This is a genomic window from Streptomyces sp. NPDC050619 (assembly GCF_040654815.1).
Lineage (GTDB): Bacteria > Actinomycetota > Actinomycetes > Streptomycetales > Streptomycetaceae > Streptomyces.
In genome coordinates this window covers 1-57,540 of the sequence record NZ_JBFAIR010000031.1, presented here as the reverse complement: position 1 = coordinate 57,540, position 57,540 = coordinate 1, and the positions used below count along the sequence as shown (strand labels likewise).

49 protein-coding genes, 1 tRNA gene, 4 pseudogenes and 1 riboswitch (1 of these 55 only partly in view) are annotated in these 57,540 nt (G+C 69.1%); of the genes and pseudogenes, 32 read left to right on the top strand and 22 right to left on the bottom strand.

Going from position 1 to position 57,540, the window contains the following annotated elements; all coding sequences use genetic code 11:
- The 11 genes from hpnC to AB0I77_RS38335 form a co-directional block, all read left to right on the top strand.
- Positions 1-485: the 3' portion of a squalene synthase HpnC gene (gene hpnC / locus AB0I77_RS38385; protein ID WP_363287501.1), read on the top strand. It extends 427 nt beyond the left edge of the window; the window shows 485 of its 912 coding nt (coding positions 428-912); its start codon lies beyond the left edge, outside the window; it ends in the stop codon at positions 483-485.
- Entirely contained in the window at positions 482-1,432 is a 951-nt protein-coding gene (hpnD, locus tag AB0I77_RS38380) for a presqualene diphosphate synthase HpnD (RefSeq protein ID WP_363287429.1), read from the top strand. Before hpnC ends, hpnD begins: the two co-directional genes overlap by 4 nt.
- Positions 1,432-1,572, top strand: a complete 141-nt coding sequence (locus AB0I77_RS38375; protein ID WP_363287428.1) for a DUF6380 family protein — start codon at positions 1,432-1,434, stop codon at positions 1,570-1,572. Before hpnD ends, AB0I77_RS38375 begins: the two co-directional genes overlap by 1 nt.
- On the top strand, positions 1,569-2,996 hold the full coding sequence (hpnE, locus tag AB0I77_RS38370) for a hydroxysqualene dehydroxylase HpnE (RefSeq protein ID WP_363287427.1): 1,428 nt from the start codon (positions 1,569-1,571) through the stop codon (positions 2,994-2,996). The genes AB0I77_RS38375 and hpnE overlap by 4 nt, the downstream gene beginning before the upstream one ends.
- 62 nt (positions 2,997-3,058) lie before the next feature.
- Entirely contained in the window at positions 3,059-4,126 is a 1,068-nt protein-coding gene (locus AB0I77_RS38365; RefSeq protein WP_363287426.1) for a polyprenyl synthetase family protein, read from the top strand.
- Positions 4,127-4,237: 111 nt separating this feature from the next.
- Entirely contained in the window at positions 4,238-6,244 is a 2,007-nt protein-coding gene (gene shc / locus AB0I77_RS38360; RefSeq protein ID WP_363287425.1) for a squalene--hopene cyclase, read from the top strand.
- Positions 6,244-6,885, top strand: a complete 642-nt coding sequence (locus tag AB0I77_RS38355) for a 1-hydroxy-2-methyl-2-butenyl 4-diphosphate reductase (protein WP_363287424.1) — start codon at positions 6,244-6,246, stop codon at positions 6,883-6,885. The genes shc and AB0I77_RS38355 overlap by 1 nt, the downstream gene beginning before the upstream one ends.
- A gap of 5 nt (positions 6,886-6,890) precedes the next feature.
- Positions 6,891-7,913: an adenosyl-hopene transferase HpnH gene (gene hpnH, locus AB0I77_RS38350; RefSeq protein WP_363287423.1), complete on the top strand. Its 1,023-nt coding sequence runs from the start codon at positions 6,891-6,893 to the stop codon at positions 7,911-7,913.
- Positions 7,914-7,917: 4 nt separating this feature from the next.
- A complete protein-coding gene (gene ispG, locus AB0I77_RS38345; RefSeq protein WP_363287422.1) occupies positions 7,918-9,075 on the top strand; it encodes a flavodoxin-dependent (E)-4-hydroxy-3-methylbut-2-enyl-diphosphate synthase in 1,158 nt (385 codons plus the stop codon).
- Between the two features lie 27 nt (positions 9,076-9,102).
- Positions 9,103-11,013 carry a 1-deoxy-D-xylulose-5-phosphate synthase gene (gene dxs, locus AB0I77_RS38340; RefSeq protein WP_363287421.1) on the top strand — a complete coding sequence of 637 codons (1,911 nt, stop codon included), beginning with the start codon at positions 9,103-9,105 and terminating at the stop codon, positions 11,011-11,013.
- On the top strand, positions 11,010-12,395 hold the full coding sequence (locus AB0I77_RS38335; RefSeq protein WP_363287420.1) for an aspartate aminotransferase family protein: 1,386 nt from the start codon (positions 11,010-11,012) through the stop codon (positions 12,393-12,395). Before dxs ends, AB0I77_RS38335 begins: the two co-directional genes overlap by 4 nt.
- A 53-nt stretch (positions 12,396-12,448) precedes the next feature.
- On the opposite strand, the gene AB0I77_RS38330 is transcribed toward AB0I77_RS38335, so the two are convergent.
- Complete coding sequence (locus tag AB0I77_RS38330; RefSeq protein ID WP_363287419.1) at positions 12,449-13,246, bottom strand: tyrosine-protein phosphatase; 798 nt, start codon at positions 13,244-13,246, stop codon at positions 12,449-12,451.
- A gap of 182 nt (positions 13,247-13,428) precedes the next feature.
- Between AB0I77_RS38330 and AB0I77_RS38325 the strand changes: the two genes are divergently transcribed.
- From AB0I77_RS38325 to AB0I77_RS38310, 4 genes are all read left to right on the top strand, one after another.
- Positions 13,429-15,498, top strand: coding sequence for an alpha-galactosidase (locus AB0I77_RS38325; protein WP_363287418.1), 2,070 nt, complete (start codon positions 13,429-13,431; stop codon positions 15,496-15,498).
- A gap of 305 nt (positions 15,499-15,803) precedes the next feature.
- Positions 15,804-15,962, top strand: a riboswitch (cyclic di-AMP (ydaO/yuaA leader).
- Positions 15,963-15,966: 4 nt separating this feature from the next.
- Entirely contained in the window at positions 15,967-16,908 is a 942-nt protein-coding gene (locus AB0I77_RS38320) for a LysM peptidoglycan-binding domain-containing M23 family metallopeptidase (protein WP_363287417.1), read from the top strand.
- 179 nt (positions 16,909-17,087) lie between these two features.
- Positions 17,088-17,789 (top strand): DUF6250 domain-containing protein, encoded by a 702-nt coding sequence (locus AB0I77_RS38315; protein ID WP_363287416.1) that lies wholly within the window; start codon positions 17,088-17,090, stop codon positions 17,787-17,789.
- A 133-nt stretch (positions 17,790-17,922) separates the two neighbouring features.
- On the top strand, positions 17,923-18,741 hold the full coding sequence (locus AB0I77_RS38310) for an SGNH/GDSL hydrolase family protein (RefSeq protein ID WP_363287415.1): 819 nt from the start codon (positions 17,923-17,925) through the stop codon (positions 18,739-18,741).
- Between the two features lie 381 nt (positions 18,742-19,122).
- Here the strand turns inward: AB0I77_RS38310 and AB0I77_RS38305 are convergent, their stop codons facing one another.
- Positions 19,123-19,734 carry a TetR family transcriptional regulator C-terminal domain-containing protein gene (locus AB0I77_RS38305; protein WP_363287414.1) on the bottom strand — a complete coding sequence of 204 codons (612 nt, stop codon included), beginning with the start codon at positions 19,732-19,734 and terminating at the stop codon, positions 19,123-19,125.
- 81 nt (positions 19,735-19,815) lie between these two features.
- Positions 19,816-20,994, bottom strand: coding sequence for a Glu/Leu/Phe/Val dehydrogenase dimerization domain-containing protein (locus AB0I77_RS38300; protein ID WP_363287413.1), 1,179 nt, complete (start codon positions 20,992-20,994; stop codon positions 19,816-19,818).
- A gap of 147 nt (positions 20,995-21,141) precedes the next feature.
- On the opposite strand from AB0I77_RS38300, the gene AB0I77_RS38295 reads away from it, so the two are divergent.
- Positions 21,142-22,332: an MBL fold metallo-hydrolase gene (locus tag AB0I77_RS38295; protein ID WP_363287412.1), complete on the top strand. Its 1,191-nt coding sequence runs from the start codon at positions 21,142-21,144 to the stop codon at positions 22,330-22,332.
- Positions 22,333-22,548: 216 nt separating this feature from the next.
- Here AB0I77_RS38295 and AB0I77_RS38290 read toward each other — a convergent pair whose 3' ends face one another.
- Positions 22,549-23,415, bottom strand: a complete 867-nt coding sequence (locus AB0I77_RS38290; protein WP_363287411.1) for a 3-hydroxybutyryl-CoA dehydrogenase — start codon at positions 23,413-23,415, stop codon at positions 22,549-22,551.
- A 241-nt stretch (positions 23,416-23,656) separates the two neighbouring features.
- Here AB0I77_RS38290 and AB0I77_RS38285 point away from each other — a divergent pair, with 241 nt between their 5' ends.
- Both AB0I77_RS38285 and AB0I77_RS38280 read left to right on the top strand, forming a co-directional pair.
- Positions 23,657-24,826: a CoA transferase gene (locus tag AB0I77_RS38285; RefSeq protein WP_363287500.1), complete on the top strand. Its 1,170-nt coding sequence runs from the start codon at positions 23,657-23,659 to the stop codon at positions 24,824-24,826.
- Between the two features lie 23 nt (positions 24,827-24,849).
- Positions 24,850-26,037 carry an acyl-CoA dehydrogenase family protein gene (locus AB0I77_RS38280; RefSeq protein WP_363287410.1) on the top strand — a complete coding sequence of 396 codons (1,188 nt, stop codon included), beginning with the start codon at positions 24,850-24,852 and terminating at the stop codon, positions 26,035-26,037.
- Here AB0I77_RS38280 and AB0I77_RS38275 read toward each other — a convergent pair.
- The 7 genes and pseudogenes from AB0I77_RS38275 to AB0I77_RS38245 all read right to left on the bottom strand — a co-directional run.
- Entirely contained in the window at positions 26,030-27,001 is a 972-nt protein-coding gene (locus tag AB0I77_RS38275) for a LysR substrate-binding domain-containing protein (protein ID WP_363287409.1), read from the bottom strand. The genes AB0I77_RS38280 and AB0I77_RS38275 overlap by 8 nt on opposite strands.
- A gap of 40 nt (positions 27,002-27,041) precedes the next feature.
- On the bottom strand, positions 27,042-28,148 hold the full coding sequence (locus tag AB0I77_RS38270; protein WP_363287408.1) for an alcohol dehydrogenase catalytic domain-containing protein: 1,107 nt from the start codon (positions 28,146-28,148) through the stop codon (positions 27,042-27,044).
- A gap of 45 nt (positions 28,149-28,193) precedes the next feature.
- Positions 28,194-28,745: a carboxymuconolactone decarboxylase family protein gene (locus AB0I77_RS38265; RefSeq protein WP_363287407.1), complete on the bottom strand. Its 552-nt coding sequence runs from the start codon at positions 28,743-28,745 to the stop codon at positions 28,194-28,196.
- A 25-nt stretch (positions 28,746-28,770) separates the two neighbouring features.
- The gene (locus AB0I77_RS38260) at positions 28,771-29,775 is read right to left on the bottom strand and encodes a VOC family protein (RefSeq protein ID WP_363287406.1); all 1,005 of its coding nucleotides are present in this window, start codon (positions 29,773-29,775) and stop codon (positions 28,771-28,773) included.
- A 60-nt stretch (positions 29,776-29,835) separates the two neighbouring features.
- A complete protein-coding gene (gene eno / locus AB0I77_RS38255) occupies positions 29,836-31,146 on the bottom strand; it encodes a phosphopyruvate hydratase (RefSeq protein WP_363287405.1) in 1,311 nt (436 codons plus the stop codon).
- 259 nt (positions 31,147-31,405) lie between these two features.
- Complete coding sequence (locus tag AB0I77_RS38250; RefSeq protein WP_363287499.1) at positions 31,406-32,197, bottom strand: substrate-binding domain-containing protein; 792 nt, start codon at positions 32,195-32,197, stop codon at positions 31,406-31,408.
- Between the two features lie 142 nt (positions 32,198-32,339).
- A pseudogene (locus AB0I77_RS38245) lies at positions 32,340-32,423 on the bottom strand (winged helix-turn-helix transcriptional regulator); the annotation flags it as partial.
- A 134-nt stretch (positions 32,424-32,557) separates the two neighbouring features.
- Here AB0I77_RS38245 and AB0I77_RS38240 point away from each other — a divergent pair.
- Entirely contained in the window at positions 32,558-33,376 is an 819-nt protein-coding gene (locus AB0I77_RS38240; protein ID WP_363287404.1) for a fumarylacetoacetate hydrolase family protein, read from the top strand.
- 136 nt (positions 33,377-33,512) lie between these two features.
- Here AB0I77_RS38240 and AB0I77_RS38235 read toward each other — a convergent pair whose 3' ends face one another.
- Positions 33,513-34,781 (bottom strand): MFS transporter, encoded by a 1,269-nt coding sequence (locus AB0I77_RS38235; protein WP_363287403.1) that lies wholly within the window; start codon positions 34,779-34,781, stop codon positions 33,513-33,515.
- Positions 34,782-35,339: 558 nt separating this feature from the next.
- Here AB0I77_RS38235 and AB0I77_RS38230 point away from each other — a divergent pair.
- The 12 genes from AB0I77_RS38230 to AB0I77_RS38175 all read left to right on the top strand — a co-directional run bounded on the left by AB0I77_RS38230 (position 35,340) and on the right by AB0I77_RS38175 (position 44,990).
- The gene (locus tag AB0I77_RS38230) at positions 35,340-36,344 is read left to right on the top strand and encodes a C-terminal binding protein (RefSeq protein WP_363287402.1); all 1,005 of its coding nucleotides are present in this window, start codon (positions 35,340-35,342) and stop codon (positions 36,342-36,344) included.
- Entirely contained in the window at positions 36,341-37,603 is a 1,263-nt protein-coding gene (locus AB0I77_RS38225; RefSeq protein WP_363287401.1) for a phosphotransferase, read from the top strand. Before AB0I77_RS38230 ends, AB0I77_RS38225 begins: the two co-directional genes overlap by 4 nt.
- Positions 37,578-38,108, top strand: coding sequence for a cupin domain-containing protein (locus AB0I77_RS38220; protein ID WP_363287400.1), 531 nt, complete (start codon positions 37,578-37,580; stop codon positions 38,106-38,108). Before AB0I77_RS38225 ends, AB0I77_RS38220 begins: the two co-directional genes overlap by 26 nt.
- A 440-nt stretch (positions 38,109-38,548) precedes the next feature.
- A complete protein-coding gene (locus tag AB0I77_RS38215; protein ID WP_363287399.1) occupies positions 38,549-40,783 on the top strand; it encodes an ATP-binding protein in 2,235 nt (744 codons plus the stop codon).
- A gap of 74 nt (positions 40,784-40,857) precedes the next feature.
- Entirely contained in the window at positions 40,858-41,292 is a 435-nt protein-coding gene (locus tag AB0I77_RS38210; RefSeq protein ID WP_363287398.1) for a roadblock/LC7 domain-containing protein, read from the top strand.
- Positions 41,289-41,663 (top strand): DUF742 domain-containing protein, encoded by a 375-nt coding sequence (locus AB0I77_RS38205; protein WP_363287397.1) that lies wholly within the window; start codon positions 41,289-41,291, stop codon positions 41,661-41,663. The genes AB0I77_RS38210 and AB0I77_RS38205 overlap by 4 nt, the downstream gene beginning before the upstream one ends.
- Positions 41,641-42,240, top strand: a complete 600-nt coding sequence (locus tag AB0I77_RS38200; protein ID WP_363287396.1) for an ATP/GTP-binding protein — start codon at positions 41,641-41,643, stop codon at positions 42,238-42,240. Before AB0I77_RS38205 ends, AB0I77_RS38200 begins: the two co-directional genes overlap by 23 nt.
- Before the next feature lie 61 nt (positions 42,241-42,301).
- On the top strand, positions 42,302-42,874 hold the full coding sequence (locus AB0I77_RS38195) for a GAF domain-containing protein (protein ID WP_363287395.1): 573 nt from the start codon (positions 42,302-42,304) through the stop codon (positions 42,872-42,874).
- Positions 42,875-42,945: 71 nt separating this feature from the next.
- On the top strand, positions 42,946-43,539 hold the full coding sequence (locus AB0I77_RS38190) for an XRE family transcriptional regulator (protein WP_363287394.1): 594 nt from the start codon (positions 42,946-42,948) through the stop codon (positions 43,537-43,539).
- The gene (locus AB0I77_RS38185) at positions 43,536-44,123 is read left to right on the top strand and encodes a GNAT family N-acetyltransferase (protein WP_363287393.1); all 588 of its coding nucleotides are present in this window, start codon (positions 43,536-43,538) and stop codon (positions 44,121-44,123) included. The genes AB0I77_RS38190 and AB0I77_RS38185 overlap by 4 nt, the downstream gene beginning before the upstream one ends.
- A 30-nt stretch (positions 44,124-44,153) precedes the next feature.
- A complete protein-coding gene (locus AB0I77_RS38180) occupies positions 44,154-44,513 on the top strand; it encodes an MmcQ/YjbR family DNA-binding protein (protein WP_363287392.1) in 360 nt (119 codons plus the stop codon).
- 403 nt (positions 44,514-44,916) lie between these two features.
- Positions 44,917-44,990, top strand: a tRNA-Pro gene (locus AB0I77_RS38175).
- A 106-nt stretch (positions 44,991-45,096) separates the two neighbouring features.
- Here AB0I77_RS38175 and AB0I77_RS38170 read toward each other — a convergent pair.
- From AB0I77_RS38170 to AB0I77_RS38150, 5 genes are all read right to left on the bottom strand, one after another.
- The gene (locus tag AB0I77_RS38170; RefSeq protein WP_363287391.1) at positions 45,097-46,344 is read right to left on the bottom strand and encodes a site-specific integrase; all 1,248 of its coding nucleotides are present in this window, start codon (positions 46,342-46,344) and stop codon (positions 45,097-45,099) included.
- Positions 46,345-46,547: 203 nt separating this feature from the next.
- Complete coding sequence (locus tag AB0I77_RS38165) at positions 46,548-47,315, bottom strand: endonuclease domain-containing protein (RefSeq protein WP_363287390.1); 768 nt, start codon at positions 47,313-47,315, stop codon at positions 46,548-46,550.
- 63 nt (positions 47,316-47,378) lie between these two features.
- On the bottom strand, positions 47,379-48,758 hold the full coding sequence (locus AB0I77_RS38160; protein WP_363287389.1) for a hypothetical protein: 1,380 nt from the start codon (positions 48,756-48,758) through the stop codon (positions 47,379-47,381).
- 84 nt (positions 48,759-48,842) lie between these two features.
- Positions 48,843-49,856, bottom strand: a complete 1,014-nt coding sequence (locus tag AB0I77_RS38155) for a UvrD-helicase domain-containing protein (protein WP_363287388.1) — start codon at positions 49,854-49,856, stop codon at positions 48,843-48,845.
- A 10-nt stretch (positions 49,857-49,866) separates the two neighbouring features.
- Positions 49,867-51,465: an AAA family ATPase gene (locus AB0I77_RS38150; RefSeq protein ID WP_363287387.1), complete on the bottom strand. Its 1,599-nt coding sequence runs from the start codon at positions 51,463-51,465 to the stop codon at positions 49,867-49,869.
- Positions 51,466-51,898: 433 nt separating this feature from the next.
- On the opposite strand from AB0I77_RS38150, the gene AB0I77_RS38145 reads away from it, so the two are divergent.
- The gene (locus tag AB0I77_RS38145; protein WP_363287386.1) at positions 51,899-54,811 is read left to right on the top strand and encodes a hypothetical protein; all 2,913 of its coding nucleotides are present in this window, start codon (positions 51,899-51,901) and stop codon (positions 54,809-54,811) included.
- A 274-nt stretch (positions 54,812-55,085) separates the two neighbouring features.
- Here the strand turns inward: AB0I77_RS38145 and AB0I77_RS38140 are convergent.
- The 5 genes and pseudogenes from AB0I77_RS38140 to AB0I77_RS38120 form a co-directional block, all read right to left on the bottom strand.
- A pseudogene (locus tag AB0I77_RS38140) lies at positions 55,086-55,154 on the bottom strand (GNAT family N-acetyltransferase); the annotation flags it as partial.
- A gap of 302 nt (positions 55,155-55,456) precedes the next feature.
- A pseudogene (locus AB0I77_RS38135) lies at positions 55,457-56,296 on the bottom strand (site-specific integrase); the annotation flags it as partial.
- On the bottom strand, positions 56,218-56,568 hold the full coding sequence (locus AB0I77_RS38130; RefSeq protein ID WP_363287498.1) for a DDE-type integrase/transposase/recombinase: 351 nt from the start codon (positions 56,566-56,568) through the stop codon (positions 56,218-56,220). The pseudogene AB0I77_RS38135 and the gene AB0I77_RS38130, both read right to left, overlap by 79 nt.
- A 112-nt stretch (positions 56,569-56,680) precedes the next feature.
- Positions 56,681-56,959: pseudogene (locus tag AB0I77_RS38125) on the bottom strand (IS3 family transposase); the annotation flags it as partial.
- Between the two features lie 178 nt (positions 56,960-57,137).
- Positions 57,138-57,266 carry a transposase gene (locus AB0I77_RS38120; protein WP_363287385.1) on the bottom strand — a complete coding sequence of 43 codons (129 nt, stop codon included), beginning with the start codon at positions 57,264-57,266 and terminating at the stop codon, positions 57,138-57,140.
- Between the last annotated feature and the right edge of the window lie 274 nt (positions 57,267-57,540).

Below are 57,540 nucleotides of genomic sequence, written 5' to 3'. Positions count from 1 at the left end.
ACCTGCTCGCCTACTGCGAACTGTCCGCGAATCCCGTAGGCCGGCTCGTCCTCGCCGTCACCGGTACCTCGACCCCCGAGCGGATCCGCCGCTCCGACGCCATCTGCACGGCCCTCCAGATCGTCGAACACCTCCAGGACGTCGCCGAGGACCTCGGCCGCGACCGCATCTACCTGCCCGCCGCGGACATGAAGCGCTTTCACGTCCAGGAGTCGGATCTCGCCACGAAAACCGGAGGCGCGTCGGTGCGCGCACTGGTTGCATACGAAGCGCAACGCGCCCGCGATCTCCTGAATGAAGGCGCCCCCCTGGTGGGTAGCGTCCACGGCAGGTTGAAGCTGCTGCTCGCAGGGTTCGTGGCAGGGGGAAGGGCGGCAATCCAGGCGATTGCCGCCGCCGAATACGACGTACTTCCTGGCCCGCCCAAGCCCGGCAAGCTCCAGTTGCTGCGTGAGGTGGGTCTGACTCTGCGAGGAAAGGGGTGATCCGGACCGTGGAGTCGGAACGACACGCGTCCGCGCCGGTACTCGCCGCCTACAGCTACTGCGAGGCAGTGACCGGTCAGCAGGCCCGTAACTTCGCGTACGGCATCAGACTGCTGCCGACGCCCAAGCGGCGCGCGATGTCGGCGCTGTACGCGTTCTCACGGCGCGTGGACGACATCGGCGACGGCGCGCTGGCCCATGACGTCAAGACCGCGCGACTCGAGGAGACCCGGGCGCTGCTGACCCGAGTGCGCGACGGCGCGGTCGCCGCCGACGACACCGACCCGGTCGCCGTCGCCCTGGCGCACGCCGCCGAGACCTTCCCGATCCCGCTCGGCGGCCTGGACGAGCTCATCGACGGCGTACTGATGGACGTACGGGGCGAGCACTACGAGACCTGGGACGACCTGAAGGCGTACTGCCGCTGTGTGGCGGGTGCCATCGGGCGGCTCTCGCTCGGCGTGTTCGGTACGGAACCGGGAGCGCGCGGCGCCGAGCGCGCGCCGGAATACGCCGACACGCTCGGCCTCGCGCTCCAGCTCACCAACATCCTCAGGGACGTCCGCGAGGACGCCGAGGGCGGGCGCACCTATCTGCCCGCCGACGACCTCGCCAAGTTCGGCTGTTCGGCCGGGTTCAAGGGTCCGAAACCGCCCGAGGGTGCCGATTTCGCGGGCCTCGTGCACTTCGAAGTGCGACGGGCCCGTGCTCTTTTCGCCGAGGGCTACCGGCTGCTTCCCATGCTCGACCGGCGCAGCGGTGCCTGTGTCGCGGCCATGGCCGGCATCTACCGCCGTCTCCTCGACCGCATCGAGCGCGACCCGGAGGCCGTGCTGCGCGGCCGGGTCTCGCTGCCCGGGCGGGAGAAGGCGTACGTCGCCGTGCGCGGACTGTCCGGCCTGGACACGCGGCATGTGACCCGACGGACTGTCAGGAGGCGTGCCTGATGGACAAACCGGTCCAAGGTGATGCCACCGGCGAAAAGTGGCAGGCAACCCTCCGGTGGGGGACGGCGTCCCTGACTGCAACGGTCTGCCGTGCACCGTTCAATCACCACGGCAGCCGGGCAGGGGAGGGTGCACGATGACCGACGGCACACGGTCCGAGGGGCCGCAGGCGGACACCCCCGGGTACACCGGGCGGGACGCCGTCGTGATCGGCGGAGGGCTGGCCGGCATCACCGCCGCGCTCGCACTCGCCGACGCCGGAGTCCGGGTGACGCTGCTCGAAGGCCGGCCGCGACTGGGCGGGCTCGCCTTCTCCTTCCAGCGCGACGGACTGACCGTCGACAACGGACAACACGTCTACCTGCGCTGCTGTACCGCCTACCGCTGGTTCCTCGACCGTATCGAGGCGGCGGCGCTGGCTCCGCTACAGGATCGTCTCGACGTGCCCGTACTCGACGTCGCCAAGCCCGAGGGGCGGCGGCTCGGCCGACTGCGGCGCGACGCACTGCCCGTGCCCCTGCATCTCGGACGCAGCCTCGCCACGTACCCGCATCTCTCGCTCGCCGAGCGGGCCAGAGTCGGACGTGCCGCGCTGGCCCTCAAGGGGCTCGACCTCGCCGATCCGGCGCTCGACGCGCAGAACTTCGGCAGCTGGCTGGCCGCGCACGGTCAGTCGGAGCGTGCCATCGAGGCACTGTGGGACCTGGTGGGGGTCGCCACCCTCAACGCGGTGGCCGGCGATGCTTCGCTCGGGCTCGCCGCGATGGTGTTCAAGACCGGTCTGCTGTCCGACCCGGGCGCGGCCGACATCGGATGGGCGCGCGTCCCGCTGGGCGACCTGCATGACCGGCTTGCCCGCAAGGCGCTCGACTCCGCGGGCGTGCGTACCGAAGTCCGTACACGCGTCACCTCCATCTCTACTGACGTCAACGGCCGCCTCAGCGTTCAGGTTCCCGGCGAGACGCTCGACGCGGACACGGTCGTCCTCGCCGTACCGCAGCGCGAGGCCCACGATCTGCTGCCCGTGGGGGCGCTCGACGCGCCCGAGCGGCTGCTGGAGATCGGCACCGAGCCGATCCTCAACGTCCATGTCGTCTACGACCGGAAGGTGCTCGGCAGGCCGTTCTTCGCGGCGCTCGGCACCCCGGTGCAGTGGGTGTTCGACCGGACTGAGGCGTCGGGGCTGACGGACGGTCAGTACCTGGCGCTGTCCCAGTCGGCCGCACGGAACGAGATCGACGAACCCGTCGCCGTGCTGCGCGAGCGCTATCTGCCCGAGCTGGAGCGGCTGCTGCCCCGCGCGCGGGGGGCAGTGGTGAAGGACTTCTTCGTGACCCGGGAGCGCACGGCGACGTTCGCTCCCACCCCCGGCGTCGGACGACTGCGGCCCGGCGCCCGCACCAAGGCCCCCGGCCTGTACCTGGCCGGAGCGTGGACCGCCACAGGGTGGCCCGCGACCATGGAGAGTGCGGTCCGCAGTGGTGTGAGTGCGGCCGAGGCCGCGCTCGGCGCCCTGGGCCGGCCCCGCCCCCGTCACCTCTTCGCGTTCGAGGAGGCGGCCTGATGCTCGATCAGCAGAGCGCGGCAGGTTCCCACACCTCCGGTACCGCAACAAGAGGAGAGACTGTGCCCACTGTGCCCCCGGCCTCGAAGGCTGCCGAGGCAGTGGACGTGACCGCGCTCCTGGAGCGCGGCCGGACCCTGGCCACACCGGTACTGCGGGCGGCCGTCGACCGCCTGGCCCCTCCCATGGACACTGTTGCCGCCTACCACTTCGGCTGGATCGACGCCCAGGGCAATCCCGCGGACGGGGACGGCGGCAAGGCCGTGCGCCCGGCTCTCGCGGTGCTCTCGGCGGAGGTCACCGGTGCGGCGCCCGAGGCCGGTATCCCCGGCGCGGTCGCCGTCGAACTGGTCCACAACTTCTCGCTCCTGCACGACGACCTGATGGACGGCGACGAACAGCGCCGGCACCGCGACACCGTCTGGAAGGTGCACGGTCCCGCCCAGGCCATCCTGGTCGGCGACGCCCTGTTCGCCCTGGCCAACGAGGTGCTCCTGGAACTCGGCACCGTCGAGGCCGGCCGCGCCACCCGCCGTCTGACCACCGCCACCCGGGCGTTGATCGACGGTCAGGCGCAGGACATCTCCTACGAGCACCGCGACCGCGTCAGCGTCGAGGAGTGCCTGGAGATGGAGGGCAACAAGACCGGCGCCCTGCTCGCCTGCGCCAGCTCCATCGGCGCGGTGCTCGGCGGCGCGGACGACCGCACCGCCGACACCCTGGAGAAGTACGGCTACCACCTCGGCCTCGCCTTCCAGGCCGTCGACGACCTCCTCGGCATCTGGGGCGACCCGGTCTCCACCGGCAAGCAGACCTGGAGCGATCTGCGCCAGCGCAAGAAGTCCCTGCCGGTCGTCGCCGCGCTCGCCGCCAGCGGTCCCGCCGCCGAGCGGCTCGGTGAGCTGCTCGCCGCCGATGCCAAGAGCAGCGACTTCGAGAACTTCTCCGAGGAGGAGTTCGCGGCCCGTGCCGCCCTCATCGAGGAGGCGGGCGGCCGCGAGTGGACCGCCGAAGAAGCACGCCGTCAGCACACCGTCGCCATCGAAGCCCTCGACGCCATCGACATGCCCGACCGCGTACGGGCACAGTTCACGGCGCTCGCCGACTTCGTCGTCGTACGAAAGAGATGATCATTATCGGTCGAATAAGCCTCGCGTAGTCGCCGGCCGGTGCCGCGGGAGAACGCGCACCGGCCGACGGCGGACCCACAGCAGAGACATCCACTGCAAGAAGGGGAAGCCATGACAGCGACGACCGACGGAAGCACCGGGGCCCTGCCGCCCCGCGCTGCCTCGGCCAGCGAAACCGACATCAACACCCCCGTCGCGGCCGGGGTGCACGACGCCGCCGTACGCGCCGTACAGCGCGCCACCGACTTCCTGCTGGCCCGGCAGGACGCCCAGGGCTGGTGGAAGGGCGACCTCGAGACCAACGTCACGATGGACGCCGAAGACCTGCTGCTCCGTCAGTTCCTTGGCATCCGCGACGAGGCCACCACCCGCGCCGCCGCCCTGTTCATCCGCGGCGAGCAGCGCGAGGACGGCACCTGGGCCAGCTTCTACGGCGGCCCGGGCGAACTCTCCACGACCATCGAGGCGTACGTCGCTCTCCGCCTCGCCGGAGACGCGCCCGACGCGCCGCACATGGCGAAGGCCTCCGCCTGGGTCCGCGCGCAGGGCGGCATCGCCGCCTCCCGCGTGTTCACCCGGATCTGGCTCGCCCTGTTCGGCTGGTGGAAGTGGGAGGACCTGCCCGAACTCCCGCCCGAGCTGATGTACTTCCCCAAGTGGTTCCCGCTCAACATCTACAACTTCGGATGCTGGGCGCGGCAGACCATCGTGCCGCTCACCGTCGTCTCGGCGAAGCGCCCGGTGCGTCCGGCGCCGTTCCCGCTCGACGAGCTGCACACCGACCCCGCCAACCCCAACCCGCCCAAGCCCCTTGCTCCGCCGACCAGTTGGGACGGCCTCTTCCAGCGGCTCGACAAGGTCGTGCGCGGCTACCGCTCGGTCGCCGTGCGCAGGCTGCGCAAGGCCGCGATGAACACGGCCGCGCGCTGGATCGTCGAGCGGCAGGAGAACGACGGCTGCTGGGGCGGGATCCAGCCGCCGGCCGTGTACTCGGTCATCGCCCTGCATCTGCTCGGCTACGACCTCGAGCATCCCGTGATGCGCGCGGGACTCGAGTCGCTGGACCGCTACGCCGTATGGCGTGAGGACGGCGCCCGGATGATCGAGGCCTGCCAGTCGCCGGTGTGGGACACCTGCCTCGCGACGATCGCGCTGGCCGACGCGGGAGTCCCCGCCGACCACCCGCAGCTCGTCAAGGCGGCGGACTGGATGCTCGGCGAGGAGATCGTCCGGCCCGGTGACTGGGCGGTCATGCGGCCCGGGCTGCCGCCGGGCGGCTGGGCGTTCGAGTTCCACAACGACAACTACCCGGACATCGACGACACCGCCGAGGTCGTCCTCGCCCTGCGGCGCGTCAAGCACCACCACCCGGAAGGCGTGGAGAACGCGATCGGGCGCGCGGTGCGCTGGAACCTCGGGATGCAGTCGAAGAACGGCGGGTGGGGCGCCTTCGACGTCGACAACACCAGCCCGTTCCCCAACCGGCTGCCGTTCTGCGACTTCGGCGAGGTCATCGACCCGCCGTCGGCGGACGTCACCGCGCACGTGGTGGAGATGCTGGCCGTCGAAGGCCTCGCGCACGATCCGCGCACCCGGCGCGGCATCGAGTGGCTGCTGGCCGAACAGGAGCCGGACGGCTCGTGGTTCGGGCGCTGGGGCGTCAACTACGTGTACGGCACCGGGTCAGTCGTACCCGCCCTCATCGCCGCCGGACTCCCCGGCTCGCACCCGGCGATCCGCCGCGCGGTGACCTGGCTGGAGTCCGTGCAGAACGACGACGGCGGCTGGGGCGAGGACCTGCGCTCCTACCAGTACGTCAAGGAGTGGAGCGGCCGGGGCGCCTCGACCGCCTCGCAGACGGCGTGGGCGCTGATGGCCCTGCTGGCCGCGGGGGAGAGGGACTCCAAGGCCGTGGAGCGCGGCATCGAGTGGCTCGCGAGCACCCAGCGCGAGGACGGTTCCTGGGACGAGCCGTACTTCACCGGCACCGGCTTCCCCTGGGACTTCTCCATCAACTACCACCTCTACCGGCAGGTCTTCCCGCTCACCGCACTCGGCCGGTACGTGCACGGAGAGCCCTTCGCCAAGAAGCCGCTCGCCGAGGCCAAGGGGGGCTGATGAGCACACAGCCCGCCCCGGCCCCGCTGCTGATCGCCTGCGCGCTCGGCATCGAGCACCTGGCCCTGCGCAGCGGCGACCGCGGCGGAGCCGGCGGGCCGGTCACCGTCCTGCGGACCGGCATGGGGCCCAGGGCGGCCGAGCGCTCGGTCACCCGGGTCCTGGCCGAGCCGGCACTCGGTGACGCCGCCGTGCTGGCCACGGGGTTCTGCGCGGGGCTCGCACCCGGCATGCACCCCGGCGACCTGGTCGTCGCCGAGGAGACCCGGGACCCGCGCGGCACCGTGCCGTGCGTCGGCACCGAGCTGCTCGTCAAGGAGCTCGTGCGGGCCCTGCCCGGGCGGACCGTCCACACCGGGCCGCTCACCGGTTCCGACCATGTCGTCCGCGGTCACGAGCGGTCGGATCTGCTCGCGACCGGCGCGATCGCGGTCGACATGGAGTCCGCGGCCACGCTTCTGAGCGCCGTGCGCACGGGCGAGCGCCCCGTTGCGGCCGTCCGGGTGGTCGTGGACGCTCCAGAACATGAACTCGTCCGGATCGGCACGGTGCGCGGTGGAATATCAGCCTTCCGCGTACTTCGCTCGGTCCTTCCCGCTTTCTATGAATGGCACCGTTCTTTGCTGCTCCCCAGGAGGTGAGCCAGATGGCCATGCCGCTGCGCCAGACCATCAAGGTCGCTACATATTTGGCCGAACAGAAACTCCGCAAGCGGGACAAGTTTCCGCTCATCGTGGAGCTGGAACCCCTCTTCGCGTGCAACCTCAAGTGCGAGGGCTGCGGCAAGATCCAGCACCCCGCCGGTGTGCTCAAGCAGCGCATGCCGGTGGCCCAGGCGGTCGGGGCGGTGCTCGAATCCGGTGCGCCGATGGTGTCCATCGCCGGCGGTGAGCCGCTGATGCACCCTCAGATCGACGAGATCGTGCGGCAGTTGGTGGCGAAGAAGAAATACGTCTTCCTGTGCACCAACGCCATGTTGCTGCGCAAGAAGATGGACAAGTTCACGCCCTCTCCCTACTTCGCCTTCGCGGTGCACATCGACGGGCTGCGTGAGCGGCACGACGAATCGGTGGCGAAGGAGGGCGTGTTCGACGAGGCCGTGGAGGCGATCAAGGAGGCCAAGAAGCGCGGCTTCCGGGTGACCACCAACTCGACCTTCTTCAACACGGACACGCCGCAGACCATCATCGAGGTGCTCAACTTCCTCAACGACGACCTCAAGGTCGACGAGATGATGATCTCGCCCGCCTACGCCTACGAGAAGGCGCCCGACCAGGAGCACTTCCTGGGCGTGGAGCAGACCCGCGAGCTGTTCAAGAAGGCATTCGCGGGCGGCAACCGGGGCAAGTGGCGGCTCAACCACTCCCCGCTCTTCCTGGACTTCCTGGAGGGCAAGGTCGACTTCCCGTGCACGGCGTGGGCGATCCCGAACTACTCGCTCTTCGGCTGGCAGCGGCCCTGCTACCTGATGAGCGACGGCTACGTCCCGACGTACCGCGAACTCATCGAGGAGACCGACTGGGACAAGTACGGCCGCGGCAAGGACCCGCGCTGCGCCAACTGCATGGCGCACTGCGGCTACGAGCCGACGGCGGTCATGGCCACCATGGGCTCCCTCAAGGAGTCCCTGCGCGCCATGCGTGAGACGGTCTCCGGAAACCGGGAGTGACGACATGACCGCCATCCCCTTGGGCGTCCCCGAGGTACCGGTCCGGCCGATCGCCGAGCGGCGCGTGTCGCGGCTGATTCAGGTCGGACCGGTGGCGGTCGGGGGCGGGGCCCCGGTGTCGGTGCAGTCGATGACGACGACCCGTACGTCCGACATCGGTGCCACGTTGCAGCAGATCGCGGAACTCACCGCGTCCGGCTGTCAGATCGTCCGCGTCGCCTGCCCCACGCAGGACGACGCGGACGCCCTCGCGACCATCGCCCGCAAGTCGCAGATCCCCGTGATCGCGGACATCCACTTCCAGCCGAAGTACGTGTTCGCCGCGATCGAGGCGGGCTGTGCGGCCGTACGCGTCAATCCCGGCAACATCAAGCAGTTCGACGACAAGGTGAAGGAGATCGCGCGGGCCGCCAAGGATCACGGCACGCCGATCCGTATCGGGGTCAACGCCGGCTCGCTGGACCGGCGGCTGTTGCAGAAGTACGGCAAGGCGACGCCCGAGGCGCTGGTGGAAAGCGCCCTGTGGGAAGCCTCGCTCTTCGAGGAGCACGGCTTCAGGGACATCAAGATCTCGGTGAAGCACAACGACCCCGTGGTGATGGTCAACGCCTACACGCTGCTCGCCGAGCAGTGCGACTATCCGCTGCACCTGGGGGTCACCGAGGCCGGTCCCGCCTTCCAGGGGACGATCAAATCGGCCGTGGCCTTCGGGGCGTTGTTGTCCCGAGGCATCGGGGACACCATCCGGGTGTCTTTGAGCGCCCCGCCCGCCGAGGAGGTCAAGGTCGGCATCCAGATCCTGGAATCGCTGAACCTCCGGCAGCGCAGGCTGGAGATCGTCTCCTGTCCGTCCTGCGGGCGCGCCCAGGTCGACGTCTACAAGCTGGCCGACGAGGTCACCGCGGGCCTGGAAGGCATGGAAGTCCCGTTGCGCGTCGCGGTCATGGGATGCGTGGTCAACGGTCCCGGCGAGGCACGGGAGGCGGATCTGGGAGTCGCCTCCGGCAACGGCAAGGGGCAGATCTTCGTGAAGGGGGAGGTCATCAAGACCGTTCCCGAGTCGAAGATCGTGGAGACCCTGATCGAAGAGGCGATGAAGATCGCCGAGCAGATGGAGCAGGACGGCGTCGCCTCGGGGGAGCCGGCCGTCACCGTGAGCTGAACAGCACGGACCGAAGGGGGCCCGAGCGTGACGATTCTGGAGAGCATCCGGGGACCACGCGACCTGAAGGCGCTGTCCGAGGCGGAACTCGGCGAACTGTCCGAAGAAATCAGAGAGTTCCTGGTGCACGCGGTCGCCAGGACCGGCGGACACCTCGGGCCCAATCTGGGGGTGGTGGAACTCTCCATCGCGCTCCACCGGGTCTTCGAGTCACCGGTCGACCGCATCCTGTGGGACACCGGTCACCAGAGCTATGTACACAAGCTCTTGACGGGCCGTCAGGACTTTTCCAAGCTGCGCGGCAAGGGCGGTCTGTCCGGCTACCCCTCGCGCGAGGAGTCCGAGCACGACGTCATCGAGAACAGCCACGCCTCCACCGCGCTCGGCTGGGCCGACGGGCTCGCCAAGGCCCGCCAGGTGCAGGGCGAGAAGGGCCATGTGGTCGCGGTCATAGGCGACGGCGCGCTCACCGGCGGCATGGCCTGGGAGGCGCTGAACAACATCGCGGCCGCCAAGGACCGGCCGCTGATCATCGTCGTCAACGACAACGAGCGGTCGTACTCGCCGACCATCGGCGGGCTCGCCAACCACCTGGCCACCCTGCGCACGACCGACAGCTACGAGAAGGTCCTGGCCTGGGGAAAGGACGTACTCCAGCGGACCCCGCTGGTGGGCAACACGATCTACGAGTCGCTGCACGGCGCGAAGAAGGGCTTCAAGGACGCGTTCGCGCCGCAGGGCATGTTCGAGGACCTGGGCCTGAAGTACGTCGGACCGATCGACGGGCACGACCTCAAGGCCGTCGAGTCGGCGCTCAGGCGCGCGAAACGCTTCCACGGGCCCGTGCTGATCCACTGCCTGACCGAGAAAGGGCGCGGCTACGAACCCGCCCTCGCGCACGAGGAGGACCACTTCCACACCGTCGGCGTGATGGATCCGCTCACCTGTGAACCCCTCGCGCCTTCCAACGGCCCTTCCTGGACCTCGGTGTTCGGCGAGGAGATCGTACGGATCGGCGAGGAGCGGGACGACGTCGTCGCGATCACGGCGGCCATGCTGCACCCGGTGGGGCTGGCCAAGTTCGCCGCCCGCTTCCCGGACCGGGTGTGGGACGTCGGCATCGCCGAGCAGCACGCGGCGGTGTCCGCGGCCGGACTCGCGACGGGCGGGCTGCATCCGGTCGTCGCCGTCTACGCGACGTTTTTGAACCGCGCCTTCGACCAGCTCCTGATGGATGTGGCCCTGCACCGCTGCGGGGTCACCTTCGTGCTGGACCGAGCCGGTGTCACCGGTGTCGACGGGGCCTCCCACAACGGTATGTGGGACATGTCGATCCTTCAGGTCGTCCCCGGCCTCAGGATCGCCGCGCCACGCGACGCCGACCAACTGCGGGCGCAGCTGCGGGAGGCGGTGGCCGTCGACGACGCGCCGACGCTCGTCCGCTTCCCGAAGGAGGCGGTGGGGCCTCAGGTACCGGCGATCGACCGGGCGGGCGGGATGGACGTGCTGCACCGCTCCGGGGAGGGGCCGCAGGTCCTCCTGGTGGCCGTCGGCGTGATGGCGCCGGTGTGCCTCCAGACCGCCGACCTGCTGGAGGCTCGTGGCATCGGGTGCACGGTCGTCGACCCGAGGTGGGTCAAGCCCGTCGACCCGGCACTTGCGGAACTCGCCGCCGAGCACCGTCTGGTCGCCGTCGTCGAGGACAACAGCCGCGCGTCCGGGGTCGGCGCGGCGGTGGCGCTCTCCCTGAGCGACGCCGAAGTGGACGTCCCCGTACGGCGGTTCGGTATCCCGGAGCAGTTCCTCGCGCACGCGAAACGGGGCGAGGTGCTCGCCGACATCGGACTCACGCCCGTCGAGATCGCCGGACGGATCAGCGCGAGCCTGGCCGTCAAGGAGACGACGACCGGCGGCCCAGTCAAGGAGACAGCCGAATGACCAAGGAGTTCGACCTCGCCGCGCTGCTCGCCGAGCGCGGAGCCGAGCGCTACGAGCTGCACAGCAGACACCTCAACCACCAGCTCCCGCGCATGCTGCACACCATCGGCTTCGACAAGGTCTACGAGCGCGGCGAGGGCGCGTACTTCTGGGACGCGGACGGCGACGACTACCTGGACATGCTCGCCGGGTTCGGGGTGATGGGCCTGGGCCGCCACCACCCCGTCGTCCGCAAGGCGCTGCACGACGTCCTGGACGCCCAGCTCGCCGACCTCACCCGCTTCGACTGCCAGCCGCTGCCCGGGCTGCTGGCCGAGAAGCTGCTCACGCACAGCCCCCATCTGGACCGGGTGTTCTTCGGCAACAGCGGTACGGAGGCGGTCGAGGGCGCGCTGAAGTTCGCCCGGTACGCGACCGGCAAGCCGCGGATCCTGTACTGCGAGCACGCCTTCCACGGCCTGACCACCGGGTCGTTGTCGGTCAACGGCGAGGGCGGCTTCCGGGACGGCTTCGCCCCGCTGCTGCCCGACACGGCCGTCCCGCTCGGTGATCTCGACGCCCTGGCACGGGAGTTGAAGAAGGGTGACGTCGCCGCCCTGATCGTCGAACCGGTCCAGGGCAAGGGCGTGCACGAGTCCCCGCCCGGATATCTGCGCGCGGCCCAGGAGTTGCTGCACCAGCACAAGGCGCTGCTCATCGCGGACGAGGTGCAGACGGGCCTCGGCCGGACCGGGGACTTCTACGCCTACCAGCACGAGGAGGGCGTCGAACCCGACCTGGTGTGTGTGGCCAAGGCGTTGTCCGGCGGCTATGTGCCGGTCGGCGCCACCCTCGGCAAGGACTGGATCTTCAAGAAGGTCTACTCGTCGATGGACCGGGTGCTCGTGCACTCGGCGAGCTTCGGCTCCAACGCGCAGGCCATGGCGGCCGGGCTCGCCGTGCTGTCCGTCATGGAGAACGAGCAGATCGTCGCGAACGCCCGCGCCACGGGCGAGCTGCTGAAGTCCCGGCTCGCGACGCTCGTCGACAAGTACGAGCTGCTCGCCGACGTCCGCGGCCGGGGCCTGATGATCGGCATCGAGTTCGGCAGGCCCAAGTCGCTGAAGCTGCGCAGCCGGTGGACCATGTTGCAGGCCGCGCGCAAGGGGCTGTTCGCGCAGATGGTGGTCGTCCCGCTGCTCCAGCGGCACCGGATCCTCACCCAGGTCTCCGGCGACCACATGGAAGTGATCAAGCTGATTCCGCCGCTGATCGTGGGGGAGCGGGAGGTGGACCGGTTCGTGGACGCCTTCACGGACGTGATGGACGACGCGCACAGCGGCGGCGGGCTGATGTGGGACTTCGGCAAGACGCTCGTCAAGCAGGCGGTGGCGAACCGATAGCGAGGACGTGCGAGGCGGGCAGGCGGGCGCGGAGTGGGCGCCCGCCTCCCGTCTCAGTCGAGCAGCCGCTCCCGCAGCCGCTCCCGGATCTCCGGGGTGATCCCGAGGCCCTGCTCCAGGTAGGCCTCGACGCTGCCCCACTTGTCCTCGATCGTCTCGAAGGCGGCCGTCAGATACTCGGCGCGGGCGCCGAACAGCGGGCTGAGCAGTTCCATGACCTCGGGGGAGTAGGCCGAGGCGGAGCTCGAGGTGCGGCGCACCTTGTAGCGGCGGTGCTTCGCGTTCGACTTCAGGTAGTCGGCGAGGATCGCCTCCCGCTCGACGCCCAGCGCGAGCAGCGTCACCGCGATGGACAGGCCCGCGCGGTCCTTGCCGGCCGCGCAGTGCATGAGGACGGGGACGCTGTCCTCGGCGATCGAGTGCAGCACCTGGGAGTGCTCGGCGGTGCGCTCCTTGATGATCTGGCGGTACGAGGTGATCATCCGATTCGCCGCCTTGCCGTCGCCGAGGATCTCGCGCAGCTGGTCGGTCTCGCCGTCCCGGACCATCGTCCAGAACTCGGCGCCGTGCGCCGGGTCGGTCAGCGGCAGGTTCACATTGCGCACGCCCGGCAGCTCTACGTCGGGCCCTTCCAGCTTCTGGTCCGCCGCATTACGGAAGTCGAAGATCGTGTGCAGGCCCAGGGAAGTGAGTAAGGACGCGTCCTGTTCGGTGGCGTGGGCGAGGTGGCCGCTGCGGAACAGCACTCCGTACCGCACCCGTCGTCCGTCCTCGGTCGGCAGTCCGCCCACGTCCCGGAAGTTGCGCACTCCGGCCAGCTCGGGTTCGGTCGACGGGACCTGCTGCGTCACGTGGGCTCCTCCCACTCCGTCCCGCCGACGCGGCTCGACGACGGGCACTCACTCGACGATACGACATGGATTCCTGGGGCAATGAGTTGTCCACAGGCGTTGCACCGTAGGCTCTCGGCGCTTGATGATGTTGAGGCTTGAGCGCACCTGTTCGTTTTCTGTTCGTATCTGTGAGGGACTGCATGCTGGAGATCGCCGAGAGCGGCCGTACGTGGATTCTGTCCGGGCCGACCAGCAGTTACGCCGTCCATCTCACCGATGACGACGAGCTACTGCACCTGCACTGGGGGCCGCGGATCACGCTCGCCGACGCCGAGGCCCTCGCTCTGCGCCCGCTGCCGGACTACTGGCCCTTCGAGTCCCCGCTGGACGGACGCGAGGAGTACCCGGTCGAGGGCGGCCCTCGCTTCGTCCGGCCGGCCCTGTCCGTGCGCACGGACGAGGGGCGCGGCACCGAGTGGAGCTTCGAGGCGTCCGACAGTGAGGGCGACGAGCTGCGGCTGCGGTTCCGTGACGGCGGGCTCGTGATCACGCTGCACTACCGCATGCGGGACGACGTCGTCGAGCGCTGGGTGAGCCTGGACAACGAAGGGCCCGCCGTGGAACTCCTTCGCGCCGACTCCGCCACCTGGACCCTGCCCGACCGCGAGGCCTGGCGGCTGTCCCAGCTGCACGGCCGCTGGGCCGCGGAGTCCCGGCTGGTGCGTGCTCCCCTCACCTACGGTGAGAAGGTCATCGGCAGCCGCCGCGGTCATACCGGACACCAGCACCTGCCGTGGGTCGCGCTCGACACCGACGCGACCGAGGAGCGTGGCGAGGTGTACGGCTGCGCCCTCGGCTGGTCCGGCTCCTGGCGGATCGCCGTGGCCCAGCTCCCGGACACGCGGATCCAGATCACCGGCGGGGCCGGTTACGACGACTCCGGTCTGCTCAGTCTGGCGGCGGGGGAGTCGTTCACGACGCCCGTCTTCGCCGGCCTGTGGAGCGACGGCGGCTTCGGCGGGGCGAGCCGCGCCTGGCACGCCTACCAGCGGACGTACGTCATTCCGGACGCGGACACGGACCGGCCGGTGCTCTTCAATTCCTGGGAGGCCACGGAGTTCGACATCTCGGAGGAGCAGCAGGGGGCGCTGGCGCGGCGGGCCGCCGCGATGGGCGTCGAGCTGTTCGTCGTCGACGACGGCTGGTTCGGGGCACGCACCAGCGACCGCGCCGGGCTCGGCGACTGGACGCCCAACCCGGACCGCTTCCCGGGCGGCCTGCGCCCCCTCGGCGACTACGTGCACGCGCTCGGCATGCGGTTCGGCATCTGGGTCGAGCCGGAAATGGTCAATCCGGACAGCGATCTGTACCGCGCCCATCCGGACTGGGTGCAGTACCAACCGGGGCGAAAGCGGACGGAACTGCGCAATCAGCTCGTGCTGAACCTCGCGCGCGAGGACGTCCAGGAGTACCTCTGGGAACAGCTCCACGCACTCCTCTCCAGTGCCCCGATCGACTACGTGAAGTGGGACTTCAACCGCTGCTTCACCGACGCGGGCTGGCCCGGCGAGCCCTACCCGCAGCGCCTGTGGGTCGACCATGTGCACGCCCTGTACCGCCTGTTGGACCGGCTGCGGGCCGCCCACCCCGGCGTCGCCTTCGAGTCCTGCTCGGGCGGCGGCGGCCGGATCGACCTCGGCGTGCTGAGCCGCACGGACCAGGTGTGGACCTCGGACAACACCGACCCGCTCGACCGGCTCGCCATCCAGCACGGTTTCAGTCAGATCCACCCCGCCCGGGTCATGGCCGCCTGGGTCACCGACAGCCCCAACACCCAGCTCAACGGCCGGATCAGCTCCCTGCGCCTCCGGTTTGTCAGTGCCATGGCCGGGGTGCTCGGGGTCGGCGGAGACCTCGCCGAGTGGACCGAGGAGGAGCTGGCCGAGGCCCGCGAGTGGGTGACCCTCTACAAGGAGATCCGGCCCCTCGTGCAGCGCGGCGACCTCTACCGGCTGCGCCCTCCGCAGGGCGGGCTGAGTGCGGTGCAGTACGTGCTGGGTGACGAGGCGGTCGTCCTCGCCTGGCTCGAGGCGCAGCACTACGGCGAGCCCGTCCCGGCGCTGCGACTGCGCGGCCTCGACCCGACAGCCTCGTATGAATGCCGCGAAACGGGCGAAGTTCACCGGGGGGCCGTACTGCTGCACCACGGGCTGCGGACAGGGCTGCGCGGTGACCTTGATGCGACGGTTCTCCGGCTCCGCCGCATCTGAGAGCTCTGTCCTAATTAGCGCCTTGAGTCCAACTCCTGGTGAATTGGCGGGACCTGGCGAGGAGGCACGTGAGGAGCGTCATATTCGTGACCGTGTGTCGCCCGTCATGTTCACGTAATTCACACGCTTTTCAAGGGTGTTTGAGCTGAAGGGCGCTCTTTCAATTCACGGAGGGTGACGGGAATTCTCACAGGGGATCAAGAAGAAACGCATTCACGGGGAACCTCTCGCTTGTCCCTTTGCGTCTTAGTCGCTTACGTTCACCACCGATCCGGACGGACGCCCAATCCTGCCGCCGCCCGGAGCCCGCACACTCACCCGTCCACGGCAGGAGCGGGGGACCCACAGGTAGAACCGCCTGTTCCGGTCTCCGGAACAGGCTAGGGGTAAAGCCGTGCTTCGGCATGGCCGGGCATCTCCAGTCCGCACCCGACAGCTCACCTCGCAGGCGCCGGAGAGGAATTCACCATGCCCGCGAAGGGTAAGCACCGCCGCCCCAAGTCCCAGCGTTTCACCCGTTCCATCGCCGTTGCCGGAACCGGCGGTGCCGCGCTCGCCCTCCCGCTTCTGGGGGCCACCGGCGCCCATGCCGCCCCCGCGCAGTCCGTTTCGGAAAAGGCCGTTCAGTCGTCCGTTCCGGCCGCCGAGAAGAAGGTGGCTGAAAAGCCGGTGGCTGGAAAGAAGGCTGCCGCGAAGACGTATTCGGTTCGGGCCGGCGACTATCTCGCGAAGATCGCCGAGGAGCAGAGCGTCAGCGGTGGCTGGCACAAGCTCTACGCCGACAATCGTGAGGCGGTCGGGGACAACCCGTCGTTGATCCATCCCGGTCTGAAGCTCGCGATCGGCAAGAAGGCCACGACGAGTACCGCCAAGACCGGGTCGTCGCCCTCTTCGTCGTCGTCCAAGCCTTCGCCCAAGCCCAAGTCGAAGTCGTCGTCCGCGCCGAAGGCGTCCTCCTCGGCGAAGACCGAGTCGGCCGCGCAGACGACCGACAACGCCAGCGGCTTCACGCTCCCGGTGGGTGGTGCCTCCGTCGGTACCGGGTACCGGGTCGCGGGTAGCATGTGGTCCAGCGGTTACCACACCGGCGTCGACTTCGTCGTCCCGACCGGCACCTCGCTCAAGGCCGTCGGCGCGGGCACGGTCGTCTCCGCGGGCTGGGGCGGTGCGTACGGCAACCAGGTCGTCATCAGGCTCGCCGACGGCTACTACGCGCAGTACGCCCACCTGTCCTCGCTCTCCGTCTCGTCCGGTCAGACCGTGACCGCGGGGCAGCAGGTCGGCCTCTCCGGTGCGACCGGCAACGTGACCGGCCCGCACCTGCACTTCGAGATCCGCACCACGCCGGACTACGGCTCGGACGTGGACCCGGTCGCCTACCTCCGTTCGAAGGGCGTCGCCGTCGGCTGACGCCCCACCGACCACCTGTCTGACACGCTGCCGAAGGCCGGACCCCGATCCCCGGGTCCGGCCTTCGGTATGCCCGGGCGGGGAGAGGGGGGACACTGTGAACTCTGAAGCGGTGCAAGCGCTTTCCCTCTCCGCTTCTCTCTCCACTTCGCTCTCCACATCCGAAGGAGCCGTATCCCGTGACGACCACGCGTAGAGCTTTCGGCGCCCTGGCCGCCGGTGCCGCCGTCGCCGCCCTCACCCCCGGCACCGCGAGCGCCGGACCTCGCCACCGCCGGCTCATCGCCCACGACGACTTCCGCCGCGGCCTCGGCAAGTGGGCCGTCGAACTCCAGGACGGCGGCACCGTCACCGCAGCCCGGGGCGTGCTGGAGATCGACGTGCCGAGCGGTGCGACGGTCTGGTTCAAGCAGCGGCTCGAGGGGCCCTACGTCCTGGAGTACACCGCCACGCCGGTGTCGGAGGGCGGGGTCAACGACCGGGTCTCGGACCTCAACAACTTCTGGAACGCCACCGACGTGCGCTCTCCGGAGGACCTCTTCGCCACCCCGAGGGGCGGGGCGCTGGAGGAGTACGACTACCTCAGGACGTACTACGCCGGCTACGGCGCCAACTACAACACCACGACCCGGCTGCGCCGCTACGTCGGCGAGGCGGGCGTGCGTCCGCTCGTCTACGACTACACCGAGCCGCTGCTGGTGGCGAACCGGCCGCACCGGGTCCGCGTCGTCTCCGACGGCTCGACGGTCCAGTGGTGGAACAACGGGCGGCTCGTGTTCGACTACCGAGACCCGGAGCCGTACACGAGTGGGCACTTCGCGTTCCGGACGGTGTGGAGTCATTTCCGGATCGCCGAATTCCGGGTGTGGCAGTCGCGGTAGTTGCCGCCTCAACAGCGGTGGTGGGAGGGGTATTCCTGGTTTGACCAACACTTGAAGGGTGGCTTATCTCACCGCTCGTCAACCCCTTATTACGGTCGCGTAGGTCACATCCGAAGGGGAATCATGGGCTGTTGTGGCAGACGATTCGAAGAATGACAACAGATCAGGGATCGGGTCGTACGTAGCGGTGGGGGACAGCTTCACCGAGGGCGTGGGCGACCTTGGCCCCGACGGGGCATATGTCGGCTGGGCCGACCGGTTCGCGGTACTGCTCGCGGACCGGCGGCCCGAGGACGACTTCCAGTACACGAACCTCGCCGTGCGCGGCAGGCTGCTCGACCAGATCGTCGAGGACCAGGTTCCGCAGGCCGTCGAACTGGCTCCGGACCTGGTCTCGTTCTGCGCCGGAGGCAACGACATCCTCCGGCCCGGCACTGATCCGGACGAGGTCGCCGAGCGCTTCGAGCGGGCGCTCGATCGGCTCACCTCCGCCGTCGGCACCGTCATGGTGACGACCGGCTTCGACACCCGTGGCATCCCTGTGCTCAAGCATCTGCGCGGCAAGATCGCCACCTACAACGGGCACGTACGGGCCATCGCCGACCGATACGGCTGCCCGGTGCTCGACCTGTGGTCCCTGAAGACCATTCAGGACCGCCGGGCCTGGGACGGCGACCGGCTCCATCTGTCGCCCGAGGGGCACACGCGCGTGGCGTTGCGCGCGGGCCAGGTCCTCGGCGTGGAGGTCCCGGCCGACCCGGACCAGCCGTGGCCGCCGCTTCCGCCGCGCGGCACCCTGGAGATCCGGCGGGACGACGTGCACTGGGCGCGCGAGTACCTGGTGCCGTGGATCGGCCGCCGGCTGCGCGGTGAGTCGTCGGGGGACCACGTGACCGCCAAGGGCACTCTGTCGCCGGACGACATCAAGTCGCGGATCTCGTGGGTGGCGTGAGGGCGTTCGGGATGCCCGGTCGGTGACGGTCTGCGGACCGGTGTCGGCCGGGCCTCGTGTGCTGCCGGGGCGGGTCCCGCTGCGGGATCGGCGGGCGTGACCTGTCCCGTCGACCGACGGCGCCGACGTGTCGCTCGCGCTTGGGGGATGCGGGTGACCGCCGCCGTCACCGCGGTGTAGGAGCCGGGGTGGGTTGGGCCGGCGGATGGGTAAGTGGCTCGCTGCTGGGCTGGGGTGGGTTGGGCCGGCGGATGGGTAAGTGGCTCGCCGCCGGGCTGGGGTGGGTTGGGCCGGTGGCGGGCGAGTGGCTCGCTGCTGGGATGGGCTGGGGTGGGCCGGTGGCGGGCGAGTGGCTCGCTGCCTGCTGCGTCCTGCCGCGTCCTACGTCGTCAACGCCTCGCGCTCCAGGCCCAGTTCCCGGGCGAGCGCCTCGTCCACCCACTCCTGCGCTCGCGTCCGGGCCACCGCACCCGAGTAGCACGTCAGTTGTACGGCGAGCCCGTCCAGCAGGGCGGTGAGGCGCAGGGCCGTGCCGCCCGGGTCCGGGCAGCTGAACTCGTCCGCGGCCACACCCTCGGCGATCACCTCGGTGATCGCCGCCTTCCACTGCCGGTCGAGGTACCGCGTGACCTCCTGCAACGTGGGCTCGCGCAGCGCCGCCGCCCAGCCCTCGATCCACAGGCGCCAGCCCTTGGCCTGGCCGGTCGGGGCGTACCAGCGCACGGCCGACCGCAGCCGGCGCAGCGCGGTGGTGCGACGGCCGAGCAGCTTGCGCAGATGGGCGAGATCGTCCTCGGCCGCGTGGCTGAACGCGGCGGCGACCAGCTTCTCCTTGGTCGAGAAGTGATAGAGGACCAGCGCGTTGCTCACGCCGAGGGCCGAGGCCACGTCGGCGATCCTGACCGCCGCCACGCCCCGCGCCTCGATCTGCTCGATGGCGGCCCGCAGCAATTCCTCACGCCGCTCCGCCACGCTCAACCGCACTCTCGCCACGCGGTCACCTTAATCCGTTGCCCTGTGAGGTACCTGGGGGAGGTCGTTGGGGTGCCTGACGGAAGTCCTTTCGGCGACCCGTCACCGATACCACCCGAACCGCTCGGCGATCACCGGCAGCCGGTCGGCGACGATGGCGTGCGCGGCGGCCCGCGGGCTCGTGCCGTCGGCCTCGGCGCGGGCCAGCATCTGCTCGACCAGGGCACGCATCGAGCGGCGCGTGTGCGCGAACGCCTCGTCCGCGTCGGCGCCGATGTCGCCGAACAGGGTCCACCACCACCACGCGTTCGTCCCGGAGTTGACGACCACGTCCGGCAGTACGGTCACCCCGCGCGCGGCCAGCAGTTCCTCCGCCTCAGGAAGGACGGGCATGTTGGCCGCCTCGACGATCCAGCGCGCGGTGATCCGCTCCTGGTTCGCGGTGTCGATGGCGTAGGAGACCGCCGCGGGCACCAGCACGTCGGCGCCGGTGGACAGCCAGGCGTCGCTGGGCAGTTCACGGTCGGCGGGGCGCAGGACCCCGCGGTCCACGGTGCCGTAGGCGTCCCGCGCGGCGATCAGGGCCTCGACGTCGAGGCCCGCCGGGTTGGCGATCGTGCCCTTGATGTCGGCGACGGCCACCACGGTGAGTCCCGCGCGCGTGAGGAAGCGTGCCGTGGCCCCGCCCATGGTGCCCAGGCCCTGCACCGCGACCCGCGTGCGCGGGTACGGCACGCCGGCCCGGTCCAGCGCCGCGAGCACGGACTCGGCGACGCCGCAGCCGCCGACGAGTTCGTCGAGCCCGATGCCGTCCACCTCGACCGCGAACGCGTCCGCGAGCCGCCGCCGGGCGGTGGTCTCTTCGTCGAGCAGCGGATACACGGCCTGGATCGACGAGACGAGCCCTGCCTCGGCCGCCGCCCGGTCCACCAGGTCCTGGCTGAGGCCGAGGTCCTCACCCGTGGTCCAGAAACTCTCGAGGTACGGCCGCATGGCGCGCAGATAACGCACCAGGAGGTCGTACGCCCCCGGATCCCGGGGATCGCAGTCGATGCCGCCCTTGGCGCCGCCCAGGGGGACGTAGCGTCCCTCGGGGTTGTAGTGCAGCGCCTCCTTCATGGTCATCCCGCGGGCCAGCCCGGCGACCTCCGTCAGCGTGCAGCCCGCGCGCATGCGCAGCCCGCCACTGGAGACGCCGCGCACCAGCCGGTCGACGACCAGGAAGCCCTGGCGACCGGTGAGGTGGTCGGTCCAGGTGAGCGACATCAAGGGGGTGGTCATGCGGTCTCCTCGCCTTTACTGAATGGCAGGTCAGTATTGGGAGGTGGGTCGGAACATGTCAAAGTACTGAACGGATCATCAGTAGAATCACCATTGTCGGTGGGGGCGACCATAATGGGATCCTCACCGACTCCACCTGGAGGTACCGTGTCCGGTTTCCGTTCCCCGAGCCCCGGGCTCCTTGCGCTGCGCCCCGAGGCCTTCGGCGCGGACCCGAGCGGTGAGCGCATGGCGCGCATCCGCAGATCACCCCACTTCAAGGATGGTGTCTTCCAGAATCCCGGCGGTGTCGCGCGCATCCGCCCCTCCGGCTCGACGCTGGAGTTCGCGAAGATCTTCTTCGACCGGGACCAGCGCCTGCACCGCGCTCCGAGCGGCACCTTGCCGGTGCACGCCACCACGTTCGCCGACCTCGCCAAACCCGCCGCCACCGGCCTGCGCCTGACCTGGCTCGGGCACTCCAGCGTGCTCGCGGAGATCGACGGCCACCGGGTGCTGTTCGACCCGGTCTGGGGCGAGCGGTGCTCCCCCTTCCCCTTCGCCGGGCCCAAGCGGCTGCACCCGGTGCCCCTGCCACTGGCCGAGCTCGGCCCGGTCGACGTCGTCGTCATCTCGCACGACCACTACGACCACCTGGACCTGCCCACGATCAAGGCCCTGGCCGGCACGGACACGCTGTTCGCCGTGCCGCTGGGTGTCGGTGCCCACCTGGAGCGCTGGGGCGTGTCCGCGGACCGGCTGCGCGAGCTGGACTGGCACGAGGCGACGAAGGTCGGCGGGCTCACCCTGACCGCCACCCCCGCCCGACACTTCTGTGGCCGCGGCCTGCGCAACACCCAGCACACGCTCTGGGCCTCCTGGGCCGTCGCGGGTGCGGAGCACCGGATCTACCACAGCGGTGACACCGGCTACTTCGAGGGCTTCAAGGACATCGGCGCCGCGCACGGCCCGTTCGACGCCACGATGATCCAGCTCGGCGCCTACAGCGAGTTCTGGCCGGACATCCACATGACGCCCGAGGAGGCCGTACGTGCCCACCTCGACCTCCAGGGCGGACGGCCGCACGGCGTACTGCTCCCCATCCACTGGGGCACGTTCAACCTCGCGACGCATCCGTGGGCGGAGCCGGCGGAGTGGACGAAGGACGCCACCGCGGAGGTCGGTCAGGCGGCCGCGTTCCCCCGGCCCGGCGAGCCCTTCGAGCCTGCCGGAACCCTCCCCGTCGAGCCGTGGTGGCGAGCCGTGTCCGCGCTCGTCGCGCACCCGTGGCGCCGTCCCGAAGTGCCTCCCGTCACATCGGAGGCCACGGACGACTTCGACCTGGCCGGCGAGCGGTGACGCCGGCCGGGCCGGCCGGTCGCGCGGCAGGGGGGCCGTAGATCTCCGCGACGAGGGCTCGGACGGGCGGCAGGATTCATGGCGCCGGGCAGCCAAGAACTCGCGCTTGGCGGCCGAGGACTCGCGCTGGGCAGCCAGGGGTTCGCGCTTGGCGGCCGAGCATTCATGCCGCCGGACATTGGCTGCCGAGGATTCATGCCGCCGGACAACTGAAGTTCATGCCGCCGGATAACTGAAGAATCCCCGCCCGGACTTGCGGCCGAGCAGCCCGGACTCGACCATGCGGCGCAGCAGCGGGGGAGGGGCGTACGCCGCCTCCCGGTACTCCTCGTACAGTGCTTCACCGATCGCCGCCACCGTGTCCAGGCCGATGAGGTCGGCCAGCCGCAACGGTCCCATGGGGTGCGCGCATCCGGCCGTCATGCCGGTGTCGATGTCCTCGGCCGTGGCCGTGCCGGAGCCGACCATCCGCATCGCCGCCAGCAGGTAGGGCACCAGCAGGGAGTTCACCACGAAGCCCGCGCGGTCCTGCGCGACGATCGTCTTCTTGCCCAGCACCTCGCCCGCGAAGGCGCGCACCCGCGACTGGGTGGCCTTCGAGGTGTGCAGCGAGGGGATGATCTCCACCAGTGGCATGACGGGGACCGGGTTGAAGAAGTGCAGCCCGACCACCGCCTCGGGGCGTCCGGTCGCGGCGGCGAGCCGGGCGATGGGGATCGAGGACGTGTTGCTGGCCAGCACGGCTGCCGGGTCGGTGACGACCTCGTCGAGCCGGCGGAACAGCGCCGTCTTGGCCTCCTCGTCCTCCACGGCGGCCTCGACGACCAGATCCGCTCCGGCCAGGTGGGACAGGTCGCCGGTGACGGCGATGCCCGCCAGGGCGTGCGCGCGGTCCTCCGGCGTGAGCGCGCCCTTCTTCTCCGCCCTGAGCAGCGAGTCCGCGACGCCGGACAGACCGGCGCGGGCCCTGTCCTCGCTCGTGTCGCACAAGGTGACGGACAGTCCGGCGCGGGCGCAGACCTCGGCGATGCCCCGCCCCATCTGCCCGGCGCCCACGATTCCCACGCGCTTGATCGCGGCCATGCGTCCCTCCTCCGGGCGACGGATCCAGGCGTCGCCACAACCCGTGGTGCCGCGCCGAGCGTAATCCGGCCATACCCCTTCTGACCTGCCCGGACAGAACGTATTCCGCGCACAAAGATGCGTCGGTTCGTCGTTGACCGGCGCTGCCGTGCGGGGCGACGCTGATCGCGCCGAGGCGGGCCCTACGGCCGGCGACGATCACCAGGAGGCAGACGTGGGTACCGAAGACGGCACCTCTGACATGCGTACCGGCGCCCTGCACGGGCTGCGGATCGCGGACTTCTCCCGCGTGCTCGCCGGACCGTACGCCACCATGCTGCTCGCCGATCTCGGCGCCGACGTGGTGAAGGTGGAGCGGCCCGGCGCCGGGGACGAGACCCGGCAGTGGCGTCCGCCCGCCGACGAGAACGGCACGTCCACCTACTTCCTCGGCGTCAACCGCAACAAGCGCTCGGTCGCCCTGGACCTGGCGAGCGATTCCGGGCGTGAACGGGCGCGCGCCCTCATCGCCGAGTCCGATGTGCTGGTGGAGAACTTCCGGCCCGGCACGATGGCACGCCTCGGGCTGGGACATGAGGACCTCAAAGGCCGTCACCCGCGTCTCGTCTACTGCTCCATCAGCGGCTTCGGTGCTGACGGCGGGGCCGCCATCCCCGGCTACGACCTGCTCGTCCAGGCCGTCGGCGGGCTGATGAGCGTGACCGGGGAGCCCGACGGCGAACCGGTGAAGGCCGGGGTGGCCCTCGTCGACGTGATCACCGGTCTGCACGCGGCGCTGGGCATCATGGCGGCCCTGCGGCACCGGGACGCGACCGGCGAGGGGCAGCGCGTCGAGGTGAGCCTGCTGGGCTCGCTGCTGTCGGCGATGGTCAACCAGGCGTCGGGGTACGCCGTCGCGGGAGTCGTCCCCGGACGGCTGGGCAACGCCCACCCCAGCATCGCGCCGTACGAGACCTTCCCCACCGCGGACCGCCCGCTGGCGCTCGCGGTGGGCAACGACGGGCAGTTCGCGGCGCTGGCCGGCGTCCTCGGGTGCGCGGGCCTCGCCGACGACGAGCGGTTCCGCAGCAATCCCGACCGGGTGGCGCACCGCGCCGAGTTGCGGAAGGTGCTGGGCGAACGGCTGCTCGGCGCCGGCGCGGACCACTGGTCCGCCGCTCTGCTCGCCGCGGGAGTGCCGGCCGGGCCGGTCAACAGGCTCGACGAGGCGTTCGCCTTCGCCGACCGGCTCGGGCTGCCCGGCATCGTGGACATCCCGGCCGCGGCGAACGGACCGGCGTCCCGACAGGTCGCCCACCCCATCGCGCTGAGCGCGTCACCCGCGCGGTACCGCCTGGCGCCGCCCGGCCTGGGCGAGCACACCGCGGAGGTCTTCCGAGACCCGCTCGACGACGCCTCCGCATCCGCATGACCGTCACCAGAGGGAGAGACCCCATGTCCGTCACCACCGACCGTGCCCCGAGCACGACCGCCGCCCTGGACCTCGAAGCCGAGCATCTGTTCACCGTCGAGGAACTGCGCTGGCGCGACCGGGTGCGGGAGTTCACCGCCCGGCACATCACCCCCGTCGCCGAAGCCGACTTCGAGGACCGGCACTTCCGGCTCGAACTGGTGCGTGGGATCGGCGATTTGGGCGTCCTCGGAATGCATCTCCAAGGCTACGGTTGCGCCGGTGCCGGAGCGGTGAGCTACGGCCTGGCCTGCATGGAGCTGGAGGCGGGCGACACCGCCTGGCGTACGTTCGTGTCCGTCCAGGGCTCGCTCGCGATGACGGCGATCGCCAAGTGGGGCTCCGAGGAGCAGAAGCAGCACTGGCTGCCCGGCATGGCCGCCGGAGCGACCATCGGGTGCTTCGCCCTCACCGAACCCGACGGCGGCAGCGACCCGGCGGGGATGAAGACCGTCGCGCGCCGGGACGGCGGCGACTGGGTGCTCAGCGGCGCCAAGCGCTGGATCGGGCTGGGCAGCGTGGCCGACGTCGCGGTGGTGTGGGCGGCGACGGACGAGGGGGTCCGTGGCTTCCTCGTGCCGACGGACACACCCGGTTTCGTCGCCCGGGACATCACCAACAAGCTCTCCCTGCGCGCCTCCGTCCAGTGCGACCTGCTCCTCGAGGACTGCCGGCTGCCCGCCGACGCCGTACTCCCGGGTGTCGTCGGCCTGCGCGGTCCCTTCAGCTGCCTCAACGAAGCCCGCTACGGCATCATCTGGGGCGTCATGGGAGCGGCCCGGGAGTGCCTGAGCGCCGCCGTCGAACGCTCCACGACCCGGCGGGTCTTCGGCCGGCCCCTCGCCGAGTTCCAGCTGACCCAGCAGAAGCTGGCGGACATGGCGGTGGAGTACCAGAAGGGGCTGCTGCTGGCGCTGCACATCGGGCGGCTGAAGGAGGACGGCCGGCTGGCCCCCGCGCAGATCAGCGTGGGCAAGCTCAACAACGTGCGCGAGGCGCTGGACATCGCCAGGACCGTGCGCACCATCCTCGGCGGGGATGGCGTCACCAGCGACTTCCCGGTGATGCGGCACATGGCGAACCTGGAGTCCGTACGCACCTACGAGGGCACCGACGAGGTGCACGCCCTGGTGATCGGCCAGGCGCTGACCGGCCACCGCGCCTTCAGCTGACACCCTCGGCCGGTTGATCCTCGGCCGGGTGATCCGACACCGTGTGATCCGAGACCGTCTGATCCGAGACCGTGTGATCCGCTGCCTCCCGCAGCCGGCAGATCACACCGCGTACCGCGGGCGACGTCTCGCCCTTGCGATAGGCGCCGACCAGCCGGGTGGTCGGCCGTACGTCCGCCAGCGGACGGTAGACGACGCCCGGTATCCGTACCCGGCGCAGCGAATCCGGCACCAGGGCCACCGCCAGCCCGCCGCCCACCAGGGTGAGCGCGGCGACGAAGTCCCGCACCGGGGGAGCGCACTGGGGACTGAAGCCCCCTTGCTCGGCGACTTCCAGGATCTGGTCGCGGCAGCCGTACTCCTCGTCGAAGTGCGGCGCGACGAACCGCTCGTGCCGCAGCTCCGCCGCCGGTACGGCCTCGTACGCGGCCAGGGGCGCCCCGGCAGGCAGCGCCAGTACGACGTCCTCGGTGAGCAGACACGTGGCCGTGACCCCGGGCGGGTACCGTGGCCGCCAGCGCAGGAAGCCGACGTCGATGTCCCCGCAGGAAAGAGCCTCCAGCTGAGCTGGGGTCTCCAATTCGCGTACTTGTACGGTGAGTTGGGTGCCGAGGGCGGTGCACCGAGTGAGGATGTCGGTGAGTACCCCGGAGAAGGCGGCCGAGGCCACGTAGGCGATCTCGGCGTGTCCCAGCTCCCCCCGGCCCGCCCGCCGGCCCACGGCCTCGGCCCGGGCGGCCTGGGCGAGGGTCAGCCGCGCCTCTTCGAGAAACAGCCGCCCGGCGCTGGTCAGCGCCGGGCGGGTGCGTCGTCCGCGGTCGATCAGGCGGACCCCCAAGTGCGACTCCAGCGACCTGACCTGGGCGCTGAGTGCCGAAGGAGCCAGATGCAGTCGGTCCGCCGCCCGCGCGAAGTGCAGTTCCTCCGCGACGGTGACGAACGATTCCAGCCAGCGCAGTTCCACCGGCTCCTCCGTCCTGGGGTTTCGCCCGTTGCCGTGTCCGTCAGGGGATCACGACGTAGTTGCTGAATCCGCCGTCGCGGTTCTCCAGTCCCGAGATCGCCTCGTTGACCTTGGCGAGCGGGAAGGGCTTGCACTCCAGATAGGACAGGTCCAGGGCGCCCGTGCGCACCATGTCGGCGAGTTCCTGTCCCTGCGCGGTGGTGAACCAGTTGGAGCCGATCAGCTGGACCTGCTCGTCCATCAGCCACTTCACGTCCACCGGCAGCCGGTCGGCCACGCCGCCCACGTTGACGACCTTGCCGCCCCTGCGCACCCCCTGCATGGAGTCCAGCATCGTCTCCACCGGGGCCCTGGCGCCCAGCGCGCTGATGACGAAGTCCGCGCCTTCGCCGCCGGTCAGGGACTTCGCCCACTCGCCGGTGGAACCGTCGCCCAGTCGGAAGACCTCGACGCGGTCCGGATCCAGGTCCTTGACGCGCTTGAGGAGCGTCTCGTTGCGGCCGGTCCCGAGGACCCGGGAGACACCGGAGGCGAGCGCGAGCAGGGTCGCCGCGACCCCGAGGGTTCCGGTGACGCCGTCGACGAGCGCCACCTGGCCGGGGCCGGCGGCGGCGTGCTTGAGGGCTCCGTAGGACGTGCCGATGTAGCCGAGCTTGCCGGCCTGTTCGAACGTCATGTTGTCGGGGATGTTCACGAGCGAGTACTGGGGCGCCGTCATGTACTGCGCGAAGCCCCCGTAGGGGTAGAGGTCGAAGATCCGCTGACCGTCGCGGGAGGTGCTGAAGTAGCCGTTCAGGGTGAAGTAGCGGCACAGGCTGCGCTGTCCGGCGCGGCACGCCTGGCAACTGCCGCAGGATCGCAGCGGATTCACGTACACGCGGTCGCCGGGTTTGGTGTTGAGGACCGCCTCCCCGACTGCCTCGACCACACCGGCGGCATCGAGACCGAAGACGGCGGGGAGCGCGGGCAGCGGCTGATGCGGAAACCAGGTGGGCCAGTTGTTGATCACATTGGCCATGTTGGGCACGATTCCGCAGGCTTTGACCCGCACCAACACATCGGTCGGTCGCGGGACGGGCACGTCGATCGTGTCCACCGACATGGGTTCACCGAGCGCGTGCAGTCGCGCTGCGAGCATTTTCGCCATTGAAATACTCCTTGGAATTACTTACAGAACTGCCTACGGAATTGCCTACGGGTGGGTGAAAGGGTTCTCGTAACCGCTTTCGAGGTCGACATCGAGCATCCCCATGATGCGGACGCCGGAGTTGTACCAGGCGATGGACAGGGCGAGTTCGACCAGTTGCCGGTCCGGAAGACGGTCGGCGACGGCGCGCCATGTCTCCGCGGAGACATCGACCTGGAGCGTGGATTCCCGGGCGAGACGCATGACGGCCTTCTCCGTCTCGTCGAAGACGTCGGCCGATTCGAAGTCGGCGACCGCCGCGAGCTGTTCCTCGGTGAGCCCCGCCTTGAGACCGTGGGACTGGTGATGGGCCACCTCGTACGCGGACCGGGTCGCATGCCCCACGGTCAGGATCGCCAGTTCCCGGAGCCTGGGGCTGAGTTCGGCGGCCCGCAGCGCGTTGGCGTAGGTCAGGAAGGCGTCGAGCTGGGCGGGCGCGCCCGCGAGGGCGAGGAAGATGTTCGCGGTGGGTACCTTCCGCTCGGCCTCCAACCGGTCGTACAGGGGCTTGTGCTGCTCGGCCGCGTCCTCGCGGCGCAAATACGGGACTCGTGCCATGGCGTTTCCTCGGGGAACGGGAAGGTCAGTGAGCGGACTGTTCCAGCAGGAACCGTTCGAGCGTCATCGGATTCGGCTTTTCCGCCGGCGGGATCCGCGGCACCCCCACAAAGGAGGACGCCTCGAAATACCACTTCTCCAGCGCCGGAAATCCCCAGCGGGCGTTCGTGCTCAGCGATGCCGCGTCCCAGCGCACGGGCTCGATCTCGGTGTCGATCGTCTGGTAGTGGCTGTTGAAGACCTCCACCCGGTGGCCGTCCGGGTCGCGGAGGTAGGCGAAGAGCATCCCGCCCGGACCGTGGCGTCCCGGGCCCCGCTCCACCGAGTCGCCGTAGCCCAGGTTGCCCGCGAAGTCGCAGGCCGTGAAGATGTCGCGGCTTTCGGAGACGGTATAGGCGAAGTGGTGCAGGGCCGGTCCGGCGTTCTCGACGATCGCCAGGTCCAGGCACGTGCCCTTGCGGTACATGAACGCGCTCAGCAGTTTGTCCCCGTGGGCGATGTACTCGGAATTACGGAAGCCGAGTTCGCCGTAGAAAGCGCACAGGGCGTACGTGTCGGGGGCGAACGTCTGGAAGTGGTCGAGGCGCTGCGCGTGCGCACCCTTGTGGAGCTCGAAGTCGATGTGCAGCCTCGGCCGGGTCTCCATCGTCGCGCAGAGTTCGAGAGGTGTGCCGATGGGGTCGCTGACGTGCAGGGTGCGGCCCTGGTGCGGGACGTCGACCCAGGCCGCGGGGAGCTCGCGCGCGCGGAAGAAGTCGTAGGCGATGTCGAGGTCCTCGTCGAAGAAGACCCGGAAGCCGATCCGCTTGCACGATCCGCCCCCGGACTCGTCCTGTTCGAGGACCAGACTGTGGTGGCAGGCCTCGGACAGACCGCGCAGGTAGCAGGTGCCGTCGTCCTCCTCGGTGACGACCAGGCCGAGCACGTTCACGTAGAAGTTCCGGCTCTCGGCCAGATCGGCGACGGTCAGCCGTACATGGCTGGAGCGGGTGATGTTGAAGGGCGGGCGCAGATCGACGGGTGGCAGCATGCTCGTCTCCGGACCGGGAGGGTGGATTGTCCTGGGGAGTGGATTGTCCGGAAAGGCGGCTTACGAGCTGGTCGTGGCGGATGCGGGAGCCGCGAAGGGGAAGGCGGACCAGCCGCTGAACTCGGCGGCGGTACCCAGAGCCTCCTCGATACGGAGCACCTCGTTCCACTTCGCCATGCGCTCGGAGCGGGTGAACGACCCCACCTTCAGCTGGCCGGCGTCCCAGCCGACGCTCAGATGGGCGACCGTCACGTCCTCGGACTCGCCGGAGCGCGCCGAGACGATCGTGCCGAAGCCGGCCGCCCTTCCGGCGCGCAGGGCGGTGAGCGCCTCAGTGATCGTGCCGGCCTGGTTCGGCTTGATGAGCACGGCGTTCGCCGCACCGTCCGCCGCCGCCACGGCCACGCGTCCGGCGTTGGTCACCAGGTAGTCGTCGCCGATGACCTGGCAGCGGTCGCCGTAGCGCCGGGTGAACTCCACCATGCCGGCGTGGTCGTCCTCGCCGAGCGGATCCTCGATCGCCAGGATCGGGTAGTCGTCGATCCAGCGCCCGAGCATGTCGATCAACGCGCCGGTGTCCAGGGCACGGTTGTCCAGGGCCAGCCGGTACTTGTCGGCGCTGCCGAACTGCGAGGCCGCGATGTCCAGGGAGATGCCGACCTGCGCCGACGGACGGAAGCCCGCGGCCTCGATGGCCAGGGTCAGCGTCTCCAGCGCCTCCTCATTGGAGTCGAACGCCGGCCAGAAGCCGCCTTCGTCGGCCACGCCGCCGGTCTTGCCCGCCTTCCGCATCAGGCCTCCGGCGGCCCGGTAGATCTCCGCGGTCCAGTCGAGGGCCTCGGAGAAGCTCCGCGCCGCGGGACACACCACCATGAAGTCCTGCACGTCGACGCGCCGGTCCGCGTGTGCGCCGCCGCCGAAGATCTGGATCTCCGGCAACGGGATCCTGACCGGGTGTGCGCCCGCCAGATGAAGCCACAGCGGCTGGTCCGCGGACGCCGCGGCGGCGTGCAGCACGGCCATGGACGTGGCCACGATCGCGTTGCCCCCGAGGCGGCCGCGGTCCGTGGTCCCGTCGAGATCCACCAGCAGCCGGTCGACGGCCGCCTGATCGGACGCGTCGTGGTCCTTGAGGGCGGGCGCGATCTCGTCGTTCACCGAGCGCACCGCGCGCTGGACGTCGAGCCCGCCGAAGCGACTTCCGCCGTCCCGCAGGTCGAGTGCCTCCCCTCGGCCGGTCGAGGCCCCGGCCGGCGCGATGGCCCGCCCGACCGCACCGTCCGTGAGTCGGACCTCGACCTCGACGGTCGGCCGGCCGCGTGAGTCCCACACCTTGCGGCCGTACAGCTTGGCGATCCGCGCGTCTGTCATGGCGGTGCAACCTTTCGGAATTTCGGGATCGAACGATCACGGTGGTGTCAGGGGCGGCGTCGGCGACCTCGATGACGGCTGCCCTTGCGCTGTGAATGCTATCGATAGCGCAATGGTTAAGAGGGGTGTTGCCAGGTGTCAAGAGGCAGGTGACTATCGATTCGCCAGAAGCGCGAACAGGCCCTTGCTTCTGGGCATGAAGGGCGTCAGTGCTATCGTTAGCAAAACAAGGAGGCGACCTCCCGTGTCCTGGAGGAGGTCAGTCGGCCTGGGGTAGCGCCGTGCTGCCCCGCACGACCAGGGAGCCCGGCGACATCGAGGTGTACGCGCCGTCGTTGCTCGGCTTCGTCTTGAGGCGGCGCAGCAGCCACAGGGCGCAGCCCGTGGCCATCTCCTGGATCGGCAGGCCGACCGTCGTGAGTCCCGGCCCCCACCACGAGAACCCCGGCTCGTCTCCGAACCCGACCACCGACAGCTCCTCGGGCACTTTCACGCCCTGCCGGGACAGCTCCTCCAGGACGCCCAGCGTGAGTTGGATCGATCCGAGCACGAGCGCGGTGGGTGCCCGCGGCCCCTCCAGCAGCCGGCGCGCCGCCTCACGGCCGTACTCCACGGACGACGGCGGCCCCAGCTCCGCCCGTGCGGCGTCCTCGCCCTCGGACAGTCCGCCCTCACGCAGGGCGTTGCGGAAACCCGCCAGGCGGTCGGCGCCCGTGGGCAGTTCGACGGGGCCGCCCAGGTACGCGATGCGGGTGTGGCCCAGCGCCACCAGGTGGGCCGTGCCCTCGCGCACCGCCTCCTGGTCGTCCACGCCGAACCACTGGGATCCGAGCGACGGGTGCCGGCGCAGCAGTTGCAGGTGCGGCACCCCGCGCAGAAGCTTCACGGATTCGCTGTGCGGGCGCGCCGTGGGCACGATGATGACGCCCGCCACGCGGTTCGCGGACAGCTCGCGCAGGTGGCGCAGCTCCACCATCCGGTCGTCGTCGGTCTCCGAGAGTATGAGCTGGAAGCCCTGCGCCTCCATGTTCTTGGACAACTCGTGCGCGATGGTCGAGTAGAAGCTGTTGCGGATGTCCGGGATGACCAGCCCGACGACGTTGCTCGACCCCCCGCATCATCCGCGCCGCGCGATTGCCGACGTATCCCATGTCAGAAGCGGCCTGGCGGACCCGGAACTTGGTCTGCTCGCTGATCCGGGGATCGTCGGCGAGTGCCCGGCCGACCGTCGAGACGGAGATCCCGAGGCGTTCGGCGATGTCCCTGGTGGTGATCACGTGGAAGGGCCCCGAGTGGTCGACTGCTGCTCTCACTGTCGGTGTGCCAACGATAGCATCGGGGGTCTGAGTGTCGCCGGGGAACGGCGGTGGCCTTCCACCTGCATGCTAACGTTAGCACTGCTGATAGGGCTGTGCAGTCGCCCGCGGCTGCCGAAATTGCGGAGGTGTCCGTGCGGATCGTCAGGTATTCCGTCGATGGCGTGCATTGCTACGGAGAACTCGAGGCCTCAGGCGCCGAAATCGCCCGATGCGAGGGTGATCCCTTCTCGGGAATGCGCCCCACGGGCGAGGTCGACAAGGCCGGCGACGTGACCATTCTGTCTCCGCTGGACCGGCCCCGAGTCTTCGGGTTCGCCTACAACTACGTCTCACACATCGACGAGACCGACCGTGAGGTTCCGGAGGTTCCCGTGCTCTTCATGAAGCCGAGCACGGCTGTCATAGGGCCGGGGGAGAGCATCGTGTATCCGGCCGATGGCGAACTGGTCCATTTCGAAGGCGAGTTGGTCGTCGTCATAGGCAAGGAAGCCCGCGGTGTGAAGGCTTCCGAGGCTCACGAATACATCCTCGGCTATACCTGCGGGAACGACGTCAGCGACCGCGTCATCCAGCGGAGGGAAAGCGCCTTCGGGACGCTCCTGATCGGCAAGGGGCAGGACACGTTCGCGCCCCTGGGGCCGGTCATCGCCACGGACCTCGACCCGTCGCGGCTGTCGCTGACGACACGGGTGAACGGGACCGTGAAACAGTCGGCGAGCACCGCTGACCTACTGCTGACCGTGCCCGAGATCATCAGTTACCTCAGCCGCTATCTCACGCTGCTGCCCGGCGACGCGATCATGACGGGGACCCCGTCCGGCGTCGGACCGATCCGTCCCGGGGACGAGGTCGAGATCGAGATCGAGGGCATCGGCGTACTGCGGAATCCCGTGGTGGCCGAAGGCAATTGACACGCCCGTCGGCCGTGCCGGTGAGACGCCCGTCGTCCGTGCCGAACCGGTCCACTGACGGTTCGGCACGGCCGACGTTTTGCTGACCGGTCCGGCTGACCGGTCCGGCTGACCGGTCCGGCTGACCGGTCCGGCTCTACCGGACCGCGTCGTTGAACTGCGAGGTGCGGACGAAGGCCAGTGCGGCGACCCCGGCCAGCGGGAGGAGCGTGACCTGGAGCAGCCCGGCCTGGCGCCAGCCGAAACTGTCCACCAGGGCGGCGAAGATCAGGCCCGAGAACGCCGCCGTCCCGTAGTAGCTGGTGACGAACAGGCCGGAGGCCCGTCCGATCTGTTCGGGGCGGACGGCCCGCTGCATCGCGCTGTTGGTGTTGGGATAGAGGAAGCCCAGGCCGAAGACGCCCATGAAGAAGGCGAGCAGGCACTGCCAGCCGACTCCGCCCTGCAACTGGTAGATGCACGCGCTGATGACGCAGCAGCCCAGCAGGCTCACGATCAGCATGGTGCGCTGGTCGACGCGGTCGCCGAGCCAGCCGCCGAGAAGGGCCAGCATGCCGCCGAAGCCGAGGAAGCTCATGGCCAGTGCGGCCTGCGCGGGCTCGAAGTGCAGGCTGGTGATGAGGAACGTCGGGTAGAGGCCGATGAACCCGTAGATGGCCACCCCGCTGACGACCGAGCGGACGGCCAGCGCGAGGGTGTTGCGGTTGTAGGCGGAGGCGGGCATGTGGTCGTACGTCCCGGTCGAGACGGCCTTGTCGACGGAGCGCTCGGTCAGACCGGTTTTCACGGCGAACACGGCGATGGCCGCGATCAGCAGTCCGGCTGTGCCGAACAGGTAGAAGGGCGTGTGCCAGGTGCCGTGCGCGTTCATCAGCCGGACGCCGATCGGCGGACTGACGAACACGCCGAGGGAGTAGCCCACGCCGATGATGCCGAAGGCGAGGCTCCGTCGGTGGGCGAAGTACGCGCCGATCGCCGCGAAGATGGCGGCGGACTGCATGCCCTCTCCGAACCCTGAGAGCACCCTGTAGGCGGTCATGTCGGCGAAGCCGGACGCCAGCGGGGTGAGCATCGTGCCCAGGGAGTAGATCACGATGCTGACCAGCAGGACGTTCTTGCGCCGGAAACGGTCCAGGAGGTAGCCCGCCGGCAGTCCGGCCAGGGCCATGCCGAGGGTGAAGTTCGTCGCCAGCAGCCCGCCCTGCTCCAGCGAGAACCCGTACTCCTGGCGGATGTTCGGCAGCAGGGGCGGGAAGACCTGCCGGTCCATCGCGTTGACCATGTAGGACAGGGTCAGCACCAGGAAGCCTACCCCGACCATGACGGGGGTGAGCGGGGCCGGGCTGCTTTCCTTCGCGTCCTGTGCGGGCGCGGTGCTCATGTCGAATTGCGCTGCGTGATTCATGGCGGCTCCCAGGGGAAAAGGGCCGCGGCAGGCCGCGGCGGATATCTCGCCGTACGTGCGTTGCATGTTGCGGGGGGATGGCGAGGAGCGGTGAGCTGAACACGGACGGGGCGGCGATCGCGGTGGGGCCGCCGTGTGGCAGGGAGGGCTGCGGCTGCGGCGGCCGATTTGGCGCGCGGGAATTCCAGCCGTATATCGCCCGTCGGACGTCCGTGGCTGCGGCGTCTTCGGCAACCGGACCTTGTGCGGTCATCCATCGACGGCACGATCCGGGGCTGGCAAAACCATGAGGCGAAGTTCCCGGTGCGTCAAGATGCGGGGAGCGGATTTCTCCTCGGAAGGAAAGGCTGGCTCCCGCCTCTTGACGTGCTGGAAGCGCTGAATGCTATCGTTAGCACAACGTGGCTGTGACGCTTGACTTCGATGCGCCCCGGCATCCTGTGTGCGGTGCCAGAGGCGTACCGTCCACCCCACCCACGGCGGAATGACCGGACGAGACCCGGCGAGATGCCCCGCCCGTCCGCTGCGAGCCACACGATTCTGCGAGGACGAACTGCCATGACACCACCGAGCCGCCCGGGCACTGTGCTGCTCACCGACTACGCCTGGCCCGACGACAGCGTCGAGCGATCGGTCATCGAGGAAGCGGGGCTGACTCTGGTGACCGGCCCGGCCGATCCCACGACCGCCGAGTCCGTCGAGAAACTGGTCGCCGAACACCGGCCCGCCGGAATTCTCACGTGCTGGGCGCCCGTCTCCGCCGCCGCGATCACGACCTCGCCGGACCTGCGGATCGTGGCCAGGCTCGGGGTCGGCCTCGACAACATCGCCGTGGAGGCCGCCACCGAGCGCGGCGTCTGGGTCACCAACGTGCCGGACTACTGCGTCGAGGAGGTCTCGGACCACGCCGTGGGCATGGTGCTGGCCTGGACGCGAGGGCTGGCCCGGTACGACCGGGAGGTCCGCTCGGGCAGCTGGGATCCCGCCGGGGCCCGGCTGCGCCGACTGTCGACGCTGACCTGCGGCGTCGTCGGATACGGGCGGATCGGGCGGGCCACCGCGCGCAAGCTGGGCGCCTTCGGTTGCCGGATCCTGGTGCACGACCCGTTCCCGCCCCAGGACGCTCCGGGGATCGAGCCGGTGGGACTGGAGGAGCTGCTGCGCCGTAGCGACGTGGTGATCCTGCACGTGCCCCTGACCAAGGACACCCACCACCTCATCGGCGCCGCGCAACTCGCACTGATGCCGCCGGGCGGGCTGCTGGTCAACGTCAGCCGGGGCGGCCTGGTGGACACCGACGCCGTGATCGAGGCGCTGCACGGCGGACGGCTGGACGGAGCCGCCCTCGACGTACTGGAGACCGAGCCGCAGGTCCCCGCCGCGCTGTCGGCTCACCCGGGTGCGCTCCTCACCCCCCACGTCGCCTTCTCCTCCGACGCGTCGGTCACGGAGCTGCGCCGCCGTGCCGCCGAGGAGGTCGTCCGGGTGCTGGGCGACGAGGCGCCGGCCCACGCATGCAACAGCCCGCACGGGGTCCCGGCCGGGTCGGGAGTACGGCGATGAGTCCGAGCCCGGCGCCTGGTACGCCCGAGCCGGACGCCCTGGAGACCGAGTCGGCCGGTTCTGTAGGTGGGTCGGAGCTGGCCGCTCCCGTACCTGGGCTGGAGTCGGCCGTTCCCGTACCTGGGCTGGAGTCGGCCGTTCCCGTACCTGGGCCGGAGTCGGCTGGCCCCGTACCTGGACTGGTTTCGGCCGATCCCGTACCCGGTCCAGAGCAGGCCGGCCCCGTACCCGAGCCCGCGCTGACGGACTTCCTGCTGGCCCATGAGCTGGTCGCGCCCGGCGAGGCGGCGAGGTGGACGCCGTTGGCCGGTGGTGTCTCGTCCGATCTGTGGCGGGTGGATCTGCCGGGACGCTCCCTGTGCGTCAAGCGGGCGCTGGCCAAGCTGCGGGTCGCGGTCGACTGGCAGGCGCCGGTGTCGCGCAATGCCTACGAGTGGGCGTGGATGCGGTTCGCGACGCGGCACCGGCCGGACAGCGTGCCCGCGCTGCTGGCCCACGACCCCGAGGCCGGCCTCTTCGCCATGGCGTACCTGCCGCCCGAGCGCTACGCCGTGTGGAAGACGCAACTGCTGCGCGGCGAGGTGGATACGACGACCGCCGCATCCGTGGGAGAGGTGCTCGGCGCGCTGCACGCGGCGAGTGCGGGCGACCCGGCCCTGGCCGAGGAGTTCGCCACCGACGAGAACTTCCACGCCCTGCGCATCGAGCCGTACCTGCTGGCCACCGCGGCCGCACACCCCGGTCTGCGCGACGTCCTCGTGGCTCTCGCCGACCGCACGGCCGGCACCCACCTGGCCCTGGTGCACGGCGATGTCAGCCCCAAGAACATCCTCGTCGGACCGTCCCACCCGGTGCTCCTGGACGCCGAGTGCGCCTGGTACGGCGACCCGGCCTTCGACCTGGCCTTCTGCCTCAACCATCTGATCCTCAAGAGCCTGGTGGTGCCCGGGCGCCGCGCCGAACTCCTGGAGTCCGCCCAGGTGCTGGCCGCGGAGTACTTCCGGCACGCCGACTGGGAGCCGCGTGCGGGCCTGGAGGCGCGGGTCGCCTCGCTGCTGCTCGCGCGTGTGGACGGCAAGTCCCCCGTGGAGTACCTCACCGACGAACGGCACAGGCTGATCGTGCGCACCACGGCGTCGGCCCTGCTCCGCGCGTTCGCACCCACCGTGGAGGACGTACTGGACGCCTGGCGGACCGCCCTCGAGGGACACACTTCAGCGCGAGGAGACAGACATGCGCAGGGTCGTCACCGGCCATGACGAGAGGGGGAAGTCGGTGGTCGTCAGCGACGGCCCCGTCCCCCGAACTCGTGAATTCACCAGTCTGCCCGGCTGGGTGTCCACCGTTCCGTGGGCCACCGAACCCGGCAGGCCCGTGAGCCGGACCGGGGAGGATCCCACGCCGAAGCTCTCCAGCCTGCTCCCGGCGCCCGGCGGCACGCGTTTCATCGTTCTCACCCTGCCTCCCGACAGCGCGATGGCCGACCCGGCGTTCGATCCCGTCGCCTACGACCGCGAACAGCGGGCCGATTCGCCCGGCCTCGCGGAGCTCATGGAGCCCGACGGCATGCACACCACGCCGACCGTCGACTACGGCATCGTGCTGCAGGGGGAGGTCGTCCTCGAACTCGACGACGGTCGGTGCACTCCGCTCGCGACAGGGGACATCGTGATCCAGAACGGCACCCGCCACGGCTGGCGCAATCGCAGTGACCGGCCGGTGACCATGGCCTTCGTGCTCATCGGCGCCGAGGTCGACTGCTGAGGGGCCGAGTTACGGCCAGTGACATTCCGAGGGGTCCGGTCGAGGCCGCCTCGACCCTGGGAAGCGGGCCGGCGGGCTCGTCGCGGGCGAAGAAAACAGTGGACGGCGAGGGCCGGGGAGCGAGAGACCCCCTGGCCCTCGCCGTCTTTTCGTGACCGCTTCTGACCAGGTCCGATCGTCCTTTTATTTTTCGGTGACGCACCCCCGAGAAGTTTGTCGGTCTGTCGTACGAGGCCTCATACCAGAGCGGGACGCTGCCCGTGCAACTTTGTCAACTGCCCACCGCACATGTTGCGTTGCCGACTACTGTGAGTGTCCGTCGGGCGACGCAGGGGCGATTTCTTCGGCTCCGTCGGCCGACATCGTGATGGCGCATGCCCAAGACGCGCAGACGCGCGATCCAAGGCCCCGACCGACGGACCCGTACGACGAGGACACCGATGTCTCACCTCCGCGCACCGGCCGCCCGCGCAGACCGCCGTGAGGGCGGGCGGCACGGTCGGCCGGCCGCCCGCGCCGTTCCCGCGCTGCCCGAGACCCACATACGGCCGCAGCTGCTGCGTCTTGCCATGCTGCCGCCCGTCGCCGTCGCCCTCAGCGCCTGTGCCGCAGTGCTGTTCATCGTCCGCTCCACCGGGGTCCGGCCCAGCCTCACTCTTTGGGGTGTACTCACCGGCGCGGTCTCGGTGACCTGCGCGGCCATCCTGATCGCCGCCGTGGCCGCCGACCGCGCCGCCCGGTCGGTGAGCGACCGCATCGGCGCCCTGCGGCGCGCCGGCGCGCGCGGCGAGGCCGACCTGCGGGCCCTGGTCGAGGCGCTGCGCCGCGGCGAGAGCCCGCCCCAGCGCAAGCCGCGCGGCGGCCCCGCCGACGAGGCCGACGACTTCGAACTGCTCGCCGCCGACCTGGCCCGCGCTCACGACGTCGCCGTCACCGCCGTCGTCCAGGCCGCCCAGCTCTCCAGCCAGGCGGGCAGCGAACAGAAACTGGAGGTCTTCCTCAACCTCGCCCGGCGACTTCAGTCGCTGGTGCACCGCGAGATCTCGATCCTCGACGAGCTGGAGAACGAGATCGAGGACCCTGACCTCCTCAAGGGCCTCTTCCACGTCGACCACCTCGCCACCCGCATCCGCCGCCACGCCGAGAACCTCGCCGTGCTCGGCGGCGCTGTCTCCCGCCGTCAGTGGAGCAATCCCGTCTCCATGACCGAGGTCCTGCGCTCGGCCATCGCCGAGGTCGAGCAGTATTCACGGGTCAAGCTCGTCCCGCCGATCGACGGACAGCTGCGCGGCCATGCCGTCGCCGACGTGATCCACCTGCTGGCCGAACTCGTCGAGAACGCCACGGTGTTCTCCGCCCCGCACACCCAGGTGCTGCTGCGCGCCAACCTCGTCACCTCCGGGCTCGCCGTCGAGGTCGAGGACCGCGGACTCGGCATGCCCGTCGGCGAGCAGAGCCGGATGAACGCCCTGCTCGCCGATCCCGACCAGGTCAACGTCGCCAGCCTGCTGGCGGACGGCCGCATCGGACTGTTCGTCGTCTCGCAGCTAGCCAAGCGGCACGGCATCCACGTCCGGCTCCAGACCAACATCTACGGCGGAGTGCAGGCCGTACTCGTGGTGCCCCAGGCGCTGCTGGGTACGGTGCCGGGCACCCCCGGAGCCGTACCGCAGCCGCCGGACGGGGCGGCGGGTGCGGCGGGATCGGCGAGTGCGGCAGGTCCGGGGGGCGTGGCAGGTTCGGCGGGTACGGGAGGCCCGGCCGGGGCGGCACAGCAGCTCGGGCAGCGTCGGCCCGAGGGTGTGCACCGGGTCCCGCCGCCCGCACCCTCCGCACCCTCGTCCGCCGCGTCCGCCTTGCCGTCCGGGCCGTATGGGTCGCCCGCTGGGCCATCCGGATCGTCCGGGCCGGCCTCCCAGCCGTATGCCGTGCCACGTCCGCAGCAGACCGAGCCTTCCCGTCAGCAAGTGACCGCGCGGACCACGCCGGTGAAGTCGAACGGCAGCGGACCGCCGCCGCTGCCCGTGCGCGGTGCCCACGAGGAGCGGTCCACCCCGGCGGAGGCCGTGCCCGGCATCAGGCCCGACGACCGGCGGCTCGTCGCGGAGAACACGGCCACGCCGCCCGTTCCGCGCGTCGGCGCCGTGCGCGGCACCATGGGCAAGCCCCGGCTGCCCCGGCGCCGGGCCCAGGAGCACATCGCGCCCCAGCTGCGCGACGGCCCGGCGCCGCGCCAGGACACCGAGTACCTGGCCGGCCACGACCCGGGCCTGATGGCGGCCTTCCAACGCGGAGTCGGCCTCGCCGAGGCCCAGCAGCAGATGGAGACGACCGCGCTCGGCGAGCCGACGACTCCCACGGCGGCCATCCACCTGGGGTCCACGCACATGGCGTCGGCCCACATGGACCCCGTACACACGGCAGTGCCGCCGTCGGAGGCGGCGCCCCTGGATTCGCGCCACATGGACGGCACAGACATGGCCACCCCGCCCTCCATGGATGTTTCGTCCATGGACACATCGCGCATGGACACATCGCGCATGGACACATCGCGCATGGACGCGCGGCCCACGGACCGGGGCCGCGTCACCGAGGCGCGCGGTGTTCGAGGCGGCGTGCCCGGTCTCGATCTCGACCACCCCACCCGGCACGACGGGAGCACATCGGCCGGATGACCACCCCCGCGTACACCCCCACCCCCATCCCCAGCGCTCCCGTAGACCTTCGTACCTCAAGGAGTCGATCCACCATGGCGAGCGAAGCGCCGACCGGCCATGTATCCGATCTCGACTGGCTGATGAGCGGCCTCGTGCAGCGCGTACCGCACACCAGCAGCGCGGTCCTCCTCTCCAGCGACGGGCTCGTGAAATCGGTCCACGGCCTCGACCCCGACAGCGCCGACCACATGGCCGCCCTGGCCTCCGGCCTCTACTCCCTCGGCCGCAGCGCCGGTGTCCGCTTCGGCGACGGCGGCGACGTCCGCCAGGTCGTCGTCGAACTCGATTCGACCCTGCTGTTCGTCACCACCGCCGGGTCCGGCACCTGTCTCGCCGTCCTGGCCGGCCGCGAGGCCGACGCGGCGGTGCTCGGCTACGAGATGGCGATGCTGGTCAAGAGCGTCCGCCCCTACCTGGTCACCGCACCCCGGCAGCACACCGTCGAACCCACGGCGATGAGGCCTTGAGGGCGGCGGCCGGCGACGGGCCCTGGCTCGACGAAGCGGCCGGACGGCTGGTGCGCCCCTTCACGGTCAGCAACGGCCGCACCCGGCCGACCATCGCGCTCGACCTCCTGTCGCACGTGATGGCCACCGGAGCCACCCCCGTCGGCTACCTCGGCCCCGAGCACACGGAGGTGCTCGACATGTGCCGTGCGCCCGTCTCGGTCGCCGAGGTCGCCGCCCACCTGAAGCTGCCGGCGGTGGTCACCAAGGTGCTGCTGTCGGACCTCGTCGACTGCGGGGCGCTGACCACCAAGCCACCCGAGTTCACCCACAACCCGACAGACCGGGCCCTTCTGGAGGCAGTGCTCGATGGACTACGACGACAGCTCTGACCCCTTCCCCACCGCACTCAAGATCCTGGTGGCGGGAGGATTCGGAGCAGGCAAGACGACCTTCGTGGGCGCGGTCAGCGAGATCGCTCCCCTGAGCACGGAGGAACTGCTCACCACGGTCAGCGCCGCGACCGACAACCTCGACGGGATCGAGAACAAGGTCGAGACGACGGTGGCCATGGACTTCGGCCGCATCACCCTCGACCAGGAACATGTCCTGTACCTGTTCGGCACGCCCGGACAGGAGCGGTTCTGGTTCATGTGGGACGAACTGTCCGAGGGCGCGCTCGGCGCGGTCATCCTCGCCGACACCCGACGTCTGGAGGACTGCTTCGCGGCCGTCGACTTCTTCGAACAGCGCGGCCTCGGCTTCATCGTGGCGATCAACGAGTTCGACGGCTCGTACCGCTACGACCCCGAGGAGGTCCGCGCCGCCATCGACCTCGACCCCGAGATCCCCGTCGTCCGATGCGACGCCCGGATCTCCAGTTCGGGAGTCCAGACCCTGCTCACCCTCGTACGGCACCTCCTCGCCCACACCCCGGCCACCGCGCCCAGCCACGGCGCCCACATGTGACCCCCGCACACCCCGCCACGGAGCCTCATATGTCCTACGTCCACAGCGACGGAGCCCACCCATGAGCTACGACCTGCCTCGCCCGGCCGGTCGACTGCTGCTCACCCCCGAGGACAAGGAGGCCCCCTTCCGCACGCAGCGGCTGGCCCGGCTGGGTCTGGGAGAACATCCGGAGCCCGCCCTCGACGCCTTCGCGGCCCGGCTCGCCCAGCACACCGGGGCGCCGTACGCCATGGTCAACTTCATCGGCGAGCACCGGCAGTTCTTCGCGGGCCTGCGCGTCCCGGACGTCAAACCCCGAGTGAACACGGACGACAGCACACCGGAACTGGGCCGCCACCTGGAGCGCGACCACGGGTTCTGCCCGTATGTGGTGGTCCGGCGCAAGGCGCTGGTGCTGGAGGACGTCCGCGACTATCCGCGGTTCGCGGGCAACCCGATCGTCGACGAGTTCGGCATCCGCTCCTACCTGGGCGCACCGCTCGTCGACAGCGCGGGGATGGTGCTGGGCACGGTGTGTGTCGCCGACGTCGAGCCTCGGCCCTGGGGCAGGCCCGGGCTGGAGGCCATCAAGTCGGCCGCCGCGGAGCTCGCCGTAGGGCTGGAGCGGCGTGAGGACGGACTTGGCATCTGACTCCCTGGCAGGTCATCCCGTCAGCGGCCCGCCTGGCTCTCATGTGTCATTTCTGGGATAGCATCCCTGATATGAGACAAGGTATTGCTGAGGTCGTCGCACCCGACCCGGACCCCGTCGACACCCGGCTCGGCGCCCGCCTCGCCGAACTGCGGGCCGAACGCGGCTGGACCCTCGGAGAGTTGGCGGAGCGCAGCGGAGTGAGCCGGTCGACCCTGTCCCGGGCCGAGCGGGCGGAGATCAGCCCCACCGCCTCGCTCCTGAACCGGCTGTGCCACGTCTACGGACGGACCATGTCCCAGCTGCTCAGCGAGATCGAGGCCGAGCCGGCGCTGCTGGTGCGCTCCGCCGAGCAGCCGGTGTGGGAGGACCGCGCCTCCGGGTTCGTACGACGGTCCGTCTCACCGCCGCACTCGGGGCTGCGCGGCGAACTCGTCGAGGGGCGGCTCGCGGCCGGCGCCGACATCGCGTACGACCGGCCGCCCCTGCCCGGCCTGGAACAGCACATCTGGGTGCTGGCGGGAGCGCTCGAGGTGACGGCACAGGACATCGCGCACCACCTCGACGCCGGGGACTGCCTGCGGATGCGGGTGTGGGGCCCGACGCGGTTCCGGTGCGCCGGTCCGGGCGAGGCGCGGTATGCGCTGGCGGTGGTGCTGCCGTGACACCGCTGATCCGCCCGGCCCGTCCGATCCGACTGGACGAGGCTCAACTGTCCGCGAATGTGGAGGAGTTGGCCGACCTGCTGGTCGACACCGTGGACGGCGGCGCCTCGGTCGGATTCCTCGCGCCGCTCGACCGCGCGGCGGCCGTCGCCTGGTGGAAGGAGCGCGCCGCCGCGGTGGCCGCGGGACAACTCGCCGTGTGGGCGGCGCGCGACGCGGGCCGGACCCTCGGCACCGTCAGTCTGGCCTTCCCCGACAAACCGGCCGGCCGCCACCGCGCCGAACTCGCCAAGCTGATGGTGCACCGGGACGCCCGTGGGCAGGGTCTCGGCCGCAGACTCCTGACCGTCGCCGAGGAAGCGGCGGTCGGGGCGGGCATCACCCTCCTGCACCTGGACACCGAGACCGACAGCCCGGCCGAGCACCTCTACCGCACGGCCGGCTGGACCCGGGCCGGCGTGATCCCCGACTATGCGGCGAACCCGGCCGGGGCACTGCGGCCGACGACGCTCTACTACAAACGCGTGGGGAGGGGTGCGGGCGAGGCGGCCGCCGTGCCTGTGGCGGACGCTCCCACCAGGTGATTGTCAGTGGCAGGAGCTACGGTGCCTGTCATGCCGGATGCCGAAGACGTACGCCGAATCGCCCTGTCGTTGCCGGACACGACGGAGAAGATCGCCTGGAGCATGCCCACGTTCCGAGTCGCGGGGAAGATGTTCGCCACACTGCCCGAGGACGAGACCTCCATCGCCGTGCGCTGCCCCAAGGAGGAGCGCGACGAACTGGTGCTGGCCGAACCGGAGAAATTCTGGATCGCCGACCATGAGGCGCAGTTCGCCTGGGTGAGAGCCCGCCTCGCCGCCCTGGAGGACGAGGGCGAACTGCGTGCCATCCTCGCCGACTCCTGGCGCCAAGCTGCCCCGCCCCGACTGCTTGACGCCCACCCCGAGTTGGGGCTGCCGACCGCGGACTGAATTTCCTCGGAGACTGAGGGGATCGGGATCGGGATCGGGATCGGGGTCGGAGTGGAGGGGGAGGGCTTCGTGCCCGTGATACGCGACCTGGCGCGCGTTGACGTGCCGACGGCGTAGGCGGACCCGAGGGGATGTGAGCGGGCGCGTCGGGGGGCCAGGGGGTGATGAGCTGACCGTGGCCCGGGGGCAGGGCTGTGTGGAGCCTGGGTGGGTGGCAGTACGTACGGGATGCAGGGACCCGCGGGCGCGTGCCCGAAGGCGCCTTTCCGCGCTCGCCCACCCGCCGACGTTTACCTGCTTCATCACCCTCGCTCCCGGATAAAGGAGTGCGCGACCATCAACCCGAGTGCGGTATTGTTTCCATGCATGTTGGGCCAGGGGAAACCCCAGGTCAGACAGGCATCGGGACGTGGCGCAGCTTGGTAGCGCACTTGACTGGGGGTCAAGGGGTCGCAGGTTCAAATCCTGTCGTCCCGACGGTGTTCACCAGCGGGTTTGCCGACGATGGCAGGCCCGCTGGATGCGTTCGGGTGACACGTGATGGCGGCGTGATGGCATCCGGTGACCGCCTCGGCGGCCGGTCTCAAGCCGCCCGGTCTTCTGACGCCGTAGCGGTCTGGTGGTGTTTGCGGTCGGCGCGGGTGAGGGCCTTGTCGATGGCGGTGACGGCGTCGCGGGCGGCGTGGGGGAGCAGGTGGCCGTAGAGGTTGACGGTGGTGGACAGCGTCGAGTGGCGCAGGGTCTTGGAGACCACGGCTAGCGGGACCCGTGAGCTGATCATGATGGTGGCGGCGGTGTGGCGCAGGTCGTGGACGCCGATCCGGGGCAGGCTTAGCTCCTCGGAGCGCCGGCGCAGCTCGGTCAGGATGCCCTGCGGGCGCAGAGGGGAGCCGTCCGGCTGGCAGAACACCAGGCCCGCCAAGGGGGTGCCGGGGGGCTGGCCGGCCCGAGCGACGGTGGCCTGGCGCTTGAGTGCGGCAGCGACGCGCGGGGACAGGCTCACCCAGTTCCGGCTCGCCTTGGTTTTCGGTTGGCCCAGGTAGAGCCGGTTGTTGTTGACGGCCGTGAGATTCCACCGCACCAGCAGCGTCTTCTCCGGCAGGTGGACATCCGTCCAGTGCAGGCCGAGGGCCTCGCCACGGCGCATACCGGTACCCAGAAGCAGCTCGAACAGGTCGGCCAGTTGGTCGCCGTAGTGGGTGTGGTTGTGCCGCAGGAACGCGGCCGCCTGGGTGGGGTTCCAGCAGATCCGCTCCTGGGCCGCGGGCCGCGGCAGCATCGCGTGCCGGCACGGATTGTCCGCGATCAGACGGGCGCGCACCGCGGAGCCGACGGCGCTGGAGAGGGTGGCGCCGATCCGGTACACGGTGGTGCGCCCCCGGCCGCGGGCGAGCTCCGCCTCCTGCCAGGCGACGATGTGCCGCGGCCGCAGGTCCTGGATGGCGAGGCGTCCGAAGGACGGAATGAGGTCGGCACGGACGTAGTCGCGGTAGCGGACGAACGTGGTGGGCCTGAGTGACTCCTCCTTGGTGCGGATCCACTCGCTCAGGAAGGTGGCAAGGGTGAGGTCCGCTTCGCCGTACAGGCCCGTACGCTCGCACGTCAGGGCGTGCTCCAGGGCGGCGTGAGCGGCCTTGCGGGTGGGAAAGCCGCTGCGGCAGTGCGGCATTCGTCTGCCATCGACGGACGGCAGGTCGACGGCGAAGGCCCACGAGCCGTGCCGGGAACGGCCCTTGAGCTTCGGACAGGCCGCGCCGAACTGCCGGCCGTCGGGTCGACGGCAACCGCAGCGTCGGTAGAGACGACCGCGCTCAGGGGAGCGAGGAGCCATGATGCCCACCTCCAGAGGGGGGAGTGCGTTGACTCCACGGTGACGGCGTCGCCCTCCGGCGCGTTAGCTGGCGGATCATGGCGTACGAGGGCGGGTGCCATCACCTCGCCGTCACGAGACACGCGCCGCCACGGCTGAGCAGCAGTAACCCCTTTGGGTAGCGCAGCGTCTCAATTCTTTGGCCCCATGCAGCAGGTTGAGATCTACGCGCTGCACCGTCTCCACTGGTTAGCATGCTCGGGACACCAACGGTAATAGCTATCGTCGAAGTTGCGGCCGTGCGTGGCTCGGCCGTGCTGCGGGCGCCACCCCCGCCAGTAGCGCGTGTTACAGCGGTTGCATAGCGGCGCTCGTACAAAGCCGTGCGTGTGGCAGTGGTCCCACACGCTCGCCTGTGCCGTCATGCAGCTCGCGCACATGAACCGCGCCGCGGTCGGCCATTTCCGTCGGCCGGGGGGATCGACGCGGTAGCGCTCACCCGCCAGTTCACCGTCGTACACGGAGGCGTTCGAGTCACTGCCCCGCGGACCATAGACGACCCCGGTGCGGGTGTATTCGCCTTGCTCGGCCACCACCGCATCCCCGACCCGCTCGAACCAGCCGGCAGCATCCTGGCCGTGGTGTGCTCCGAGGCACGAACACTGACATTCAACGCCCGTGGCCTCTAGACATGCTCTGGTGCACTGCGAAAGCTTCGACATGTCTCGCCAAAGCACGATGTACCCGTACCGGTCGATCGCAGCCGTCACCAACCGCACCAGACAGCTCCGCGGCAGTTTCCACCGGTCATCGTCGAGCTTCGGAGAACGGATGCCTACCGTCTCGTGCAGCCAGCCGCGGTTGCCCTTCCGAGGCGGGATCTTGGCGATGACCTCGCCATGTAACGGGAGCCACAACATCGCCACGGGCCCGATGCCAGGGTTGGTGACGACGCGTCCATCGACGATTCGAACCGGTAAGTCGGCCGTCATGATCCCACGGTGACATGAACATTGAAGGTCGGGAAGCCCGCCTCCTGGCAGCAGCACCTTGGCCTAGACCCAGACCTCGTGCTCGTTGCGGTAGTGCGGCCAGGGCTGCCCACCCCGACGCGCGGCAAGCAGGTGCTTCATGCCAGCAATCCACGAGCCCGGCTGGACAAGCTCGATCATGTAGCGATCCAGTTCGGAGCGGCCCATCTGCAACGTCCAGCCCGGGGTCATTGTCAGGCCTCCGGGCAGGGACACGGCACGGAACTGCTCCTGGTGATGGATCTCCATGACGACGTCTCCCGGCTTAAGGTTGGCCTTCCCTGGCGGACGAACCCAGTGAGCATCGAGGCCGACGACCCGTAGCAGGTCGGCAAGGGCTGGTCCGGAGGTCTCAACGGTCATCGCGGCGTAGTCGCCGATCAACCGGGCGCAGACCACGGGGTGCAACGGATAGTTCGCCCATGGCACCCGTAGCGGATTGCGGGCCGTGCTGTCCATGCTGGTGAAGTGGACGTTGTGGTCCTCTCGGCTGGCGGCGATGCCCGCGTTCTCTAGCGCGGCACCCACGGCCTGCTGAAGTCGCTCGTTGAACTGTGCGGAGGATAGGCCCTGCTGAACACATCCGTATTGGTCGACGACGTACAGGGCTCGGCTGCCGGGCACGGCAGTAGCGTGGATGCCTTCGGTCGCAGCTTGCTCCAGGGCATCGCGCAATACGTCTAGGTGTGTGCGCAGTGGCAGGTCCAGGTCATGCAGGAGCTCTGAGGCGTTACTCCCCGGCAGCGGACCGCCTTCCAGCACCGCCGCCCTGGCCTGGTTGATCCGTCGGATCTGGGCGCTCTTGCGCACCTCCGGGTTCGTCTTGATCTCTTCGGTGCATGGTGGATTGGCTCCATCCCAAACAGTGACGTCGCCGATGCGCAGGCAGTTGGTCAGGTCATGCAGGAGAGCGAAGGAGCCATTCTCCTTGAAGACTTCCTCGACACGATCAAGCTCGGCCTGCAGTCCGGCCTTGCCGTACATCGGGCCCGGTGGGTCGTTGCGGCACAGGGCGAGAATGAACGGGCGGTGGAAGCCGAAGACACGCCAGGCCAACGCGTCGCCTACCGAACGCAGTTGGCGAGCCAGCCGCTCACACACGTCGTGCTCGAACCGCCAGGTCTCCATGTTGCCGAGGTCACGGCCCGACCGCGGCTCGGGGGCCTCCAAATGCGGCGACTTCCTCTTCCGCATCCGGTCTGCGGCGCGCTTGAGCTCCTTGCGATCCTTCTCCACCTCCAGCAGCCGGGTTAGCAGATCCCGCTGGAAGGCGACACCGGCCTCTTCCGTCGTACAGTCCCGCAGCTGCTGGATGAGCGTGGCCAGGACAGGCTGCATCTCCTGATGTCGCGGGTGCGCCAGCACCTCGTCGGGATCGTAGTAGTCGGCGTCGAACAGTTTCACCTCGCCAGTGTGGCGATCCACCTATCTTGACGCGACGGTTTTTCTAGGTTTCTACCGAGTGCGGCTGGCGGGCGCGAGCGACCGTTAGGGGATCACGAAGGTCACGCTGTAGCGAGCTCGTGTCACGGCGACGTACAGCTTGAAGCGACTGCCATCAGTCAGCTCAGACTCTCGATTCTTGTAGTATTTGGTGATCGGCTGGGTCGGAAAGATCAGCACCCGATCGAAGGTGCATCCCTTCGACTGACCGAAGTTCATCGCTTCGAGACCCTGGGTCTTGGTTCGCCTGTCCCAGCGCAGCACGACCGGGTCGTACCTCTCGACATATGCCGCTACCTTGGCCGGCGTGATGGTGGAGACGCCGTCATGACCGGTGCTCTCGGTGTTCTTGGAGATCGTTCTCGGCAAGTCCGGGAAGAGGTCGTCGGCGAAGTCGCAGATCTCCTGGTTGCAGCGATAGCTTTCAAGCCGGTGCTCGATCTCGCAGATGTCCTTGCGCTCGTCCAGCCAGTCAGCGATGCCGCTGCCCTTGTACCGCTTGTTCTTGGTCGCGTTGTTGGTTGCGAAGGTGGCTTGGCGCGGATCCCCCACCATCGTCATCGCGATGGGCGACGTGAGCAGCAGGTCGAGGACGTCGAGGTCGTAGCCGGCGAGGTCCTGGACCTCGTCGATGTAGATGTGGTCGTAGATCTCGGTCAGCCGGCCTACGACCTTGCCGCCACTACGCTGATCGGCCTCGTAGGCGAAGGCAGCCACGGCGTCACGGAACATGTCGCCGTTGGAGTCGAGGTAGTACTTCTTGACGTTCGTTTTGGGGATGAACCTGCTGCGCTCGCCGACGAAGTTCAGTCCGCGCATCACGCCCACGTCGTCGAGGACGGCGCTCTGGTACGGGCGAGCGCACTGGTTCAGCAGAAACGTGAACCAGGTCATGACCGTGACGTGCTTCGGCAGCAGCCCGGTGCCGGTGCTCAGCCGATCGACCAGCTGGTTCATGTTCTCGGTCGTGTAAGTGGTCACGAGCACCCGCCGGCTCGGGTCACTGAGGACACAGTCCACGATGTGCTGCGTCTTGCGGGAGCCGGCCGCCGCCAACACGGCGAGGTTGTTATGCGACGGCATCGGCAATGTACCCCGGCATCGTGACGGACTCGGCGGACTCGAAGATGGCCAACGCGACGGTGGTCTTGCGCGCCTTCATGTACGCAAGCAGTTCGTCGTCCGTGGTGAAGGTCGTTCCCAAGATGGCGTTGAGCGCGGCGCGCCCGTTCGCCTTGAGCAACTGCGGTTCCAATGTTGGGAAGTCCTTGTCGTCACCCACGTGCACCGAGATGTTGGGGAAGCCGCCGAAGCTGGCATACCTCACCTCCACCTCCGCGGCGTCCTTGCCGTCGTTGTCGGTGACGACCGCGACCTGGTTGTGCTCCAGCAGCGACGCGATGTCGAGGAACCGCTTGAAGGACAGCCCGCGGATGTTGATCACGTCGACACCGTCCTCGGCGGGCAGGCAGCCGTGGACATCGAGGTAGGCGCGCTGGATGACGAGCTCGTCCGACGGGCCCTCGACCAGGATCGAGCGGCGGGCCAGGACGACCCGCAGGGTGTCGTAGCCCGACAGCTTGCGGAAGTAGTCCTGGGTGTCGGCCAGCAAGCTCGACAGGCGGAAGCCCTGCTCGGCGGACAGCAGGACGAGGTTCTCCAGACCGAGCTTGTTGAGCACGTAGGAGCTGTGGGTGGTGATGAAGACCTGCTTGTCCTCGCACTTGGTGCTGATCTTGCGGATCAGCTTGCCCAGGTTCGGGAACGACAGGTGGTTCTCGGGCTCCTCGACCAGGACGATGTGCGCGTCCTCTACCTGCTTGTTCAACGCCAGCAGGATCTTTAGGGTGTTCTGCTCCCCCTTGCCGACAAACTGGAACGGCAGCTCGTCGAGGTGGGGCACGATGTTGCTCTCCCAGTTGGTCTTCTGGGAAACGTCGATGCTCAGGGTCAACTCACGGTCGCTGACCTCACCTTGGGCCCCACGCAACTTCTCGTTGATCTTGACGATGGCTTCATCGTCGGCGAAGTTCTCGCGCAGGCTCCGGTACGCGCGGGCCAGCTCAACACGCTCGCTGGCCTCCAGGTGCGAGCTGATGATGCCGTTGAGGTAGTAGTCGACGCCGCTCTGAAGATGGATGTTGGTGGCGTCGATCAGGGAGGCCGTGGCTGGAATGCGGTGGAAGGTGATGCCGTTGCCCGCAAAGTCGAGCCAGTCGACCTTGTAGTACTCGGTCGGCACCAGGCGGACCTGCAACGGATCTTGCACGAACTCCCGGTACTCCGCCTCGTAGTCCGGGTTCAGCATCACCCGGATGCGGACACCCGGCTCGTCGCTCTTGAGGAGGTTGTTCATCCCTTTCAAGGTGGCCGGCGCGGTCTTGCCGTCGAGGAACAGGTCGATGATGACCTCGGGTGGCTTGGCCTCAAGACCGTCACGCAGAGCCTGGGTGTACTCGTCGACGACTTCCTTGTTGAACAGGTACGGCGACAGCTCTTGGGCCAGGAGCCGGCCTCGGATCCGACCCGTCAGGGCCAGGCCGATCGCTTCGAGGAGCGTGGACTTCCCTCGGTCGTTGTCGCCGACCAAGATGTTCATCTTCGGATCGAACTCAAGAGTGAAGTCTCGAAACGTCCGGTAGTTCTTAACGACGATCTTGGTGAGCACGTCGCCCCCGTGTTACATATGCCCTATTTTATGATCACCCGGCGATCTCTGCGGGCCTAAGGTGTGTAGCAGTCACGGTAGTTGTCATACATACCTACCGGTGCAGCCGGGGCTCAGGAGCGTAGCAGGCGTATCACCCTCCGACGGGAAGCGACCGAACTGGCCAGCATGGCCCCTTTGTTCGACAAGTCGGCGGAGGCAGAGTCAGACCCCAACGCGGAGCGCTAGGCGGAGGAGTCATCGGAGCCGCCGGCGCTTGGGGCAGACCCGCTTTCAACCTCCGTTTGAGCAGGCCATCCCCACCCTCCACCTGGCCTGCTCAAACGGAGGTTGAAATAGCCTCAGTGGCGGAATGCATCATGACCGTATGACGACGGACCCGCAGCGCGATCCCTCCGAGCCGATTCCCGCAGCCGACTCGGGGGAAGAGGGCGTGGAACAACTCTGGGAAGAGATCGATGCTAGTCACAGGCTTGTGGATCCACCTCCAGATCTCCCTCCGCCGCTGACGGTGACAGCCCCGTTGCTCCTTCAGGTGGAGCAGTTGTCCTGGGAGAGCCTCGAGCGTCTGATTGTGGCGCTGGCCCGTGAAGTTGAGGGTGCGGTCCGGTCCAGGTTGTACGGCAGGAACGGGCAGAAGCAGCACGGCATCGATGTCGTGGGGTACTTCGAGGATGGCAGCTTGACCGTCTATCAGGCCAAGCGCTGGCAGAGTTTCACCGCTGATGCCCTCTCGGATGCGGTTCGGATGTATGTCGAAGGAACCCGCCCCTTCGACGCTACTCGCTTCGTGCTGGTCACCACTGCCTATACCGGTGACACTGCGGTGGAGGATCGGCTCCATCAACTGCGTAGGGACTATCACCCACTCGACATTGAACTCTGGGGCCGGCAGCAGCTTTCGGACCTGCTCTTCCCGCAACGTGCCTTGGTTGACCGCTTCTTTGGGCGGGCGACGGCGGATGGGTTCTGCGCAGACGGTCCGGATTTCGGCACGCAGCACACCCATACCGTGGTGGGCTCCCCGATCCGGGACTTCACCGATCCGTTCGCTCTTGAGGTGCACCGTGTCATCGAGGCCGAAGAGAGGGATCCCGGTGACCGGCTGCCCCCGCTGCCGGCCTACATCAGCCGCGAACACGATGTGCGGGTGGACCAGCTCGTCGCACGGGCTGCTGCCGAACAGAGCGCTCTGGCCGTACTTGTTGGCGACTCTTCCACGGGCAAGACACGAGCATGCTGGGAGGCTATCCAGGCGCTACCGGGCGACTGGCGACTCTGGTATCCGATTGCTCCAAGCCCAGCGGAGGCACTCCTAAATGGCATGCCGTGCGTCGGGCCGCGGACGGTGGTCTGGCTCGACGAAATCGAGCCCTACCTGGCGTCGCCTCAACTGGGCGAGCAGGTGGCCGCGGCGCTGAGGGAGCTACTTAAGGATCCCACCCGGGGCCCGGTCGTGGTCTTGGGAACAGCCTGGCCGGAGCACTGGGAAAGGCTTACCCTGCCGCCCGCTTCGGGCGCACCGGATGGGCACCGAGAAGCCCGCCTGCTGCTTGCCGGCCACAGTGTCCTCGTCCCCCGTTCGTTCGATGAGCCAGCTCTGCTGGAAGCAGGCAGAGCAGCACACGAGGACCGGCGGTTGGCAGAGGCACTTGACCGAGTCGGCGACGGACGGATTGTCCAGTACCTCTCTGCCGCTTTCGCTCTCATGGAGCGCTATACGACTGCCCCGGCCCCCGCGCAGGCCGTGATCCATGCAGCAATGGATGCCCGCCGGATCGGATGCAGTGGAGCACTGCCTCGAACGCTGTTGGAACTGGCTGCCGTCGGCTATCTCACCGATGACGAATGGTCTGCCCTGAGTGAGGGTTGGTTCGACCAAACCCTCTCCGTGCTTCAACAGCCCTGCCGCGGCGCGACCAGTCCTCTCAGCCTGGTGCGCCCCCGTCCCGGTCAGGTAGTTCATGCGGAACCCCATCTTCGTCTTGCCGACTATCTCGATCACCATGGACGGTCGAGTCGGGCGACCGAGCCTGCTGCGGCTTCGCTCTGGAGTGCGCTTCCCGAACATGCAGAGATGGATGATCTTGCGGGCTTGGCGTGGGAAGCCCGAAACCGCGGTCTCTTTCGATACTCGTTCCAACTCCATCTGCGTGCCGACGCCGCGGGTATCGAAGACACTGCCTGGCTCGCGGGCGATCTGATGGAACGAGCCGAGCAGCACCAGGAAGCCTTGCGCTGGTATCAGCGCGCAGTCGAAGCTGGGGACGAGGACGCCTACGCGAACCTGGTCGAGCTGTCGGAGGCTTTCGGCCAGAAGGATGAAGTAGTCGACCAGCTGACACGACTGGCCGAAGGAATAGATGAGCTCGCGCTCTCCTGGGTTCTCGAGCTGACAGCCGACTCGCGCAGTACGGATGAGGCAATCTCGTGGCTCGGCGGACTCGCCGACCGCGGTGACGCCGCTGCCGCCCGCGAAGCCGGTGAGAAGCTTCAGGAGAACGGCCAACTAACAGAGGCACTTGAGTTCTACCGGCGAGCAGCACTTTCTGGCGACGCACTCGCGATCCGGCAGTCCGTAGGCATGGTGTGGAACACCGATGGTCCTGATAGGGCCCTTGCTTGGCTGAACGAGCTGGCTCAAGAAGGGGCCAGTGACCTGATGGTCACGGCCAACACACTTGCTCAGGCTGGTCGTTCGGCCGAGGCGCTCTCATCCTTCAAGCGTGCGGCTGACGCTGGCCACGACATGGCCTTCGGTGTCGGAGCGGAACTGGCCGTGAAGTGTGAAGGACTGGAGCAAGCTGCAACGTGGTTGGAGCCATTCGCGACGGCTGGCCGGCCATTCGCCTCGGCCGCATATCTCGAAATCCTAATGGAGGCAGAGCGTTCTGACGACGCGCTGCGCTGGTGTCTGGAGCCCGAGAGGCGTGTGGACATGGCAGTGCTTCACACCGCCGCGGAGCTGCTGGTCGCGGAGGGGCGCGAGGACGAGGCGCTACGTTGGCTGGGCTCCTTGGCTGAGCAAGGACATGTCTTCGCCCTCTGGCGCATGGCAGGGCTTTCTGAACAGCTCGGTCGAGCTGACGAGGCGGTGTCGCGCGCGAAGAAACTCGCCAAGCAAGGCCACACATCGGCGCTCCATCTCACGGCATTCCTCACTGCGCGACAAGCCAACGGCGATGAGGCTCTTTCCTGGTACAGGAAGGCAATCTTGGCGGGAGAACCGTTTGCTATCGCCGAGATGGTGGATCTGTTGAAGGAACTAGGGCGTCAGGACGAAGGCGATCGCTTGCGTAAGTATGGTTTGGAAGCCGATGGGCAGATTGCGGGCGGCGCGGACTGACCTGCTGCTGGGGTTGCTCGGGAATGCCTTGCTGGCGCGATCGAGGCTGGATGTGAATCCTCCGGGATCACCTTTGACGTCGTTGCGGTCTTCAAGACCGCGGACAATGCTCTGGCAACACCGTTCCTCGGCCATCGCGATGGGCTGCCGCGTCTGCGAACGCCTCGAGGACCCGCAGCGGGCTGCGCCGCTGCTCGGCCCCCCACATGGCATGTGGCCTACTGGAGCAGCGACGCGGACACTCAGGCGGCGAGTGCCCCGTCCTGTCCATCGTCACGGTGAGAATCGGCGAGGCCGGTGATGGCTGGCTCTGCCCGGTGTCCTCGTACCCCCACGACCTGTAGGGCCGTCAGCGTGGCCAAGTACCGTTCCTTCTCTGGGAGTTCGTCATGCATGGCCTGCTTCGAGTCCGCAAGAGAAGTTGGGCGTCGCTGACTGAGAGCCGAGGCGCACATATGTTCACTTGCCCGCTCCCAGCTGAGGCGCGACGATGGAAGCGCCAGAGTTTGTAGCGGCTCCCATCGATCAGTGGAAGGCGGTGCGTGACTCGACGAGGCTGTCCGGCGGAGGCCAGAGTGAATAGACTCCTTTACTCGGCCGAGTACGCTGGATGCTGACCTCGAAGAATGACCCATCGCACGCCGCTCATAGAGCACCCAACTGGGGGTCAAGGGGTCGCAGGTTCAAATCCTGTCGTCCCGACCAGCTTTGATGCAGGTCGGAGGCCGTTCTCTCGTTTGCGGGAGGGCGGTTTTTCGTGTGTCTGGAGGGCTGGTGGTCGCACTGTGGTCGCGGCCCGGGGTTGGGGCCGGTTCGCGGTGGCACGGAAGCCGGGCGGGGCGGGGAGCGGAGCCGGTTGAGGGCTTCGCGGAGTGGTTGGATGTGGTCGCGCGGTGATCGCAGTCGCGTCTGCCGGGACTGCCGGTCGGTCTTCTGTTCGGCCCGGGTGAGGGTGTGTTCGATGGTGTCGACGGCTTCGCGGGCGGCTTGCCGGGTGAGGTGGCTGTAGATGTTGGCCGTGGTGGACAGGGTGGAGTGGCGCAGGGTCTTGGAAACCACGGTGAGCGGCACACCGGCGGTGATGGTGAGGGTGGCGGCCAGGTGGCGCAGGTCGTGAACGGTTACCCGGGGGACTCCGGCTTCTTCGGACAGGTGCCGGAGCCGGTCGAGGACGGCGCTGGGCCGCAGAGGTCGGCCGTCGAGGCGGCAGAAGACGAGTCCGGCGAACGGATCGCCCGGGCGCCTGTGGGCGCGATTCTTGGATCGGGCTCGGCGTCGGAGGGTGGCGGCGACGCGGGGTGAGATGGCCACCCAGTTCTTGCTGGAGCGGGTCTTGGGCGGGGTGATGACGAGCCGGTTGTTGTCGATCGCGGAGAGCGTGCACCGCACGTACAGCACCCTTTCGGTCAGGTGGACGTCGTCCCAGTGCAGGCCGAGGGCTTCGCCTTTGCGCAGGCTGGTGCCGAAGAGGAACTCGAACAGGTCGGCCATGTCCGGGTCGGCCTGGTGGCAGTGTCGGAGGAAGCGGACCGCCTGGTCCGCGGTCCAGATCCGGCGCTCCGGCGAAGGCGGACGGCGCAGTGCCGGTGGGCTGGCGGGATTTTGACACGGCGTCTCCACAACGCCATCTCCAGTGCATCCAGGGGGAGTTCGGTTCGCATGTGGCTCGCGACCTGGCAGCCGACGATCATCCTGGAGTACACGTCCAGGACGAACGCCACATATACCCAGCCCGACCAGGTGCGGACGTACGTCATGTCCGCCACCCAAAGCTGGTCCGGACGCGATGTAGTGAAATCGCGGTCGACCAGGTCCCGGCGGCCGTGGCGCTGACGGCTCCGGGATAGCGGTACGGCGCCGCTGCCCACGGATCACGCCCTCGATGTCCAGCTCGGCCATCAGCCGTTCGACGGTGGAGCGGGCAACGTCCACGCCCTTGCGCCTGAGGGCGCGAGTGATCCTGCGGGCCCCGTAGGTGCCGCCGGACTCGGCGTGGATCTCCTCGATGAGCGGCATGAGCTGTTCGTCGCGGAGCCGGCGGGCCGACTTCGGCCGCTTGTTGCGGGCGAAGTACGTCGACGGCGGCAGGCCCAGTTCCCGGCAGACGGGATCGACCCCGAGACCCTTTTCACGCAGGTGGTCGATCACCTGCTCGGCCTCGTCCGGGGACGGTCGATCTCCTGGGCAAAAACCCGCTGGCGGCTTTGAGGATCTCGTTCGCCCGCTTCAACTCAGCGTTCTCCTTGCGGAGTTGCTTGAGTTCCTCGCGCTCGGCGGTGGTGAGCCGGTTGTCACGCTCGCCGCTGTCGGCCTCGGGCTGGCGGACTCAGCCGCGCAGGGCCTCTTTGCGGATGCCGAGGTCCTTCGCGACGTGGGCGATCGGCCGACCGGTGGCGCGGACCTCGCGGATGGCGCGCTCGCGGAGCTCGTCCGGGTATTTACGGGGTGCTGCCATGGTGCTGGTGGTTCTCCTTCGCCAGGACCGTAACCTGGCATCAGGGACTCCACAAATCCCAACACAGCTCACTCGTAGGTGCGGCGGCTTCGGGGGAGTGGCGCACAGGTGACCTCGCCGGCCCAGAAGAAGTCCCTGGGGTCTGTCCCCAGGCTCAGTGCAGCACTTCGACCGCCTCTTCGGCGAGGTCCCGCAGCACGGCGCTGATGCGGCGCTGGTCGGCGTTGTTCATACGGCTGACGGGCACGGAGACATTGAGGGCGACCGGCATGGG

Coding starts and splice junctions, on each gene's coding strand:
- AB0I77_RS38270 (WP_363287408.1), bottom strand. CDS start 28,148: ATGGCGAAAATGCTCGCAGCGCGACTGCACGCGCTCGGTGAACCCATG.
- ispG (WP_363287422.1), top strand. CDS start 7,918: ATGACCGCCATCCCCTTGGGCGTCCCCGAGGTACCGGTCCGGCCGATC.
- AB0I77_RS38355 (WP_363287424.1), top strand. CDS start 6,244: ATGAGCACACAGCCCGCCCCGGCCCCGCTGCTGATCGCCTGCGCGCTC.
- AB0I77_RS38290 (WP_363287411.1), bottom strand. CDS start 23,415: ATGGCCGCGATCAAGCGCGTGGGAATCGTGGGCGCCGGGCAGATGGGG.
- hpnH (WP_363287423.1), top strand. CDS start 6,891: ATGGCCATGCCGCTGCGCCAGACCATCAAGGTCGCTACATATTTGGCC.
- AB0I77_RS38220 (WP_363287400.1), top strand. CDS start 37,578: ATGCGCAGGGTCGTCACCGGCCATGACGAGAGGGGGAAGTCGGTGGTC.
- hpnE (WP_363287427.1), top strand. CDS start 1,569: ATGACCGACGGCACACGGTCCGAGGGGCCGCAGGCGGACACCCCCGGG.
- eno (WP_363287405.1), bottom strand. CDS start 31,146: ATGACAGACGCGCGGATCGCCAAGCTGTACGGCCGCAAGGTGTGGGAC.
- AB0I77_RS38195 (WP_363287395.1), top strand. CDS start 42,302: ATGAGCTACGACCTGCCTCGCCCGGCCGGTCGACTGCTGCTCACCCCC.
- AB0I77_RS38180 (WP_363287392.1), top strand. CDS start 44,154: ATGCCGGATGCCGAAGACGTACGCCGAATCGCCCTGTCGTTGCCGGAC.
- AB0I77_RS38225 (WP_363287401.1), top strand. CDS start 36,341: ATGAGTCCGAGCCCGGCGCCTGGTACGCCCGAGCCGGACGCCCTGGAG.
- AB0I77_RS38300 (WP_363287413.1), bottom strand. CDS start 20,994: ATGACCACCCCCTTGATGTCGCTCACCTGGACCGACCACCTCACCGGT.
- AB0I77_RS38130 (WP_363287498.1), bottom strand. CDS start 56,568: ATGACGTACGTCCGCACCTGGTCGGGCTGGGTATATGTGGCGTTCGTC.
- AB0I77_RS38200 (WP_363287396.1), top strand. CDS start 41,641: ATGGACTACGACGACAGCTCTGACCCCTTCCCCACCGCACTCAAGATC.
- AB0I77_RS38285 (WP_363287500.1), top strand. CDS start 23,657: ATGCGTACCGGCGCCCTGCACGGGCTGCGGATCGCGGACTTCTCCCGC.
- AB0I77_RS38120 (WP_363287385.1), bottom strand. CDS start 57,266: ATGGCAGCACCCCGTAAATACCCGGACGAGCTCCGCGAGCGCGCCATC.
- AB0I77_RS38280 (WP_363287410.1), top strand. CDS start 24,850: ATGTCCGTCACCACCGACCGTGCCCCGAGCACGACCGCCGCCCTGGAC.
- AB0I77_RS38230 (WP_363287402.1), top strand. CDS start 35,340: ATGACACCACCGAGCCGCCCGGGCACTGTGCTGCTCACCGACTACGCC.
- AB0I77_RS38190 (WP_363287394.1), top strand. CDS start 42,946: ATGAGACAAGGTATTGCTGAGGTCGTCGCACCCGACCCGGACCCCGTC.
- shc (WP_363287425.1), top strand. CDS start 4,238: ATGACAGCGACGACCGACGGAAGCACCGGGGCCCTGCCGCCCCGCGCT.
- AB0I77_RS38165 (WP_363287390.1), bottom strand. CDS start 47,315: ATGACGGCCGACTTACCGGTTCGAATCGTCGATGGACGCGTCGTCACC.
- AB0I77_RS38215 (WP_363287399.1), top strand. CDS start 38,549: ATGTCTCACCTCCGCGCACCGGCCGCCCGCGCAGACCGCCGTGAGGGC.
- AB0I77_RS38210 (WP_363287398.1), top strand. CDS start 40,858: ATGGCGAGCGAAGCGCCGACCGGCCATGTATCCGATCTCGACTGGCTG.
- AB0I77_RS38320 (WP_363287417.1), top strand. CDS start 15,967: ATGCCCGCGAAGGGTAAGCACCGCCGCCCCAAGTCCCAGCGTTTCACC.
- AB0I77_RS38375 (WP_363287428.1), top strand. CDS start 1,432: ATGGACAAACCGGTCCAAGGTGATGCCACCGGCGAAAAGTGGCAGGCA.
- AB0I77_RS38325 (WP_363287418.1), top strand. CDS start 13,429: ATGCTGGAGATCGCCGAGAGCGGCCGTACGTGGATTCTGTCCGGGCCG.
- AB0I77_RS38335 (WP_363287420.1), top strand. CDS start 11,010: ATGACCAAGGAGTTCGACCTCGCCGCGCTGCTCGCCGAGCGCGGAGCC.
- AB0I77_RS38235 (WP_363287403.1), bottom strand. CDS start 34,781: ATGAATCACGCAGCGCAATTCGACATGAGCACCGCGCCCGCACAGGAC.
- AB0I77_RS38260 (WP_363287406.1), bottom strand. CDS start 29,775: ATGCTGCCACCCGTCGATCTGCGCCCGCCCTTCAACATCACCCGCTCC.
- AB0I77_RS38170 (WP_363287391.1), bottom strand. CDS start 46,344: ATGGCTCCTCGCTCCCCTGAGCGCGGTCGTCTCTACCGACGCTGCGGT.
- AB0I77_RS38265 (WP_363287407.1), bottom strand. CDS start 28,745: ATGGCACGAGTCCCGTATTTGCGCCGCGAGGACGCGGCCGAGCAGCAC.